Source organism: Pseudomonas sp. SDO5271_S396, assembly GCF_054071795.1.
In genome coordinates, this window is record NZ_JBSVWB010000010.1 from 1 (window position 1) to 57,671 (window position 57,671).

Genomic DNA, 57,671 nt, shown 5'->3' on the forward strand with positions numbered 1-57,671 from the left:
CAGCTGACTCATCACTGCCTGATACACCGCCATCGCAGGCAAGCCAGCTCCCACAGGTGACCGTATTTCAAGTCCGGATCGCCCATAAAAAAGCCCGGCTCAAGAGCCGGGCTTTTCATTCAGGCAATGGCTATCAGGCGCCGTATACCGGCAGCTTCTTGCAGATGGCCTTGACCTTTTCGCGGACCGCGTCGATCACGGCTTCGTTGTTCAGGTCGGCCAGGATGTCGCAGATCCAGCCAGCCAGTTCCTTGCACTCTGCTTCCTTGAAGCCACGAGTGGTCACAGCCGGGGTGCCGAAGCGCAGGCCGGAAGTGACGAACGGCGAACGTGGATCGTTCGGTACCGAGTTCTTGTTCACGGTGATGAAGGCGCGGCCCAGGGCAGCGTCGGCATCTTTACCGGAGATGTCCTGTTTGATCAGGGACAGCAGGAACAGGTGGTTTTCGGTACCGCCGGACACCACGTCAAAACCGCGCTCGATGAACACGCTGGCCATGGCCTGGGCGTTTTTCACCACTTGTTGCTGATAGGCCTTGAACTCGGGTTGCAGTGCTTCCTTGAAGCAGATCGCCTTGGCAGCGATCACGTGCTCCAGCGGGCCACCCTGGGCGCCCGGGAATACCGCGGAGTTCAGTTTCTTCTCGATGTCGGCGTTGGCGCGCGCCAGAATCAGGCCGCCACGTGGACCGCGCAGGGTCTTGTGGGTGGTGGTGGTCACCACGTCAGCGAAAGGCACCGGGTTCGGGTAGACGCCCGCGGCCACCAGACCGGCTACGTGAGCCATGTCGACGAACAGGTAGGCGCCTACTTTGTCGGCGATTTCGCGGAAGCGTGGGAAGTCCAGCACCTGCGAGTAGGCCGAGAAACCGGCCACGATCATTTTTGGCTTGTGTTCAACAGCCAGGCGCTCGACTTCGTCGTAGTCGATCAGGCCGTTGGCGTCGATACCGTACTGAACGGCGTTGTACAGCTTGCCGGAAGACGAAACGCTGGCACCGTGGGTCAGGTGACCGCCGTGTGCCAGGCTCATGCCCAGGATGGTGTCGCCGCCTTGCAGCAGGGCCAGGTACACGGCGCTGTTGGCCTGGGAGCCGGCGTGCGGCTGGACGTTGGCGTAATCGGCGCCGAACAGTTCCTTGGCGCGGTCGATTGCCAGTTGCTCGACCACGTCGACGTATTCGCAGCCACCGTAGTAGCGCTTGCCCGGATAGCCTTCGGCGTACTTGTTGGTCAAGACCGAACCTTGAGCCTCCATCACCGCTGGGCTGGTGTAGTTTTCCGAAGCGATCAGCTCAATGTGCTCTTCCTGGCGCACGGCTTCTTGCTCCATGGCGGCAAAGAGATCGGCGTCGTACTTGGCAATAGTCAAATCACGGCTGAACATGGCGGTCCTCAAGGATCGGGGGCAGAAAAGGAGGGCATTCTAACCCAATGGGTTTTAGATGGCATATGAAAGGACATCATGTCGCGGACAAGCGGGGTTCATCTGTGGATAAGCGGTGCCTGTGAGTGCCCCATCGCGGGCAAGCCCGGCTCCCACAGGGAACGCATTCCAAATGTGGGAGCTGGCTTGCCGGCGATGAGGCCATCAGCCCCACAGCAGGTCTTCAGTCGAACATGAAGAGCGCATCATTGCTGAACTGCGCCTCGAACCGGTTCGCCGGCATTGGTCGCCCGAACAGGTAACCCTGCACTTCGTCGCAGCCATGTTCGCGCAGGAAGTCCAGTTGCTCATGGGTTTCCACGCCTTCGGCGATCACCGCCAGGTTCAGGCTGTGGGCCATGGCGATGATGGCGCGGGCGATCTGCGCGTCCTGTTCGCCGGAGGGCAGGCCATCGACGAATGTGCGGTCGATCTTCAGCACGTCGATCGGGAACTGCTTGAGGTAGTTGAGTGAGGAGTAACCGGTGCCGAAGTCGTCTACGGCGATGCTCAGGCCCAGGTTTTTCAGGCTGTCGAGGATCTGCATCGCTTCATTGACTTCACGCATCAGGATACTTTCGGTCAGCTCCAGTTCCAGGCACGCCGGCGGCAGGCCGGTGTCCTTGAGGATGGTGGCGATACGCGTACCCAACTGGCCATCGGAGAACTGCCGCGCCGAGATGTTCACCGAGACTTTCGGCACGCGCACCTTGTTCTGGTGCCAGGTCTTGAGTTGGCGACAGGCTTCGCTGATCACCCAGTCGCCCACGTCCACCACCAGGCCCAACTCTTCCAGTACCGGTATGAAGTCTCCCGGCGGCACCAGGCCACGGCGCGGATGGCGCCAGCGCAGCAGGGCTTCGGCGCCGGTCAGGCGTTTGCCGTCGCCGCTGAACTGCGGCTGGTAATAGAGCACGAATTCGTTCTGGTCCAGGGCGTGGCGCAGGTCGCTTTCCAGCTCCAGGCGCTCCAGGGCGCTGGCGTTCATGTCGGCCTGGTAGAACTGGAAGTTGTTCTTGCCGCGCTCCTTGGCGTGATACATCGCCGTGTCGGCGTTTTTCATCAACTGGCTGAGTTCGTTGCCGTCCTGGGGGCTCAGGGCGATGCCGATACTGGCGGTCACGAAGAACTCACGGCCCTCCAGCACGAACGGCTTCACCAGGCTGGCCAGAATCTGCTCGGCCACGTGAATGGCGCGGTTCAGCGCCATGTCGCGGCTGACCCGGGGTTGCAGGAGCAAAGTAAATTCGTCGCCACCCATGCGCGCCACGGTGTCGTCTTCGGCCACGCAACCGAGCAGGCGTGTGGCCATTTCCTTGAGCATGCGGTCGCCGGCGGCGTGGCCCAGGGAGTCGTTGATCGGTTTGAAGCGGTCGAGGTCGAGGAACATCAGCACCACCCACGACTTCTGCCGCTCGGCCGCCTGCAAGGCGGTGTGCAGACGGTCCTGGAACAACGTGCGGTTGGGCAGGTGGGTCAGGGCGTCGTAATAGGCCAGGCGGTGGATGCGTTGCTCGCTGGCCTTTCGCTCGCTGATGTCACTGAAGAAGCACACGTAACTGGCCAGGTCGCCTTCATCGTCGAACACCGCAGTAATGCCGACCCAGGCCGGGTAATGCTCGCCGTTGCGGCGCTTGAGCCAGACTTCGCCTTCCCAGGTGCTGTGCTGGTGCAGTTGCTTGAGCACATAGCGCAGGTGGGCTTCCTGTTGTTCGTCGACGGTGAGCATGTTCGGCAATTGGTCGAGGACGTCGCTGACCGCATACCCGCTGACCCGGCTGAACGCCTCGTTGGCCTGCACGATATAACCCGCAGGGTCGGTGATCAGGATCGCCGAGGTGGAGTGTTCGAATACCGTTGCGGCCATGCGCAGGTCTTTCTCGGCGCGGCGCTGCTGGCTGATGTCGCGGCCAACGCCGAGGATGCCTTCGAACGCACCGTGTTCATCCCACACCAGCACCAGGCGCAGTTCGATCGGTACCTTGCGCCCGTCGGCGCGCAGGCAGTCGAACAGGAAGAGCTGGGTCTGCACTTCGTCGCGCAGTTGGTTGAGCGCTTCGATATCTCCCAGGGCACGGCTGACCTGTTCGACCAGGGCGTAAATGCCGGTCAATTGTTGCGGGTTGGCGATGATTGACTGCCAGCCGTTCTTGAACACCCAATCCACGTCGTAGCCCAGCACGGTATTGACCGACGGGCTGATGTAGTTGAGCGCCAGTTGGCTGTCGGTGGAGCAGATGACGTCGCTGATGCTTTCGGCCAGCATGCGGTAGCGCTGTTCGCTGTCACGCAGGGATTCGCTGGCTTCGATCTGGTCGGTGATGTCCTTGGCCACGCCGATGATGCGCGTGACCAGCGCGGTCTTGTCCCGCGCCAGGGCTTGCTCACGAATATCGAAACGCCGCCATTGGTTGTTGCGGTGACGAAAGCGCAGCTGGCATTGCAGTTGGGTGGTGTAGCCGATCTGGCGCTGTTGCTGGCGCAGGTCGTGATAATGCTCGGCGTCTTCGGGGTGCAGCAGGATTTCCCAGAAGTACTCGCCCATTTGTTGCAGTTCGGCCTTGTTGTAGCCGAGCGTGTGGCCCAGGTGGTGGTTGCTGAAGATCATGCGCTGACTGATCACGTCCTGCACGTACAGGTGATCGGGCACGGTGCGCACCACGTCTGACCAGAAGCTTTCGCGCTCCACCAGCGACAGCTCGATCAGCTTGCGGCTGGTGATGTCGCTGATGCTGAGGATCACGGCCTTGTAGTCGTCCTGTTGCTCCGGCAGGCGCATCACCAGCCACAGGTATTGCTCGTTGCCGGCCACATCGTTGAGCTGGATTTCCAGCTCCAGCTGTTTTTGCTGGGTGAGCACTGCCTCCAGCACCTGGTAGCCAATGGAGGTGGCGTTGCGAGGGCAGTCGTCAATCAGGCGTTGCCAGGCGTCTTCGCAGGACCCCACGTTCAGCAGGCGCACCGCCACCTGGTTGACCTCGGTGATGCGCAGTTCCTTGAGCAGTTGCTGGCGTTCGGCTGGGTTGTCTTGCAGCCACGTCTTTAATTGCTCGCGGGTTTCCAGGCGGGCTTTGTCGAACCAGGCATTCAGGCCTGAGAGATCAAGCACGCAGAGGGCGACGCCGGTGCCTTCGAAAATATCCTGGTAGCGCCGCCGGCCTTCGTGCACCTGGCGCTGGCGACGGCGCATGTTCAGCAGCACGATCACCGGGATCAGCGAAAGGGCCAGGCCCAGCAGGCATTTGCCGATAAACGCCGGGAGCAGTTGCTCGAGCACCGCGCCGCGGTCGAACATCCCGCGCAACTGCCAGTCACTTTTGCTCAGGGGGGTGACCAGCACGCTTTTGTTCAATTCGTCCGGGGTCAGGGCCGCGGCCCATTGGGCCGGCATGCCGCTGTCACGGCTGACCACGCGATGGTTCAGGCGGTTTTCGATGGCCCACATCGGCCGTGGGCCCTGGCCATCCTGGCGGGTGAGGCTGGTCAGGTAGTTGGGGGCCAGGCGCAAGGCCCAATAGACTTTCGAGCCGCCGCTGGCCTGGTGCAGCAGCAGGTAGATGACGGTGCCGTCGTTGTCGTTGCTCAGGTAGTAATTCTGGGAGTGGCTGCGCTTGACCAGCTCTTCGAGCCAGGCGCTGTCCTTGCTGTCCATCGCGCTGTCACCGATCAATGCGCCGCTGGGTGCAAGCAGGGCAAAGCTGCGCAGTTCCGGGAGGGAGCGTTGCAGGGTGCGCATCAAGGCCTGACGTTGTTCGTCGGTGCGCGGTGGCTCGACGATCGGCAGCAGGTTCAACGCGATTTGCGCGCTCAGGGCCATGTTCAGGCTGATCTGTTCAGCCAGGTCGGCGCTGTAGTCGATGGTGTATTGCTGCTGGTTTTTCTGGTTTTGCTGCAACTGGTCCAGCAGTTGCCAGAACAATAAGGCGAGCAACATCAGGACAAGCGTCGCCAATGCGCCTTTGAGGGTGCCGTGCAGGGGTGCTCCCGGCGCTATATGAGCGGCGCGCAGGGGAGTGGGCGGCGTGACTTTGGACAAGCTGTGATCCTGCGGTTTGGCTGGATTGGCGCGCGACGTGCACTATAAGCCGGACGCCCGGAGGGCGGCTAGCATGCCTTGAGTTGTGGCAAAGTGCCAGTCCTTGCCTGGCTGGACTGACCAAGCGCATTCAGGTAGCTTTGCCGGTTACGCGGGGGCGTTCCAGCCCCAGACAATCAGGCTTTTTCCGCACGCAGGCAGTGATCACCGTCAACGGCCCGCGCGGCGCATGGCCTGGCACGGGCTTGGCCCGTTCAATTCATCAGTCACTGACGCTAGGTTCACCATGGCTCAATACGTCTTCACCATGCATCGGCTGGGAAAAGTTGTTCCGCCGAAGCGGGAAATCCTGAAAAACATTTCGCTGTCTTTTTTCCCTGGCGCCAAGATCGGCGTTCTCGGCCTGAACGGTTCGGGTAAATCCACGCTGCTGAAAATCATGGCCGGCGTCGACACCGAGTTCGAAGGCGAAGCCCGCCCGATGCCTGAGCTGAACATCGGTTACCTGCCGCAGGAACCACAGCTGGATCCGACCAAGACCGTGCGCGAAGTGGTCGAAGAAGCCGTCAGCGTGATCAAAGACGCCCAGGCTCGCCTGGATGAGGTCTACGCCGCCTACGCCGAACCGGATGCCGATTTCGACAAGCTGGCCGCCGAACAGGCCAAGCTCGAAGCCATCCTGCAAGCTGGCGACGGTCACAACCTGGAGCGCCAGCTGGAAGTCGCCGCCGATGCGCTGCGCCTGCCGGCCTGGGATGCCAAGGTCGAACACCTGTCCGGTGGTGAAAAACGTCGTGTGGCCCTGTGCCGCCTGCTGCTGTCGGCGCCTGACATGCTGCTGCTCGACGAGCCGACCAACCACCTGGACGCCGACTCCGTCGCCTGGCTGGAACACTTCCTCCACGACTTCCCGGGCACCGTGGTTGCGATCACGCACGACCGGTACTTCCTGGACAACGTCGCCGGCTGGATCCTCGAGCTCGACCGCGGCGCCGGTATCCCTTACGAGGGCAACTACTCCGGCTGGCTGGAAGCCAAGTCCGACCGTCTGGCCCAGGAGTCCAAGCAGCAATCGGCTCATGAAAAGGCCATGAAGGAAGAACTGGAGTGGGTGCGCAAAGGCGCCAAGGCCCGCCAGTCCAAGTCCAAGGCTCGTCTGCAACGCTTTGAAGAAATGCAGTCGCAGGAGTTCCAGAAGCGTTCGGAAACCAACGAAATCTACATCCCGGCCGGTCCGCGCCTGGGTGACAAGGTCATCGAGTTCAAGAACGTCACCAAGGGCTATGGCGACCGCGTGCTGATCGACAACCTGTCGTTCTCCATGCCAAAAGGCGCGATCGTCGGTGTTATCGGCGGTAACGGTGCCGGTAAGTCGACCCTGTTCCGCATGCTGATGGGCAAGGAAACGCCGGACTCGGGCACCATCGAAGTCGGCGAAACCGTGCAACTGGCCTGTGTGGACCAGAGCCGCGAAGACCTGGACGGCAGCAAGACCGTGTTCCAGCAGATCTCCGACGGTTCCGACCAGATCCGCATCGGCAACTACGAGATTCCATCGCGTACTTATGTTGGCCGTTTCAACTTCAAGGGCGGCGACCAACAGAAGTTCGTCAAGGACCTGTCCGGTGGTGAGCGCGGTCGCTTGCACCTGGCCCTGACCCTGAAAGAGGGCGGCAACGTCCTGCTGCTCGACGAACCGTCCAACGACCTCGATGTTGAAACCCTGCGTTCCCTGGAAGAGGCCCTGCTGGACTTCCCGGGCGCCGCCATTGTGATCTCTCACGATCGCTGGTTCCTGGACCGCGTCGCGACCCACATCCTGGCGTACGAAGACGATTCGCAAGCGGTGTTCTTCGAAGGCAACTACACCGAGTACGAAGCGGACCGTAAAAAGCGCCTCGGCGAAGCGGCTGCCCAGCCGCACCGTGTACGGCACAAGAAACTGGCCTGATTCGGGTTGGTGGTTTGAAAAGCGGAGCCTTCGGGCTCCGTTTTTTTTGCATCTTTTCAGGAAGACCGGGGTGGATTCATCGCAGGCAAGCCAGCTCCCACATTAGAAATCGATCAAATGTGGGAGCTGGCTTGCCTGCGAAGACACTCTAAAGGCTGGTGCATTTTCAGGGTTGGTAATCCCTTTTAAGGTGCAAAAAAGTCCTGTTTTCCTGATTTATTTATATCTAATGCACCATTTAAATTCACAAAGGCGACATTTTGCACTTTTCAGGTGCGAAATGAATTGCTAAGGTCCGGCTCAATCTCATTTAAAAACAATCAATTTGCCGAGACTTCCCATGATCGAATCTGTCGAATCTTTCCTTTCCCGCCTCAAGAAACGTGACCCCGACCAACCGGAATTCCACCAAGCCGTGGAAGAGGTGTTGCGCAGTCTCTGGCCGTTTCTTGAAGCCAACCCCCACTACCTGAACTCGGGCATTCTGGAGCGCATCTGCGAGCCGGAACGCGCGATCACCTTCCGGGTCTCGTGGGTGGACGATCATGGCAAGGTGCAGGTCAATCGCGGGTTCCGCATCCAGATGAACAGCGCCATCGGCCCTTACAAGGGCGGCTTGCGCTTCCACCCGTCGGTGAACCTGGGGGTGCTGAAATTCCTCGCCTTCGAACAAACCTTCAAGAACTCCCTGACCTCGCTGCCCATGGGTGGCGGCAAAGGCGGCTCGGACTTCGACCCCAAGGGCAAGAGCGACGCTGAAGTGATGTGCTTCTGCCAGGCCTTCATGAGCGAGTTGTACCGCCATATTGGCGCCGATGTGGACGTGCCGGCCGGGGACATCGGCGTGGGTGCCCGTGAAATCGGCTTTCTGTTCGGCCAGTACAAGCGCCTGAGCAACCAGTTCACCTCGGTGCTGACCGGCAAGGGCATGACCTACGGCGGTAGCCTGATTCGCCCGGAAGCCACCGGTTTCGGCTGTGTGTACTTCGCCGAAGAAATGCTCAAGCGCAACCAGCAGCAGGTAGAGGGCAAGCGCGTGGCTATCTCCGGTTCCGGCAACGTGGCGCAATACGCGGCACGCAAGGTCATGGACCTGGGTGGCAAAGTGGTGTCCTTGTCTGACTCCGAAGGCACCCTGTATGCCGAAAGCGGTTTGACCGAGGAGCAATGGACAGCGCTGCTGGAGCTGAAAAACGTACAGCGCGGGCGCATCAGCGCACTGGCCGAGCGTTTTGGCCTGGAGTTCCGCAAAGGCCAGACGCCGTGGGCGCTCGCCTGCGACATTGCGCTGCCTTGCGCGACCCAGAACGAACTCGACGCCGACGCTGCCCGCACGCTGCTGCGCAATGGCTGTATCTGCGTGGCCGAAGGCGCCAATATGCCGACCACGCTCGAGGCTGTGGATATCTTTATCGAGGCGGGCATTCTGTTCGCGCCGGGCAAGGCCTCCAACGCCGGTGGTGTGGCCGTGAGTGGCCTGGAAATGTCGCAGAACGCCATGCGCCTGCTGTGGACCGCCGGAGAAGTGGACAGCAAGCTGCACAACATCATGCAGTCGATCCACCATGCCTGCGTGCACTATGGTGAAGAAAACGGCCGGGTCAACTACGTGAAGGGCGCGAACATCGCCGGCTTCGTGAAAGTCGCCGACGCGATGTTGGCCCAGGGCATCGTCTAAACCTCGGGCTCGATCAACAGCACTTCGATCAACTGATCGCCGGCGGGGCGCTTCCACAGCACCTCGTCGCCCAATCGGGCCCCCAACAAGGCGCGGCCCAACGGTGAGCCCCAGTTGATCAAGTGCGCGGTGGCGTCGGCTTGGTCTTCGCCGACCAGTTGGATGCGCTGCTGTTCATCCTGTTCATTGGCGAATGTGACCCAACTGCCAATCTGCACCTTGTCGGTAGAAGTCGCCGGCGCGACGACTTGAGCGCTTTGCACCCGTTGATTGAAGTAGCGCAGGTCGCGCTCAAGGTCGGCCAGGCGCTGTTTGTCGTCTTTGGCAGATTCGATGCTGTGCGCCTGCTGTAACTGCGCCACCTTGGCCTGCAACTGCGCCAACCCATGGGCCGTCACTCGGTTGGGCTGCTCGCTGACCTGGCGCTCCACCGGCTGATCGGCCTGGGCGGCGGCGTTGTCTTCATTTACAAAAGCTCGGCTCATGACGTTCTCCCTCAATGGAGTTTGGGCCATAGTCGCTGCGCGATCGTTCCCACGCTCTGCGTGGTAATGCAGCCGTGGACGCTCCGCGTCCGCTTTAGCGATATGCCCTGGCCGCGTCACGATCCTTCTCCCGCTGCCAGGCACGTTCGCGGTCATCCCAGTGGTTGTCCTTGTAATCGCGCAGGTCCTCGTTTTCACGCATGGCCTTGCACTGGCGAAAGCCATCTTCCCAGCCTTCGGCGTATTCGCGGTCTTTCAAGTAACGCGGTACGTTCTTGCGAAACTCCCCGCTGATCACCCCGGCCGCCTGGCGACCGCTGCTGCAACCGTCGTCAAAACCATCGGCGAAGGCCGGCGGGTAACCCTTGGCCAGCAGATCCTGATGGGTGGACTGGCAACCGGCCAACCACACCATCGCACACAGCATCACCGCATACCGCCACATTGCCTGCTTCCTCGCCGTGTCATGGCTGATAAGAGGAAGTCTAGAAGGGGATTCGTTCGAGGGATGTGAAAGGAAGGTGATAACGGTGTGGTCCGTAGGCGCTGGCAAGCCGGCTCCTACGGGTTGCGCGCACCAAATGTGGGAGCGGGCTTGCCCGCGAAGGCGGTGTATCAGCCAAGTTTGCGGTGACTGACACTCTGCATTCGCGGGCAAGCCCGCTCCCACACTTTTGATCGTTGTACGACTTTGGTCAGTAGTGATACCACTTCACTTCCAGCATCACTTCATTGACCGGCGTGGACAAATGGCTGTACTCGCGTTGTGCACTCAGGCGCAGGCCCAGGTTGCGCGACAGTTCCCACTGCTGGTTCAGGCTGATGCTGCGGCGGACTTCGCCATTGGTGAAGAAGTCGCCCTTGGCTTCCAGGCTGAGGTTGCCCAGCGGGTTTTTCCACAGCACGCCGGTATTGAAACCGGCGGCGGGGGAGATGGCTTCGCTGAAATCATTGTTGTGTTCCACGCGCACGGTGCCGAGGGCGAAGCCGAGCATGTCGTCGCGCAGTTGCCAGGTGCCGCCGGCGCCGCCGTTGATGTGGCTGACCAGGGTTTCGTCATCGTGTTTGCCCGGCACCCGCTCCAGGCCGCCGGTGACTTGCCAGGACCACGGCTGCAACAGCGCGTTGCGAGGGGTCAGGGAGCGAATGGTGGCCAGGTCCAGTTGTTGCAACTGCCAGTGGTTGCCTTCGTACTGGCGCAGTTTCATTTGCAGGATTTCGATCTGTGCGCCCAAGGGGAAGCCTTCGGCGTTGTCATTGAGGTCGTGGTAAGCCATGCGCAGGCCATATTCGCCGTAGGCCTTGTCGCCACGGGTACCGATGCCGGCTTGCCAGGTGCGGGATTCGTGGCCGTTTTCCGGCAGGCCGGGCGGTGTGATCTTGAGATCCGGCGCGGGGTTCTGGTTGATCGCGCGCAGCAGTTCGAAGCTGCGCTGGGAACGTTCGCTGTCGCGCTCCAGGCCATTGGCGCGGTAGCGGCCCAGGCGATAGGCAGCGTCGATGATCAGGGCTTGGCGGTCTTTGGCGAGGGCCTTGAATGCCGGGGCTTGCAGTTGCTTGGCGTCGTCGCTGATGTTCAGTACCCATTGCTGCTCGTCACCGTCCAACGGTTTGGCGCGTTCCAGCAACTCGCGTTCACGGGAAGGGCGATAGTCGATCTTTTCCACCAGACCTGCGTCTTTCACGGCCTTGACCGTGTCCGTGGGGATGGCGGTCAGCGGGAACTGTTCGGTCAGGCGCAGGCCGGGGCGGGCGACTTGCAGCAGTTCCAGCAGGCGGTAGGAGCAGTTCTCGTCGAAGAAGAAGTAGTCGAACTGGATCTGCTTGAGTTCCCACACGTGCTCGACCATGCGCTCGGTTTCGACTTGTGTGAGGTTGAGGCGGTATTCCCACAGGTCGCGGTTCTCGAGGCTGCGGTATTCCGAGAGTTTTTCCTGATAGGGCACCAGGGCGAACAGGCCGGGGTAGCCGCCCATCAGGCCTTTCCAGGCATAGAGGATGCTGTTGTCCGAACCTTCGATATAGGCGCCGAAGTTGATCGCATAGCTGAGCAGAGCGGTTTTGTCCCGTTGCACGTCGGCCTGGTCGATGCGCAGCAGGGTGTGACCGAACATCGACGACGGGCTGTTGAGGTAGGCCGCCGGGAAGATCATCACCGCACTATGGGGCGCGACGTCTTTGAACCATTGTTTGAATTCCGTGCAGTCCACGGCGGGCAGGTCGGTCAGGTGCAACTGATCCTTGAGCCAGCGGGTGCGTGCGGGGTAAACGCATTGAGCGTGTTTTTCGCCCAGGCTGGCCGGCGCGTAGAGCGCTTCCACGGTGGCCTTGAGCTCGGCATCCGGATGATGGGCGCCGTCGGGGGCGAGGAAGAATTTCTTGTCGCTGACGTAACTGCGCCAGCCGCTGAGCTTGCCGGCTTCGTAATGGCCAAGGGAATGCCAGAACGGATCGTTGGCCAATTGCTGCAAACGTTGATCATCCAGATGCGGGGCCGCGTAGAGCGGGGCGCAGGCGAAGAGTGCCAGCCAGGCAAAGCGTTTGAGCATAGGGGCAACTTAAGTCGGAAAAAGAGAGACCCAAAGGGGAGGCGGGTCCAAAAATAAAGCCCGCGCCTCGAAAGGCGCGGGCGGGTCGAGCTTATGCCTGGGTGGCGTATTTGGCCAGACGGGCATCGCCTTTCAAGACGGCGAGGGTGTTGGTGTGCACGTCGTCAGCGGTCACGTCGGCTTTGCTGAAGATTTGCTGGAAGTGCTGGTGAGTCACTGCCGCGAAGTGCTCGCGGTCTTCCGGTGCCACGCCCAGTACCACCGCGTAGGTGGTCAGCGCTTCGCCATTGCCTTTGGCCATGTCTTCGGAGAGCTCGTTCATCATGCCGTTCATGGCAATCCAGGACTTGCCGCCGTAGGTCAGGGCGCTGTTGGTGCTGCAGCCGTTGGTGCCCGAGGTCATGCCGAACGTGGCGTTACCCGAGGTGCCGTTGGTGGTGGAGGCGAGGAAGTGAGCCGGAGTGCCGCGCTGGCCTTCGAACAACATGTTGCCCCAACCACAGTTCGGGCCACCTGGTGCTTCTGCCATTGCATTGAGGGAAACGACGGTGAAGAGAGTACCAAGAAGGATCCGTTTCATAGCTTTGTTCTCTTTGTGTGCAAACCAATGGACAAGGGTTCAGGCGCGTCGCAGCGCCCTGAGGGATCGGTTATTAGTCCAACCCGCGCAGTTTGGAGTTTAGGCACGTTCCAGGGGTTCCGTGGTTTTTTATAAAACAATCAGCGATGTCGCGATTTTTTTGTAGGACGTCTCCCGTGTCTATGCTTTCCCAACGGCTTGCCTTGCCAGAGCGCGCAAGCGAGAGCCAGAATGCCGTCATCTGCCCCGCCTGATGTAAGGAAGCCCGATGCTTGATCCTGTTGCTGCCAGCTTGCGTCTAGCGCCCGAAGCGCTGACACGTCCTTTCTCCGCTGAACAGTTCAGCTTCTCGACCACCAATGATTTGGAGCCCTTTCGCGGTGTGCTTGGCCAGGAACGCGCGGTTGAAGCGTTGCAGTTCGGTGTGGCCATGCCACGCCCCGGTTACAACGTATTTGTCATGGGCGAGCCGGGTACCGGTCGCTTTTCGTTCGTCAAACGCTACCTGAAGGCCGAGGGCAAACGCCTGCAAACCCCGGCGGACTGGGTTTATGTGAATAATTTCGATGAGCCGCGCGAACCCCGTGCGCTGGAACTGCCAGCGGGCGGTGCGGCGGCGTTCATCAGTGACATCAGCGGGTTGATCGACAACCTGGTGTCGACCTTCCCGGCGGTTTTCGAACACCCCACTTACCAGCAGCGCAAAAGCGCCATCGACCGCGCGTTCAACCAGCGTTACGACAAGGCTCTGGACGTGATCGAGCGCCTGGCCCTGGAAAAGGACGTGGCGCTGTACCGCGACAGCTCCAATATCGCGTTCACCCCGATGCTCGACGGCAAGGCGCTGGACGAGGCCGAATTTTCGCAATTGCCTGAAGCTGATCGCGAACGTTTCCATACCGATATTTCCGAGCTGGAAGAGCGCCTGAACGAAGAACTCGCCAGCCTGCCGCAGTGGAAACGCGAGTCCAACAACCAGCTGCGCCAGTTCAACGAAGAAACCATCACCCTGGCCTTGCAGCCTTTGCTCGCGCCGTTGTCGGAAAAGTACGCGGAAAACGCCGCGGTCTGCGGCTATCTGCAAGCCATGCAGGTGTATCTGCTCAAGACGGTGGTCGAGCAACTGGTGGACGACGCCAAAACCGATGCCCAGGCCCGCAAGCTGCTCGAAGAGCAATATTGCCCGAGCCTGGTGGTGGGGCACCCGGTCAACGGTGGGGCGCCGGTGGTGTTCGAGCCGCACCCGACCTACGACAACCTGTTCGGCCGTATCGAATACAGCACTGATCAGGGCGCGCTCTACACCACCTATCGCCAGTTGCGCCCGGGTGCGCTGCACCGTGCCAATGGCGGTTTCCTGATCCTCGAAGCCGAAAAGATGCTCGGCGAGCCCTTCGTGTGGGACGCCCTCAAGCGCTCCTTGCAGTCGCGCAAACTGAAGATGGAGTCGCCGTTGGGCGAGCTGGGCCGTCTGGCCACCGTGACCCTCAACCCGCAGATGATCCCGTTGCAGGTCAAGGTGATCATCATCGGCTCGCGCCAGCTGTACTACGCGTTGCAGGACGCCGATCCGGACTTCCAGGAGATGTTCCGCGTACTGGTGGATTTCGACGAAGACATCCCGATGGTCGACGAGAGCCTGGAGCAGTTCGCCCAGTTGCTCAAGACCCGCACTTCGGAAGAAGGCATGGCACCGTTGACCTCGGACGCAGTGGCGCGCTTGGCCACCTACAGCGCACGGCTGGCAGAGCACCAGCAGCGCTTGTCGGCGCGAATCGGAGATTTGTTCCAGTTGGTCAGCGAGGCGGACTTCATTCGCCACCTGGCGGGCGACGAGATGACCGACTCCGGCCATATCGAACGTGCCCTCAAGGCCAAGGCCACGCGCACGGGTCGGGTGTCGGCACGGATTCTCGACGACATGCTCGCCGGGGTCATCCTGATCGACACCGCCGGCGCAGCCGTCGGCAAGTGCAACGGGCTGACGGTGCTGGAGGTGGGCGATTCAGCCTTCGGCGTGCCGGCACGAATTTCCGCCACGGTTTACCCGGGCGGCAGCGGCATTGTCGACATCGAGCGTGAGGTCAACCTGGGCCAGCCGATCCACTCCAAGGGCGTGATGATCCTCACCGGTTACCTGGGCAGCCGGTATGCCCAGGAATTCCCCCTGGCGATCTCGGCGAGCATCGCGCTGGAGCAGTCCTACGGCTACGTGGACGGTGACAGTGCGTCGCTCGGCGAGGCGTGCACCTTGATCTCGGCCTTGTCGAAGACACCGCTCAAGCAGTGCTTTGCCATCACCGGCTCGATCAACCAGTTCGGCGAAGTGCAGGCGGTGGGCGGGGTCAACGAGAAAATCGAGGGCTTCTTCCGCCTGTGCGAGGCCCGTGGCCTGACCGGCGAGCAAGGGGCGATCATTCCCCAGGCCAACGTCGCCACGCTGATGCTCGACGAGAAGGTGTTGCAGGCCGTACGCGCCGGGCAATTCCATATCTATGCGGTGCGCCAGGCCGATGAGGCCCTGAGCCTGCTGGTGGGCGAACCGGCGGGTGAGCCGGACGAGGAAGGGCAATTCCCCGAAGGCTCCGTGAATGCGCGGGTGGTCGAGCGCCTGCGGGTGATTGCGGAGATGATCAGCGAAGACGATTTGAAAGAGGCCGAAAAGGAGCTGGCGCAACAGGCACTGGCCGAGGCCAAGCCGAGCTGACGCTTTAGCGGAGTCGTTGTTGTCACTGGGTTTGCTGTGGCCACTGGACTCGTCGTGGAGAGAGGGCTTGTCCCGCGTTGGGCTGCGAAGCAGCCCTGAAACCAGTCAACGCAGTGTGCCTGGTGGAACGCACCAGCCTTGTTGGGGCCGCTTCGCGCCCCAGCGCGGGACAAGCCCGCTCACTACAAACGTGCCTGTTCACCCTATGGCAGGTTTGCCCACGCCCGCGAAGGTATTTTTGTCAGTAAATTGACTCTGATTCACTGGGGCCAACGCCCGTTGGTCCCTACAACCTTGGTTTGTCGTGGTTTTCTTCTATTCTCAGCTCAAGGGATATCCACAGGAGTCGCTGGATAGAAACAGCCCCATCGTGCGGTGAGGCTGAACACCGATCTACCGAGGGTCGCCGCCATGCCGCGCAACCTTTGCCTTACCCGCCAGTGCCTGGGCCTGGTCACCCGTATCGAATGCTCCATTCGCCCTCTCGCGGGGGATAACGGGATGTGGACCTTGTTGTTTGCCGCCGGAATGACCGGCGAACAACCCTCCACCATCAAGTCTCAGGGCCCGTTCCCCGGGCCCTTCGTGGCAGAAAACATTCTGAAATCCATCGTGGAGAGCCTGACCTTGCACGGCTACGAGCTGGCAGACGATCCACAGATCTGGTGCCTGCACCTGCAAGGCCTGCTGCGCCAGATCAATGGCGGGAACAAGCGCCTGGCCCTCTAGGCCGGCTACTTGCTCTCGGGTTTGTCCAGTTTGACCTCGAAGCCGTATTGCACGGTGCTCAGGTCGGTGCGCTGGTAACTCTCCAGCACGGTCGGCTGGCCGTAGAAGTAATGCACATCAAACAGCGCCGTGCCGTACTCCTCGGCGCGATGGCTCACGCCGAGAATTTCCTTGAGGTAATTGCCGCTGGCGTCCTTGGCGTAGAAGCGCCAACTGTCGGACGGAAACGCCTTCTGGTCGACGATCAACGCGTTGTCCTTGAGCGACAAGCCCTTGGGCAGCCGGGCCGCATCCAGCGTGCCCTTCTCGATGGTCGCCAGGAACAGCGGGATCGAGCCCACCACGAACGCCGGATTTTCCGGGAACAGGTTGAGGTCATAGGTGAGCGTGCCCCGCGCCGGGTTCAGTTCGAACGCTTCCACCGGCAGTTCGATGGGCTCCCCGCGCTCGCCTTTCTCGTCGGCGGTGAAGAACGTCACCGGCGATTCGCTGCTGTTGCGCTCGCTGCCCACCAGGTCGTCGTTGAAGGTGAAGGGGTGGTCGAACACGATATGCGCGGCGCTGGCGTCTTCGACGGACTGGCTGATGGTGACGCTGTTTTTCAGTTGGTCTTCGGTCAGCGTGGCGTCCTTGAGCCAACTGGCGGCGCTGTCGTCGTACACGGTCACGGGCATCGGCAGCGGCTGTACGGTTTTTTGCAGGCTGTTCTTGTCGAAGCGCAGCACCGGCAGGTCCAGGTCCCTGCGGGTAAGCGACGCGGTGGAAAAATCCATGACATTGACCTGCAATTGCTCGATCTGCCCGTTGAAGTAGACCTTGGCGTAGTGGTTGCTCTGGGTGTGCTCAAAGGCCTTCTGCTCGTCGGTGAGCTTTTTTTCAAAGGCTTCGGACCAGGCCGTCTGTTTTTGCATCTCGGCCAGTTGCTTCTCGTAGAACGCGACTTGGGCGGCGTTTTCATTGATCGAGCCCGCGCGGGTGAGGAATTGCCCGGTGCTGTCACGGGCCTGCACCAGCAGCGGGTTGGGGGACTCGTCACCGACTTCCGGCGCCAGGGGCGCGTTGTTGGTCAGCTCGATTTCGGCGTAGTTCTTTTCCAGGAGCAGCAGGTTGACGGTGATCGCACCCTCGGTGCGCTTGTGGCCCACGTCTTTTTTCGTCAGGTCGAAGGTCAGCACTTTGCCCGGTGCCACCACTTCGACCGTCCCTTTGAGGCTGACGGGTTGTGGTTGGCTTTTGTTTTCGGTCTCGATGCCGTCGATGAACGGGTAGGTCACGGTCAGGTCATCGGGGTTGGTCAGGTTGGAACTGCTGGGGCTCAGTTGGATACCGGGATCGGTTTCCGACCATTCCGGCTGAAAGGGGATGACTTTATTGTTGCTCAAGGTCACCGACTGCCACTCCAGGCCATGGGGGAAGGGGAATTGCTCCGGCAGGCTGAAGTTGAACGGGAAGACGGGTTGCAGGTCCGTCAGGTAGTCGGAGTGGGAGGTCTTGCGCAGCACGAACAAGCCGTTGATATAGGTGTCCACCAGTGCCTGGGGCGTGGGGTAGTGCTTGAGCAGGGCCAGGGTGTCTTCGCCGTATTCGGCTTCGATCGGCTTGGTTGCAAGCTTGACCCGGGCCCGCTCCAGCAATAGCAGTGAGCCGCCCAGATCAGCGATGGCGTCACGCAGTTTGGGGTCCTGGATGCTGTCGAGGGACTGTTCGAACTTTGCGGTTTTCTCTTCGAGGGTGGTCTGCTTCTGCTCGTCGCTGGGGGAGCAGCCGCTGGCCAGCAGCAATGCCGCTGAAAGGCCAAGGCTGGCCAAAGGGAATCGCACATCCATCATCTGGGGGTTTCCTGTCCGACGTCATCGAGCCAAGTGGATGGGCTCGACACTAGCAGAAAAATTCTCTTACAGATGCCGCCTCGGGCAGTTTTCTCGCGCGGTGACAGCGCTCCAGCGGCGGCTGGTATACTCGCCGCCATTTTCAGCCACGCTGTGTGAGAACCAATGGAACGCTTTATCGAAAATGCTATGTATGCCTCGCGCTGGCTGCTGGCGCCCATCTATTTCGGCCTGTCCCTGGGGTTGTTGGCGCTGGCGCTGAAATTCTTCCAGGAAGTGGTGCACCTGCTGCCGAGCGTGTTCTCGATGGCCGAGTCCGACCTGATCCTGGTGCTGCTGTCGTTGATCGACATGGCGCTGGTGGGCGGCTTGCTGGTGATGGTGATGATTTCCGGCTACGAGAACTTCGTCTCGCAGCTGGACATCGATGACAACAAGGAAAAGCTCAACTGGCTGGGCACCATGGACTCTTCCTCGCTGAAGATGAAAGTGGCGGCCTCCATCGTGGCGATTTCCTCCATCCACTTGCTGCGCATCTTCATGGACGCCAAGAACGTCGATCCCGAGCACCTGATGTGGTACGTGATCATCCACATGACGTTCGTGATCTCCGCGTTCGCCATGGGTTACCTGGACAAGGTCACCAAACACTGACGCCCTGGGCCGGCCTTACTGCTCGATGAAGTAGTAAGGCTGGCGGTTGACGGCCATCTGCTTGATCACCGTCACCTTCTCATTCAGTTGGTCGGTGTGGTCCAGCAACGCGACGCTGCCGGGCTTGGCCACCAGGTAACGGCGCAGTTCGGGCTCGGTCTGCAAAATCGGCAGATAGGCCTGGGTGTAGAACACGCTGGCCCCGGCAATCCGCTCGTTGGGTCGATACAACACCACCTCTCTGCCCTCGGCTTGCAGTGCCTGGATCTGACGAATCAGCGGCACGAAAGAGTGATGCGCGTCGGCCTTGGGCGCGAACCAGAACGCTGCCGTGAGGTAGCAAGCCACCGCCAGGGTGAATACACCACCGATCACCGGGCGACGGAGTGTGTATAGCGCCGGCTTGTGGTCTTTCAGCCAGGCCAGCAGCACGCCAGCATACTCGGCGGCCAGGACCGCAGCGGCTGGCGTCAATGCCATCAGGTAGACCGTGCGCTTGCTCGAAGCAAGGGTCAGCAAGGTGAACTGCGCGACCAGCCATACGCTGAAGAACAAACGGTAGCGGTTACGCACCAGGCTTTTGCGGAAGTGCCACAAGCCCAGGTACACCAGGATGTTCCACGGCAGAAACGCCTCGGGCAGTTTCACCAGGTAGTAATAAAACGGCTCGTAATGCCCGGCCTCGACGAACGAGCCGCTGAAGCGTCCCACGCTGTTGGTCCACAGCACCTCGCCCACCGCCTGCAGGCCACCTCGCTGGTACAGGAAACCCAGCCAGATCAGCAGCGGCACCAGCGCCAGCACAGTGAACAGCGCGGGTTTCAGCCAGTCGCCGACGCGCAGGCGCTTGTCCATCAGGCTGGTGGAGAGCAGGTACGCAAAAATCACGATGCCCGGCATCGCCAGGCCCAATACGCCTTTGCTCAGGGTGGCGATGACCATCCCGGCGGTAAACAGCGCCCAGGCCCACGCAGCGGAGCCCTGGCGATCAGGCCGCACGGCCTGGTAGAACGCCAGCAGGGCAGTGGTCACGCCCAGGCTGAGCAACGAGTCCTCACCCACACCGCGCACATTGCCCCAGTAACTGGCCATGGTCGCCAGGATCAGCGCGGCGCAGAACGCCATAGGCTTCGGCCGTCCGAATTGGCGCAGCATGGCGTAAAACAGCATCACGCTGAACAGCCCGGCGAACGCCGACGCCAGGCGCACGGCCCAGGTGGTGCCGCCAAACGCGCGGATCGCGCCGGCATCGAGCCACAGGCTCAGCGGTGGTTTTTCCAGAAAAGGTTCGCGGAACAGGCGGGGCACCACCCAATCGTTGTCCAGGTGCATGGCCATGGCGATCCCGGACACCCGGGCCTCGGTGGAACCTTGCAACTCATGGTTGCCCAAAGCGAAGAAGAACAGCAGGCCAGCAAGCAGCAACAGCAAGGGAGCGGGACGCGTCATGGCGGGGGATCACCGGGCAGGGGGCCGCTCGACGGAGCGACCCTGGCAATCGGCTAGTATATGTATGGGTTTCTTAACAATTCGTGAACGAACAGCGGATAGTGCTCACGGCGCCTTCAAACTGGGCAATGCGGCTCGACCTTCTGCGGTCAGTACCGGCTCCAGTTGCTCCCAGGTGAAGCTCAGCTCATTGTCACAACCGTCGCCCTGAGCCGGTGTCGACAGTTGCAGGCCCTGGGTGTTGAAGCTCAAGTCGAAGGTGGAATAGCTGGTCACGCTGGGACAGCCTTCGTCGACCGTGGCTTGCCTGGCCAGCCACGTGCTGAAGGTGGCCGGCAGCTTGACCTGGCCGGCGTAGGGGCCGTCCCATTCTTCTTGGGTGCCCAGCCAGGTCCAGGGGTCGACACTTTCACCGGTTTGCAGGTTCCAGCTGTGCAGGCCCCAACTGATGCCGCCACGTCCGTAGCCCGCCGACCAGCGATAGAAGCGCACGGTGACCCAGTGCGAGGACCAGTAGACGGGGTCCACGGTGATCTCGCTGGTGGTGGTGCCGCCGCTCTGGTCCAGGGCGTTGCGCCGCTCGCGATAATAGTCGGTCTGGCCCTCGGGGCTTGTGGCCATGCGCGCGAGGTCGCGATTGATCTTGTCGAGGGCAGGGCCGTCACCGCTCAGTTTGAGCGTGACTTCCCCGCCCTGGGTCTTCACTTGATAGGGGCGCTCATTGAAGGTCTTTTTCTCGATGCTGACCGGCGGAGGGATGGCTTCGAGCGGGTTGTTATAGGCGTCGCTGGCGCAACCGTCCGTGTCTGCGCGGGTCAACGTCACGGCCAGGGTCTTGCCGCCAGGGGCCTTGCTCCAGGTGCCGTCCAGGTGATCGCCTTGTGGATCGTCCAGTTGCCAGAACCCGGTTTGCCCTTCTTCCACCCACGGCTCGCTGGCGTTGGCCTGGGTCAGCTGGATAGGCGTGCGAATACGCTGGTAGTAGTAACTGCCATTGGCGCCATGGGCGCCGTTGAAACACACAGTGATCGCGGATTTGCCCAGGGTGCCGCGCCACACGCCCGCCAGGTCGGCGGCGCAAGCGAGCAAAGGTGAGCAGGTGAGTACGAGAACAGCGAGAGGCTTGAGCACGGGTATCGGACTTCCAGTTGTCTGATCAAGGCGCTCAGGGTAATGGCAAGTCCGGATGGCTCCAAGGGGCGCCGTCGTTGATGGACGGCCTTTGCGACGTGCCGATCGACACATCGGGACGTTAACGGTTTTGGCAGGCCCTATGCTACGCTCGCGCGATGCCTAGAATGACCAAATCCGAACTCAATGCCGAAATAATCGACCGTGCCGCCGGGCTGTTTGCCAAGCATGGTTTTGCCCACACGTCACTTCAGCAGATCGCCGATGCGGTCAGCTATTCCAAAGCCGGTCTGTTGCACCACTTCCCCAGCAAGCAGGCGCTGTACGATGCGGCGCTGCGCACCGGGCTCGAGCATATGCAGGCGCTGGTCGAGCAAGTCGCCGACCTGCCCCCGGGCCCTGCGCGTGAGCGCGCGGTGATCGAAATTCTGGTGGATTTCACCTTTGACTGGCCGGGTATTTCAGCGTTTGCCAACCGTCTGGTGGAAGGCGAGCAGAGCGAACTGCCCGAACTGATGCAGATGGGTCTGATGGTGTACGAAGCCCTGGGCATCGACCTGACCAGCGCCTCGCAAGAACGTCTGGTGCGGGTCACCAGCGCACTGACCGGACTGGGGGCTACAGCGCTGGTGGCAGTGCGCTCAGGCATCCACCACGTGTGGCGCCCGCTCATCATCGTCGCCGCCATGGATGCGCTGGGGCATCACAGCGTCACAACCCCCTGACCAACCCCAGCAACTTGTGGCTCCACACCCCGTGCCGCGTCCCCAGCGACAGCCGAAACTCGGGGAACGACACTGTCATCGCCACACTGTAGAACGCGACGCCCAGCAGGATCAGCAACCACTTGTGTTGCTTGATCAGCAGGCTGGCATGACGAAACGTCTTCACACGAGATACGGCATGAGGTAAATCACTTCGAGTGCCTCATAGACCGCCCCGATCAGCAAGGCCAACATCACCAGCACATACAACCGGCCCGTCGCATGCAACCCCGCCCGGTACCCGCTCCAGCGCGAGACCAGCCCATAACGCGCAGGCCACAACCACATCCGCCCCTGCACATACACCGCAAACGCCGCCAGCACATAAGCCTGCCCTTCGATCAGCAACGTCAGCGAATGCGGAATCAACGTCGCCCGATCAGCCCCCACCGGCGAAAACATCACCCCCCACAAAAAGCCCCGGTGCAACGTCACCGCAATCCCGGCGAACGGCAACACAAGCGAAGGCAGCGTCGTCATCCCCACCGCAACACCCAGATTCACCAGAAAGGTGATGGCAATCGCCAACGGCACATTCTTGCTGGCATAGGCATCGCCCGCCATCTTGAACAACCCGGGCTCGGCGAAGGCTTTGTCGATATTGGGCTTGAACACCCCTTGCAGTTCGGGGGTGAAGGCGGTGACCAGCATCAGCAGGGCGAATAGCCCGTAGAACGCCAAGTTGAGGGCGATAAACGCCCGGCGGTGCTGGTGAATGAGAGCGAAAGCGCTGCGCAGGAAAGGCACCGGAAAGTCCTTGTGGGATTTTTCGGGATTATTCTACCGAATTGGTTGGTATGCAACCTTTTTGGTTTGGGGGGTGGTGGGTTTCTATTCATCAGAAACGACAAAACCCGCAGGGGCGGGTTTTGGTGGGCCGGGGTAATCTGAACAGAAGTTATAACTTATTGATTATAAAACAAAATATCGGTTTGATTTTTTTGTTGGAATGCCATTTGGAATGCCGATAGGATTTGCTTGGTCCTTGGGGGGGCTGACAGTGTGCTATTGCTAGATCGTTCCTTCACAACCGCTTACCTAGGGTCCGTCCGCGAATGTAGCTGACGTCACCCAGGTCGCAGAGCTGCTGCATGCGACGAAAACGCGGTGTACGCGGACGCCGGATATACCGGTGTCGAGAAGCGCGAGGAGCACAAAAGTCGTAAGGTGATCTGGCAGATCGCTGCCCGGCGCGGCACCTATTCCAAGCTCAACAAGCGCGGTCTGATCTACAAGGCCAAGCGTAAAATCGAGTATCTCAAAGCCCAAACGCGCGCCAAGGTCAAGCACCCGTTTCGGATGATCAAGCGCCAGTTTGGATACGTGAAAGTACGCTTTCGCGGGCTGATGAAAAACACGGCTCAGTTGACCACCCTGTTCGCTCTGTCGAACCTGCGGATGGCTCGAAAACACCTGATGAGTATGGGCGAGTCACGCGCTTAATACGGAGAACCGGGCAGAAAACGCCCTCGACGCACGCTGCGTCAGGCTGTTTTCAGCAAATAGCGCTGCTTGCCGAGCAGATTACGACTTGCCGTCACTGCGCAGCAAGTTGATCGAGGCATCCCGAGAGATCGGACTGGCTGATGTGCGCAATGAGCGAGAAATACTAGGTCACGGATTTTCTGGGGTGTCCGCCCGGCACACAACAGACAGGCCGAACAGCTTGTACAAGACTACGTGGATTGTGCTGCATATGATGCTTTCATCTTTGTTCGCACAGTAGAACTCTGCAGGGCGGATTGGTGGGATTTGATCTGGATCCTGTCCGAATTGCGTCTTCCGGCGGTCGAGTTTCTACGTGAGCTTCTCACCTATACGGAGCGAATCGGTTGCTATTTCCTTATTATCGCAAGCCGGATGAGTGCATGACAGCAACGACATTGAGTCCAGGACCCGAACGCATGGGTAAGGACCGCATCGGCTTTTCAGCCCATGACATTCGCGCCAGCGCCTGGACCATGCTCAACTAGATGGAATCTCGCTCGGACGTGCTCGAGCGTGAATTGGCGCATGCCGAGAGGAGCAAAATCCGGACAAGTTATAATCAGGCTAGATATCTCACCTAGTTGTGTCAGGTGATGCAGTCTTAGGCTTACATGACCGACGCTATGATCATGAGTTATAAAGCGTTATTGATTTTTTATTTTGGTTGCATAAGGATTTCCTTGGTGGTTGATAACTAAATCCCTAGCGGCAAGTTGGCTTTCGCCCGACTGTAATGAGCTGGTCATGCAATTAGTATAAAGTTTCTTGACGCTTGCGAGGATATGTTGAAGGGTCAGTTGCTACCCTGAGGGTACTTACTTTGCGAGGTATTAAGAATTTGTATCTTTCACTAGCTGCTACCTGGTGATGTTTTCGCCGGTCCAGCCGGCCAGGTGCTGGATCTTTTTTGGCTGAAGTGGCCAATCAATCAAGAGCAGGTTTGGAAAGCTTTGACCGAGTTTTAGCTTTTGAGTATTTTGGTCGTCTATAGAAAGATAGTCTTTGAGGGTTTTGAAAGGAATAAAAGTCGGGTCTAAGTAGTGTTGCCGAGTTCGCGGATCTTACTCCAAGACTACCTAAGGTGACGGTGCAGCATCTCCCGTAACAGACCTGACGGAATACTTCTGAAAACTTGGTTGTGGCAGAGGTGCTTTCCAAGTATGGGTGTGATTTGGTACCAGTGGCCAGGCTAGAAAAGTCGGTCAGAAGGTGCTGGGTGACACGCTAAAGTTTGGTCTTAGTGATTCTCCAAGTCGTATCTTCAGACGTATGAAGCCTCGGTTTAGTAAGTAAAGAATATCTAAGGTTGCTGGTGTAATTGCATTGTTATGCCGAAAATTAAAATTCATAACCAGTTAGGTATCAGACGGAAATAAAATACTGAGCGCAGGACGCGGTTTATCTTCCGATGATTTTTCGGTTGCAGTACTGATTGGGTGATTTTTAGGAGCTATTCATTTCTCCAGCTCCTGCTCAAGGTGGTGGATTGTTGGTTGTATCTGCCTTTCGTGTATGCGTATGGCTTCTCTTTTGATGATTGAACTTGATTTCAAGAGTGTTGATTTTTTCTTTCTGAAAAGATTTTCGATCTGGTCCTTATGTGGGGTTGGAAGACTTTTCGGGGTGGGAGTTAATGCTTCGATTTGAAGGGTTAATTTGCAGTTTTCGGTTAGAGATTCGCTTAGTTTTTCAGTGAGAGTGATAGCCGCTATTTGATAATCGTCGAGTTGTTTGCGGTGGGACTTGTTTAGCTCGTTGAGTTGGTCGCGGTATTGATTTTTTATTTCAACTCCATTTTTAATTAACCACTCCAGTGTTTCGGTTATGGTGCTGTGTCTTGATTTGGCTAAATTTTCCAGACATTTCTTTGCTGAATTCGAAAGTATAAAGTTGCTGGGCTTTTTCCCATTTAGGCTTTCTCTCAGTTTCTTTTGGCGCCAGGCGCCTTTCATCTTTTTTAAGAGCTCTCGTATTTCACTGCCTTCAGGCCATTTCTCAGATTCCCTTATAAGCCCGTCGTAGGTGATTTGCTCGGGAATACTTGCTCTGTGATTGTTTAAATATCGAATGGCCCACTTCAGCATGTCTTGGTTGTCTTTTTTTATCCATCCAAGTCTGTTTTGTGCCTTTTCCAAGGAATCCCTCGCTAATGCGCTTATTAGAATTAAAGGTTATATAGGGTAATTTTTAATGCGCCGTTACGGAGTGACGTTACGTAGTAGCATAGACTATTCTACATGTGCTTGAAACAGGGTGTTATTCTACGATTTAATGGCTGCCTTCCTGAAGAGGTGAGGGTGGGTGATGCACTGCGTTCTGTTGGGTCTTGGATTGGCTGGGGTGAGCCCTGAGGCGAAGTTTGTCCTTGTAAGGTTCGTGCAGATGTACGGGTTGTGGGAGTCGATCACAATCGGGGTTAAGGAGTTAGCCAAGGCCTCAGGTGCTACGGATCGTGTGGTATCTAGCGCTCTGGCTGAATTGGTGGCCGAAGATCTTTTGATACGCACACCTATCGTCTGCGGGCGGGGACGCCCCAAGAGTGGGTATCGGGCGTCAAGTAAGTTGTCTAGGTTGTTAGAAGACGAAAACAAAAAGCTCAATGTGATAAATAGACCGAGAATTGATCACGTACTGAACCCTTCTGCGGAAAATTGTAAGGGTGGCTTGAGTGTTTGTAATCGGTTGCTACTGTCCACTCTGCTTCTATACGCCGATCAATTTGGGGTTGTACGGGGAATCGGAGTATCCAGGCTGTCCCAGGCTACTGGTCTGAATCGAGATCGAATAAAGGCCCAGGTGCACAAGCTGATCGCTCTGAGGGTCATGAGAGGGGTGATTCCGGGTGTTGCAACATCTGTTGTATTGGGCGTTTCAAAGTCAGTTTACTTTATTAATTTTCATCATGGTTTTTTTCAAAAAGGTACTTCGGGAGCGATCGTGCTAACTTTCGTCTCGAAATCCAGTGGGGATTCGGGGGAGATGAGTGAGGTTGCAGTCATCATTGGCTCTGCGGGGCTTGGCAAAGGGCTGGAATTCGAGAGGCATAAAAAGTTTTCTGGAATACTGCCTGATAGCGATAGATTTAATGCGCTGGCGGGGTTGTTTTCTTCTTTAGCCAAGGATAGAAGCTCGTCGAGGGCGCTTCAGGTTAGATTGGAGGAGTACGCGTCAGGGCTACTGTCCAAGCATTGGAAAGCCTTGGAACTAGGTCAGTTTAATTCTGATGATGAATTGCAGCTGCGAATTAAGAAAGATTTCAGTAAAGGAACGGGCACAGGGCGAGATTTCAAGGATGATGGCCTTCGAAGCGAGCTGTTTTTTGAGTTCGTTTATGTAGTCGCTGTTTTGATGGCTCGGCGTGTGCAGAGTTTGGTTTTAAGTGCTAAGGGTTTTGCGTACGAAATTGCCGGGTTGCAGATCCTGCCGAGTTTTGAGCCCGGCACATACTTTGGGCGGTTTGCTGTTGGCCGGTCTCTGTTGATTGTTCCTGGTAATAGTTTTCGAGCAGGAGAGTGCTATGTCATGAATGAGAGCAATCTTGGCGAGCCTACGTGTGAGAGGTTTTCAAGTGAGGAGGAGATGCCTGAGATTGACCGTTATCGTTTTGGCCTTCTTTTTCAGGTTCATACTCCCACGCGCTATCGGTATCGGGGGTAAATCGCTCTGTATGCCAGTAATGGTCAGTAACTCTTTACCGGCCTCCTAGATCCTGTGTACGGATTTGAGGAGTTGGTCATGCGCATACTTCGAATGAAAACGGTTATTGAAATTACTGGTCTGGCCCGATCTACGGTGTATAAGTACGTTGCTGAAGGGATATTTCCGAAGCCTATTTCGTTAGGCGGGCGCTCTGTTGGCTGGTTGGAGTCAGAGGTTCATTCCTGGATTCAGTCTAGGCTAGTTGAGAGAAATTAGTAGGTATTGATGGGGTTGTTCTTGGCAGCTGGTCTGCTTCTTGTTTGCTTTATTTTCTTTCAATGAAAACATCATGTCCGGTTGACTCCCGGACATGATGTTTTTTTGCCGGACCTTTTGGTGGCGTTGTTTTTCTGGCTCTGAACAGGAATGCTTTAACTTTCTCTAGGGTTTATGCTTTTGGAGCTTTCGGTGCGGGTAGTATGCTTTAGTGTTCTAAGCGCTACTGTTTAATAACTCCTGCCTGTCACTCATGCAGGGCCTGATATTGAATCATTAGGTTAAGGTCATAGATGTCCCTCTAGCGGGTATCTATCATGAATGTCTACTTTATACCTTGCGGTTGGCAGTATGGTTTAGGTGATCGATATTGAACTTTGGTATCTGCGTGATGAGCTCGTTGAGGTCTAGCTCAATGGGTTGCGGTGAACGTGTAAATAACTACCAAGCCGACTGAAGATATGAACTTCAGTAGAGTAGGTAGTAACCATGCGTCGTTTTTCAGAGAACCGTAATCTTCGTTTGTACTCAGCAGATACTTTTCAGGGCCTGCCGATAATGGGTGAAAAAGGCCCTTTTATACTTGGATACCTTGAAGCCCTGAGTCGCACCATCAACCTTGCACTTGATCAGTATCCTAGGGTGATTGCGTTCAGGGTGGACCTGCGTCTTCCGCGTTTTGGGGGTATTCCGGATGATGCGTTGTCAAACCGTGTGATTAGTAGGTTCATCGAGTCGTTCAAAGCAAAAATTGAGCACAATCGTGAGAAAGCACGTGAGCAGAACAAGTACGCCCATGACTGCAGGGTACGTTACGTCTGGGCGAGAGAGAGGAGCGAGGCAGGGCGACAGCATTACCACCTGCTGATCCTGCTCAACAGGGACGCCTACTACACAATCGGGCGGTTACAGCCACAGAGGCCGAACATGATCAGCCGCATGCAGGAGGCTTGGGCCAGTGCGTTAAAGTGCGAGGTTGAGCAAGTGAGGGGCTTGGTACATATCCCGTCTAATGCGGAATACCGAGTAGACCGGGAGGTCCGGCCAGGGAATGTGGATTACTTACCTGATCTGTTTCATCGTGCCAGCTACCTTTGTAAAGCTGCGACGAAGCGTTATGGGGAGGGCGCTCATGGCTTCGGATTCAGCCGAGGATAGAGGGTAAGTAGCTTGTTCCCAGTCCAGCCCTCAGGTCAGTTTGCCTTCCTGAGGGCTTGGAGGGCTTTGTCACTGAGGACAAATTCGAGCCCCGAATTCAAATTCTTGTTGCGTTGACTTCCTACAGGCAAAGCATTCGCGCATATTCAAACGCGTGTTAACGCCTTCCACTCAGTGTAAGCAGCAAGCGGAATCACTTGGTTTGTCACCGGTCATCGCGGGATTGGAATGTGGTCTGCCTAAGCAACAACCGGATAACAAGCATCACCCCATAGCGTTTCCGGGTTATCCAACATCAGCAAAATAATCACAGGCACCAGCTTGCCGAGGAGGTTCGAGCAGTCGCGCAGTTGATCCCGGTTCACACTGCTGTTCCAGGTTGCGCCCCCATGCATTACCTGGTTACGCAATGTATAGATTCGATTGAACAGAACACCGAGTACTGCTGGGGTATTGCGGTTGGCTAACGCTTGCTGCGCTGCTCGTCGACCGCTGGCAAACCGCTCGGTCCACTGTTGCTCGCTGATCTTGCCGTTCTGGTTGTCCCAGAAACTCTGAAATACGTAGGGGTTGTCCAGCAATGCGCGGATACTGCCTGAGAACTCGGACCAGACCAGGTTCTCGATCAGGTTGGCCGTGTCTAGCGCACAGAGTTTGTCCAGGAACGCCTTGAACGTGGACTGCTCGGAAAGTCGGAACTGCTCATCAATGTCCGTGGCATAGGCAGAGTTGAAGGCGATCCACAGAAAGATAAAGCGCCCATCAAGATCATCCGCCTGCTCGGCGCGATTCAGCCAGCTTAATGCGCGATGAACGCGCAAGGTGAGGTTGGGATGGTGGCCTTCACGTTCCTGGCGGTGACGGGCTTTGAGTGCTTGATGGTCCATGAAGTGCCGATCCTTGAAGTCGTGGGCGGTCGGTAAAGAGGTAGCGTGTGCCTGAAAACTTTACAGGTGGCCGGGCCAATCGCCGCTGGCGTTGAAAAGCGTCTATTCAGGGCATTAGAACCTGCTCAATTTGTTTACCTGTATGAACAGACAACGTGGACGTGGCCTGCCATTTTGCTTAGGGTATGGCCATTCGACATTGCCCGCAAGGCGGCTTGCATGAAGCGTGAACAGTTCCTGGCACAACCCGAAGTGGAATCTTTCGTTGCATGGCTGGCAGCCAACTTGCCGGCGCTCACGTTCAAGCTGCGCTTCAAGTCCAGCAAGTTTGTACCTGGCGGTTTGACGGTTGATGTCCAGGGGATTGAGCGGGTACTTGAGCACTATCGCTGGAAGGCAAGCTGGCACGACTCCAACCAGAGTGTGGTTGAGTCTGAAACCTGGGCTGAAACCCAACGCTCTTTGGGGCAACTGCGTGAGTGGCTGACGAGTGCGGTCAACGCAGGTGATGAGCAACAAGCGCTTCAGGCGTGTTTGCAGATTCTTCGTTGGGGCGGCGTGCGGGGCGCCATACCGTTCTTGCACCGGCTGGCGGCCAAAGGCGAGTTGTCGGGCTACCTGAAAAAGATGGCCGGACTCATGACGCTCGAGGGTGACAATGACCTGGATGACCTCGACGCTAGCAGTGTCGAGCGTTTCGATTCTGGACTGACCAAGATTCACGCCTTGCTCGATTTGTCCGGTTCTCCAATCTATGACAGCCGTGTGGGCGCTGCGATTGCCATGTTGTATTCGCTGTTTCGCCAGCAGTGGGCGGGGCGTGGTAAACCCTTGCTGATGTTCCCGTCCGGCGGCGCGCGAGGCAGCCAGATCCGCAACCCGGGAGCGTTCCTGAACAGCGTGGCGGCGCCGCAGTTTTCGACGATCGACTATGCCGAGTGGGCGCGTTGGCAAGTGCGCTTGGGCTGGATTATTCGAGCGCTGCTCGAGCGTACCAATTGGTTTGCTGGGCAAGGGACTCTCCCCGCGCGTTGCCATGCCCTCGAGGCCAGCCTGTTCATGCTTGGCTATGACCTTCGCTGCTTTGGTCTGGCGCTGGCGTCTAATTCCATAGCGGGTAAGCCAGAAGTCGAGGCGCAGGACTGCGAGCGTGGAGGCATTAATTGGGTGCCCACGGGGCATCCTTTCAGCCAGGTTCTCAAGGATTATCTGGCCTTCCGCTACAGCGGTGCTCTCGATAACAAAGCCTCGTTTGTTGAATGGCTGGTGGCCCAGCCGCGTGACGAGAAGCCGCTCACGCGTACCACTGCACAGGGCTACTGTTTCCCGTTTTCCATTGAAGAGTTCGACTTGTTCGGCCGACCGCTTGCACAGCTTGAGCGCATCGTCGCCGGTGGTGAGGACGGATTGCGTGCGGCCCTGGCTACCGAGGCCCTCGAGCCGTTCACAGTCGGTGATGAGCGCGTCAGTGTCTGCTTGGTGGATGTGTTGATCACGGGCAACGCGTATGCGCGAGCGACGACCGACAAGGATCGTGTCGACTACATCGTGAGTGCCGGCTATGCCGGTACCGAGAACTCTGCAAGGACACTCATGGCCCTGGGGCGTAACGTGGGCAAGCACTTCGGCCTGCTTGATGCGCAGCACTCGCCAACGAGTCTGTTCGAGCAGTTTTACCAGGACTGCTCGCTCGACGCCTGAGCAACACACGCAACATTTGCGCAGCACCATGTGCCCCTTGGCCTTTCACAGGGTGGAATACAACCATGCAAACCCGGAACGGCGTTCAGTTGTATTCCGCCTCAGACATCTGTGGTTTTCTGGAGTGCCAGCACCTAACGGCACTGGACCTTCAGCATCTTGTTGCCCCTATGGAAAAAGCGCCGGCAAGCGAGCAGAACCGCCTGATCCAGGGCAAGGGGCTCGCTCATGAAGCGACGTTTCTTGAACGACTCAAACGCGAAAATGCTCACGTAGTCGACATTGCCGAGGGCAATCCGAGTTTCGCGCGGCGGGTGGAACTGACCATTGAGGCCATGAAGGCTGGTGCGGACATCATCTTCCAGGCTTCGCTCCAGGAAGGTGCCTTTATTGGGCATGCCGACTTCCTGCGTAAGGTGCCGCGGGCGTCGACGCTGGGCGATCATAGCTATGAGGTGATCGACACCAAGCTGGCCAAGTCTGCAAAGGCCAAGTTCCTTGTGCAGGTTGCGCTTTACTCGCGAATGCTGATTGCAATCCAGGGCATACAGCCGCAGTTCATGTATGTCGTACTGGGTGATTCTGCGCGTACGGAGCAGGCGTTTCGGGTCGCTGACTACGCCGATTATCTGGAGCAAGTGCTGCAGCGTTTCACGGCGTTCGTGAACGGTGACGGACAACCTGTGACGTACCCGGAGCCATGCGGGCATTGCGGGTTTTGTGTGTGGCGCGATCGCTGTGACGAACAACGGCTGCAAGACGATCACCTCTCGGCAGTCGCCGGCATCAGCCGCTCGCAAATCAAGAAATTGCAGGCTGGTGGAGTGACCACATTGCAGCAGTTGGCGAACAGTACCGATGACTTGCGCATCCCCAAGTTGCAAGTGGAGTCGCTGGGCAAGTTGCGCCATCAGGCGCGTTTGCAGTTCCAGGGGCGTTCCAGTGATGGCCCGTTGTTCGAGTTTCTGCCGGTCGTGGGGAAAAGGCGTGGTTTTAGCCGAATGCCCACGGCGGTTGAAGGCGATCTGTTTTTCGACATGGAGGGCAATCCGCTGGAGGAGGGCGGCCTGGAATATCTCTTCGGTCTGTATATCGACGAAGGTGGCCAACAATCCTTCAAACCCTTCTGGGCACATAGCCGAGAGGAAGAAAAGATCGCGTTCGAGCAGTTCATCGACTGGGTCATCGCCCACCTCAAGCGTTACCCCAGCGCACATGTCTACCACTATGCCAGCTATGAAGAGACGGCCATCAAGCGCCTGATGAGCCAGCACGGTACACGCGAGGCACAAGTGGACTGGTTGCTGCGCAACGGCAAGCTGGTCGACCTCTACAAGGTCGTGCGCGAAGCGATCCGGGTGTCTGAGCCCAGCTACTCGATCAAGAACATCGAGCATTTTTACATGGGGCAGCGCGACGGCGACGTTACCAATGCCGGTGCGAGCATCGTGTTTTATGAGCGTTGGAAAGAGACTGGCGAGTCGGCGTTGCTCGAGCAGATCGAGCGGTACAACGAAGACGACGTGCTATCCACCTATCTTCTGCGCAACTGGCTTTTGAGCATTAAACCTTCGGATGCGAGCACTCTTTCCGAGCCTGAAGCAGAAAGCGAGAAAGCTGTAGCGGAACAAAAGGAGATCGAGGTTCGTCTGGAAAGCTATCGCGATCGTTTGCTCGCTGGCTTGTCCGCCGCCGAATGTGCTCTGAGCGAAGCGGATCAAGTCAGGTTGCTCACCTTCCAACTGCTCGACTTCCACCGTCGGGCAGACAAGCCGACATGGTGGCAGTTGTTCAGTCGTCAGGACATGACCACTGAGGAGCTGCTGGAGGATATCGAGAGCCTGGCCGGTTTGCGGCGTACAAAAACGCCGCCCGAACCGATCAAGAAATCATTTCTGTTTGAATACAGTTTCGAACCTCAAGAAAGCAAGATGCGCACGGGTTCCCAAGGCGTCATCACCGAGTCCCTGGCCAATGTGCAGTTGGTTAACCTGGACAGTCACGCGTGTCTGGCGATGTTCAAAGCCACCGCGAACAAAGCGCCACCGGATGACTTCGACATGATTCCCGGTAGGCCGATTCCATCGACTTCGCTGCGCGAGGCACTGTTTCGCTATGCCGACAGCGTCTTGGCCGGTGAGCAGCGCTTCCAGGCGGTGGCGGACTTTCTCCATCGACGCGTTCCACGGGTGAAAGACGTCCAGCCGGGTGCGCCACTGCTGGATCCACGCCTGACGACGACGGATGCCATCAAGCAGGTGGTACGCAACCTCGAGAACAGCGTGCTGTTTATTCAGGGGCCACCGGGTGCCGGCAAGACCTACACGGGCTCGCACGTCATTGTTGACCTGCTCAAAGCAGGCAAGCGCATCGGTGTGACCTCCAATTCGCACCATGCCATCAACAACCTGTTGGCTGCTGTTGAGTCTCGTGCACAAGCAGAGGGCGTTGCATTCAAGGGGTTGAAAAAGTCATCGGAGGGAGATGGCACTGAGTTCACTGGTCGCTGCATTCGCTCCATCGAAGACAAAAAGGATTTCCTTGATGCCTGGGGGCCGGGAATTGACCTGACTGCGGGTACCGCCTGGCTATTTGCCGACGAGACCTTCACCGAGGCGTTGGATTACCTCTTCATCGACGAGGCCGGGCAAGTGAGCGTGGCGAACCTGGTCACCATGGGCATTGCGGCACGCAACATCGTCTTGATGGGAGACCAGATGCAATTGTCGCAACCCGTGCAAGGCGTGCACCCTGGCCGTTCCGGTGACTCTATCCTCGATTATCTGCTGGATGGCACGCCCACCATTGCGCCTGACCGTGGGGTGTTTCTGGCGCAAACCTGGCGGATGCATCCGCACGTTTGCTCATTCATTTCTCATGCGGTGTACGAAGGTCAGCTGTCGTCGGCACCAGGAGCCGAGCGGCAGGTGTTGCGACTGGATGGCCAGCGCCCGGACGTACCGGGCAGCGGTCTGATGTTTTGCCCTGTTGAGCACGACGGCAACGGCCAGAGTTCCGATGAAGAAGCCGCGTACGTCAAAGCGCTGTACACGTACTTTCTGCAGCAGCGCTTTGTGGATAACACCGGCGAGGAGCACGCGGTGTCTCTCGAAAACATCCTGGTCGTGGCGCCCTACAATTTGCAGGTACAGCTGTTGAAGCAAGTGCTGCCGGCGGGTGCGCGCGTCGGCACTGTGGATAAGTTTCAGGGGCAAGAGGCAGAGATTGTCATCGTCTCGATGGCGACGTCGAATGAAGACTACCTGCCCAGGGACATCGGCTTCCTGTACTCGAAAAACCGTTTGAATGTAGCAGTCAGTCGGGCGAAGTCGCTGGCTTGTATCGTCGCCAGTCCTGATCTGATGGCCATTCGTTGCCAGACGCCGCAAGACATGAACCTGGTCAACGGCTTGTGCATGGCGGTCAGGTTCGGAACGGTCGACGAAACCCGTCAATCCCAAGAGGTTGTGCTATGAAAAATCTGTTCGCAATTATCGGTGTCATCGTCGTTGCCAAGAAGGGCTACGAGTTTGTCCGTGAATACATGGAGATGAAACAGGAGCTGGACCGACGTGCCTCTGATTCGGCCTGACAAACGCCGATAACGTCGACAACTCCGTCCTTTTTCTGCTTCCAACGGGTGTCTGCTTGGGCCAAGTTGGCGCGACCGTTCAGCTAAGGTCCCATTTCAACGCGAGGTTCGTGATGTGTAACGATCAAGAGGATGGTCACTCGGATGACCCAGCACCTGCGCAAGTTGAAACCGAGGGTGAGGTCGAATACAGCGAGGAATTCGCCGCCATGATCCTGGAGCAGGAGGCGAAGGGCTGCTTCCAGGAAATTGACGTCGATGACATGCTCGCTCTGCTCGACTGCATGATCATCGAGGCCCAAGGCATGGGGCGGAAGCTACAGTGACTGGGGACAGCCCTGACTGTTGATACAGATGTCGCCAGCCGGTATGGCTGAAATCCTCGACGGTTGGATCTCTTCTTGGCTGGCCGTGGGTGAGTCGTCCTCCGAATAGGGTTGAGCAGATACACCCGCGGCTGAACGAGCATTAGCTGGCCATCGACTCGGGACGTCATGCCCCTCGTCTCAGGGATTTGAGCGTCAGTCATTCATCAGCCACGGCCTCAGTTCCTTGAGGTTGCTCACCACAATTTGCTGGGCCTCAGGGCTCGTCGCCAGGTTGCGCGGGTCGATCCGATAACGCATCAACACATACTTCACCAAGGCCCTGCGGCTGGGCACCACCAATTGTCCTTGCGTCATTCCGAAGTCGGTTTCAATGATTGCCTTCTGTGCCTCGTTCAATCGCCCATCGGGCTCGAAGATAACCGGAATCTCGACATTCCAGTCTTCATCCAGCTCCCGTGTGTTCGGCGATTCGTCGAGCAGGTCCGGCTGCCCGCGCAGGCGGCTGAGCACGAAGTCACGGTACTGGCCATTCTTTTCGCAGTAAGCCCGCACATGCCAACGCATGCCGGTGTAGACCAGCGTGTGAGGGGCGATGAGGCGAACCTCTACGTTCGGGGTATTAAACGACACGTACTCGGTTTCCAGGCGCAGGCCTTCGCGGCAAGCCTTGAGCAAGGGGCGCAGGATCTCCGGCCGAATGGGGCGATCCGGCACTTCCAACACTTTGGTGTGCGCATAGGCCAGTGCCAGTCCGTCGATGTGCGGGGCACGCTCATTGTTCTGATAGAGCAGGTGCAAATAGGCACTGGCACTGTCGTCGATGAACAGGGGTTTGAACTGCTTGCTCGGCACATACCCTTTGAGCTGCTTGTCATATGTCAAGTTTTTGGGCGCATGCTCGCTGATGTAAGTATTGATGTCCTTGGACGCCTGCTGGCGGCTGATGCCAAAGCTCTGCATCAAGTGCCCCGTGGTCAGCCTGCCTTCCCACCAGGTAACGGTCTCGATCAAACGATAGCGAAGTGCCAGGTCCCAGCGTACCTGTTCAATGGATTGCTTGCGTTTCATACCCTCTCCATGTGCGCGAATACTTTACCTGTATAAGTCTACATTCTAGACCTGTCGTTAATCACTACATATCGTGTGTCTGTCTTCGAAATAAGTTGAAGTCACGAAAGGAAGTGGACATGACTATGTCTGAAGCGGTTTCGACAGGGGCGCTGGTGTTGATCGGGATGATCCTGACGGTGCTCCTGATGCAGTACCTGAGGTTGCGAGAAATCTGGCACGTGGCGCTCGCCTGTCGCAAGGACGCGCGTTGGGCGCGGATCTGGGAAATGGAAAACCGGGAGCTACGTTCGGCACTGCGTGCTGAGAAAAGGCACATCGAGCAGTTGCAAAGCAAGCTCATGATTTTGCAGAACTTGATCTGTGCAGAGCGATAAGAGAAGGGCATGAACAGACTTGAACGGATCAAAGGCTGCCTGCTAGGCGGTGCTGTCGGAGACGCGCTTGGCGCCCCCGTGGAGTTTCTTGAGTGGCCTGCCATCGAGGCCAGGTTCGGTCCGCAGGGCATCATTGATTTTGCCCCGGCTTACGGCATTACCGGTGCCATCAGCGACGACACGCAGATGATGTTGTTCACCGCAGAAGGTTTACTGCGCGCTTTTGTGCTTGGCAGTTCACGGCAGGCGTGCCATGTCCCGAGCGTTATTCACCACGCGTTGCTGCGCTGGCTGCTGACCCAGGATTACCCCTCGACGACACCGGTCGCCGCAGATGGCTGGCTGATCGAGCAGGTGGAGCTCTGGTCTCGTCGCGCCCCTGGCACAACCTGCCTGAGCGCACTCAAGGCCAGCGCGCAGCTGGGAGCGGTTGCCGAAAACAACAGCAAAGGCTGTGGCGCGTTGGTACGTGTTGCGCCCTGTGCATTCTTTGCCAATGCATTTGACTACGCAGCGCAATCTGGGCGCCTGACGCACGGGCATCCGACGGGCTACCTGGCGGCTGGGCTATTCGCAGACATTCTTCAGCGTGTTGTCGATCTACAAGACAGCCTGGAACACGCCGTGACTCAAAGTTTGGCCAAGTATGGGCAAGTGCCTGGTATGGAAGAAACGCGCAGCCTTATTGAACGGGTGCTGTTCTTCTTTTACGAGGGCTATAAGCCAACCCCGCAACGCATTTGCGATCTTGGCGGTGGTTGGGTCGCCGAACAGACGCTGGCGATTGGACTGTGGTGTGCGCTGACAGCACGATCACTCGAAGAAGGGGTGATCACGGCGGTGAATCACAGTGGCGATAGCAACAGCACAGGGCTTGTCGCCGGGCACTTGTTGGGTGCCCAGTATGGTGCTGCTGCCATTCCTGCCCGCTGGTTCGAACGCCTGGAACTGCGCCAGGTGATCGTGCAGGTAGCCGAGGATCTTGAGCGTGTTCCACGTGATTACTGCGGGGTTGGTGGCGCGTTCGACGAGCAGATCGAATTGGCTTATCCGGGCAGTTGAATGCACCGATGGCAATACATCAGCGAAGAGACCAAGGAGCTTTAGAATGCCCATCAAACCCAGGCCCTTCACCTTTGAATGTGAAGGATGCGGTTGGACAAAGACAGTGGCACCGCAAAGTGATGTGCTGATGCCCGGCGAGTGGTTTGACCAGTGCCCGAGGTGCGGGAGCAAGGCACTGAAGATGCGCACCGCCGGGTGGCTTGAAGGGGCGTTGGCGGAGTTGCTGGCGCGGCGGCGATTTTGAGCGCACAGGCCAGGGTTCAGCGCCCTGGCCAGCAACGGCCTGCCAGCAGGCAGGCCTGGGTTAGTAACACGCTGTGTGCCGGCGTTTAGCGGCGTATTCGAGTGCGAAGGAAGTCATCAGACTCGACAGAGGTTCTGGTGCGAACGAGTTCGCAAACCTCCAGGGCTTTTCGAGCGGCCAGCTTGAGCGTTCGACGAAGGCCTTCGCATTCATCAACGAGTTTTTCCAGCCCGGAAGAATCGAACATTTGCTCAGAGATGGGGAATGCTCGATCAATTCTGTCAAACAGCGCCGTTCCGCCTATTTCCAGTGCATCGAGCTTGAACGCATTGAACTCGCCCTTGCGGCCTTCCAGTTGCGCAATATCGGCCTGGATGGCCTGCTTGTAGGCATCGAATACGGTATCGAGCTTGCTGTTAACCTTGCCGACTACATCCACTTTACGGTTGATCGAGCGCAGGAACTGCTCGAACGTCAGGCCGCTGGAGGGGTAGTCTTTCTTGCGCGTGGACGAATAGGCGCACATGCCGGCGTACTCGATACCCGCGAAACTCAGGTCGTCGGCTACTTGCTCCATGATCTCGAGAATATCGTCCTGAGACTTCACATCCGCCTTGTTCAACACGATATACAGCGACTCTGCGCGGAACGGCGTGGACTCGATGAACTCGATGTCGGACTGGTCGATGGTCCCGGCCGGGTCAAGGCCGATGACCCAGACCAGCGCCGATGCCTGATTGACCAGGGAGGCTGCAGTGCTACGGTCGGAGGCCGCGGCCCCACCCGTGGTACCCGGGTTGTAGCCGGGCGTATCGATGATGCACAGGTTGCCGAACAGCTCCGGGTCCATGGGAACCTTGACGCTGATGAAGGGCAGGATGCGCCGCAGGTCGAAGCCGAAGGCCTGAACATATTCGTGGCACATCGACGCGTACAGGCTGGGCTCCAGGTCGATGGCCCCACCGTTATACGAATAACCCTTGATCCGGGTTTCTTCGGAGCACACCACGTAGCTGGGGACCACGGTCACCGGGTTGATGCCGGTCGCCAACTTCACGCTCGGGTTACGGATGAAGCTGTTGACGAACGCCGACTTTCCGCTGCTGAAACCACCCGCAATGCTCAGGATGGTTTTGCCGGCAATGCTCGGGAAGTTGTTCAGCATCTGCATCTCGGCGAGGATCGCCTGCATGTCGAGCACTGCTTGGGCTTCACCGGCCAACGACGATTCTCGGCTGGCGAATTCCATATAGTCGTGGTTGATCAGGTCGGCGAATTTGGCCAGCTCTTCATTACCGGGCGGTTGCTGGGCCAGGACTTTGCTCACCAGGGAAAATTTCTCGGTTAGCGACAGGTGCTGCTTGTTGATGTCGGCGTAGTTGTCTTCCAGGTGCTGCTGGGAGGCCTTCAGTTGTTCGGTCAGGCTTTCCAGTAGGTCGACGTTCTGCTCCGTGGAAATCAACTGGTTCTTATGTTCCTCCAGGTACGTCTCCAGCTCGGCAATTTGTGCCAGCGCCTGTGCCTTGCGTTCCTCCAGCTCGGCCGCATTGGCTCGTTCTGCCTGCAGCTGGGTTGTTAGCGCTTCATTGTCCGACTCCAGCGAGTCGATCTGTACAGCCTGCCCGGTGCACTGTTCGGCCAACTGCTGTTTGGCATCGTTCAGTGCTTCGATCTGCTGTTGCGCGTCCGAGAGGGTGTGCCCAAGTTCAGCGATACGCTGTTCTTTTTCCACCAGCGCCTGCTTGCGATCTGCTAGCTGCTGTTGAAGGGTGGCGATCTCGGCAAGCGCCCGGTCCTTGCGTGCTTCCAGCTCTGCCGTATTGGCCTGTTCTGCCTGCAACTGGTCGCTGAGCGTCTCATTGCGCGACTCCAGCGTGCGGATCTGCTCAGTCTGCTCGGCGCACTGCTCGGTCAACCGCTGTTTGACGTTGTTCAGCGCTTCGATCTGCTGTCGAGTATCGGCCAGGGTGTGCTGGAGTTCCTGAATGCACCGCTCTTTGTCGACAAGCTCCTGCTTGTGATCGGCAAGGTGCTCTTCGAGTCCTGCGATCTGGGTCATGGCCTGAGCCTGCCGCTCTTCCAGATCCTTGGCGTACACCTTGGCCTGGGCCAATGCGAGCATAGCCTTCTGGAGCTTGCCCTTCTCCTGCGCTAACGCTTCGGAGGTCGAGGCCAAATTGGCTGTTTCAAGCTGCAACGAATCGACTAGCGAGCCGTTGCGCGATTTTAGCTCGCCGATTTCGTCGTTCTGGCCCGCGCACAGCGCGGACAATTGCTGATTGGTGCTGAAAAACGTGTCGAGCTGGCACTGGGCATCATCCAGGTGGCCCTGAAGTTCAGCTGCCAGCTTCTTGCGTTTGAACTGCCAGAAGCGGGACAGCGACTCCAGCGTCGAGCGTGCCTGTTCATGAATGGCTGGCGGGTTGCTCACAGGGTGACCTCTTCGGCCTTGCGTGCCAGACGTTCAAGCCGGTCAATGGTTTGAGCCGCGTTGTCGACCTGATCCTTGAGCACATTGATCCGGCGTTGAATCTCATCGACGAAGGAGTTGGAGATGGTGGAAGGTGCGTTGCGTTCAACATCGTTGATGAACGAACTGATCTTGCTTTTGACCTTGCTACCCAACGAGCCGATGAAGTCATCGGCGGCATCCTTGAAACGTTCGGCCTCGTAGCCCTTGAGCGTGCCGTTGCTTTTCAGGGAGTCAGGCAACGGAATGCCCAAATCAAAGTCATCGTCAGGAATCGATTGAATGATCGAAAGAATCGCGAGCTTGATCATTTGCGCATTGGCATCCTGTTCAAGCACCTCACGGATCTTGGGCGTGAGGGTCCGGGCCAGCTCTTCGTTCAACCCGCGATGAGAGCTCTCCACCTTGGCGCCCAGCTCATCCTGGATGTCGTTCATGAACTCGTTGATGGTGGAGATGACCTGGCTACTGATGATCTTGGCGCGGACGACCGTTTTCTCGGTAGTGCCGCCGCCCCAAAGCTTGCGGGCAAACCAGCTGCCAACCCCAGGGTTGTCGACGACAATGGTTTCACTGAAAGAGCCTTCCGCGTCTTTGACAGAGGACTGCGTCTCGCGAAGCAATTGCGCAGCTGTCTTGCGCATGTCGTCACGCAACTTCTGGCGGTAGTCGGCCATGGTGTATTTGAAGCTGACATCCAGTTCCAGCGAGAGATCCAGTCGTTTCGATTCCAGCGAAGCCAGTTGTTCGTCCAGCTGATCGACGTTGGCGTTCTTGATCTGGATGACCTGGTTGCGTGCCAGGGTGATGATCAGCGCCTTGAATGCCTCAAGGTTCTTTTGTTTGCGAACCATCAGGTTGGCGATTTTTTCCCGTGTGATCTCCGTTTTCTTCTCGCGCACCTGGGCAAGCATGGCGTTGATCGCGTCAATGTTTGCCAAGCTGTCCAGGCTGCTCAACGACAGTGCCTGGTTGTCACGAGTGAAGTAATCCGGGTAATCGGTGGACAGGTTGTCCCAGGTCACCTGCTCGTTCGAGTCCCAGGTTTCGGGCGTTTCGAAGCGGCGGTTGAGGCTGTGGCACAAGCCGGAGCTATGCAGCAGGTTACGGTGTACTGATCCGATCAGGTTGTCGAACACCGAGCCCACTTCCGGGCTGCTCATCTTGAGGTCTGCAAGGGTGCTCTGTGCCCGTGCCGACAGCTGGGCACGGATGGCTTCCACGGCATCGCTCAAGCGCGCGCGTTTTTCGCTGCCGTACAGTTGTGTGTCGATCTGGCTGGCCACCAGTACCAGTTCCTGAATGCCTTCCTTCTGGGTAATACGCCCCATCACCTCAAGGTCTTGCTCATTGAGGAACTGGCCAGCCGGGCTGACGATGAACACTACGTCGCAGGTTTTCAGCAATTCGACCGTGCGCTCTTCGCGCGACTGGACCGGATCGTTCATGCCGGGGGTATCGATGATGCAGATATCGCGCAGTGCCTCCAGCGGCATGGCGACATGAACCGTCTTGGTGAACGGCATGTATGTACCGTCGGCACCGACATAGTTATGCAAAAGCGCCGCCAGCTCTTTCGGGTTACCTGCCTGAATCTCGCTGTGCAGGTGCAGGGTGGCTGCATCGAGCTCTGACTTCTTCATGCGCTGGAACTGGTCGTATGCCGCGAACAAGCCTTCTTCGCGTTGCAGTTCGCTCAAGGCTTTTTTATCGGCCATGCTCGTCAGCTGCGCCATATCGAGGGGCGCGCCATTGGCCTGGGCGTTTCGACGCTTCACCAGTTCTTCCAGACATTCACGCTTGCGCGTGGCCAGGCGTTGCTCGAACTGGTCCGATTTGAAGCGGATCGCGGCGATGTCCGTTTCGCTGTAGAACTCAACCTTGGCCTGGAACACTTCGCCCCAGGTAATGGTGGTCAGTGCAGCGGTCATGGGCGTTGCGGCCTTGGGCAGGATCGGCTCGCCATTAAAAATCAGCGCATTGAGCAGCGATGACTTTCCGGCTTTCACACGGCCAACGATACCGATGTTCATCAGCCGGTTCTGGTCCTGCAGCGTCTGGCACGCTTGCGCGAGCTGTTGCGGTTGGTCGATGCCGTTCAGCCGCTTGAACTGCTCGATTTCGCGCTCAAACAGGTCCTGGTTGCTTGCTGCCAGCGTGTGCAGGCTTTCGCTAAAAGCGACGAGTGATTGGTAATCCATTAGGTCGTTCGCCTTACTTGTAGAGGTGTTCGTTTGCAGCGGCTTTTACTGCGGTGGCAAGGTTTTCCAGCACAGCGGTCTTCTCGCTGATCTGCGCTTCAAGCTGCAGGCTTTCCTGTGCAATTGAGTCGATAACGTGCTTTTGCTTGGTGATCTGCTCTTCGAAACCGTCGCTGATTTTCTTCAGCATGGCGTTGAGCTGCTCGTCGATGATTGCCGGAATTTTCCCGCGCAGTTCCGCCTTGATGTTGGGGAACACTTCGCCGGTCAGCTTCTGGCGAAACTTCTCGCGCTCGTTACCGCCACCGTTAAACATCTTGAGAATTTCGGGCAAGAAGATGATCACCAGCTCTACCAGCGGATTGACTACGGTGGTGGTGACAGCGAGCACGGTAGAGAGGCTGCGGTAGAGCATGACGCCGCTGTTTTTGTCTTTCTCGGCACGATTGCTCAGGCGTGTCGACCAGTCGCTGAGCATTTCCGTGGTGCGCTCCAGCGAGAATTTGACCTTGTTGGAAAGCTCCTCGCTCCAGTTGCCGCTAATGTCCAGCACGGACATCTGGCTGCTGGTGGCACTGAGGTTGCTGGCAATTCGGTCGACCATGTTGGTGGAGATGTCCTGCACTTCAGATTTGATCGTGCTGGACAGGCTGCTGCGGATGATGTCGGAGAGTGCATTCGACAGGGCACTCGGGTTCTTACTGCTACCCAAGGTGACCAGCTCGTCGAGGGAGTCGTTGAGGGAGTTGTCTAGGCCGCGGAGGCTACGGTCGAGCATTTTTCCCGAGTAGCGATCCTTCAGGTCCGACTCGACGTCCTTGCGCTGCTCCAGCAGCTTGGCCAGGGCCTGTTCGAGTGCGCGTGCGGTTTGCTCGCTCTCGGCCTTGTCCTTTTTCAGCATGCTCAACGCCAGGTTGATCTGCGCCAGCACTTCGAAGTTCTGGTCTTTGAGAATGTCGATGAACAGACGCGAGAACAACGTGTCGGGCTGCAATGCGGTCAGTGCATTTTTCAGTTCCTCACCACCACGGTTGCCGATAGTGATGCTGCGGTAGTGCTCGCCGAAATACACCCCGAGCTGGTCGTCAATGTAGGCCTGCACGTCTTCAACCTGGTCGGCGGCGCGCAGGTTGCATTTGCTCAGCAGGAAGGTGAAATCGGTGTTGTAGGTTTTTAGCTCGTCGAGTTTGCGCAGCATCGACTGCGTAATGTTGCCGTCCTCGATGCTGGTCAGCACCACGAAGTGCACACCGCGCGGCAGGTAGTAAGCAATGGCCTTATTGTGGTTTTCCAGCGATGAGCCGAATCCCGGCATGTCGACCAGCACCAGGGGCGCAATGGCTTTCAACGCCTCGCTGTCGAGGTACAGGCGCAAGTGTGAAAACTCGCTGGAACGACGATTGATGGTACTCAGCGCTTCAACAGGCAGACGTTCCTGCACACCGTCGGGTTTGATTGCCAGCAGATAGGGGTCAGATGAATAACGCAGTTCTGTCGCCAGTTCAGTTTCCGGCGCAATTCCAACTGGCAAAATGTCCTGGCCCATCAGCGCGTTCAACAGCGAGCTCTTACCGGCGCTGAAGGCCCCGATTACAGGCACCACAAGCTCGGTCTCCATCACTTTTGGAAGCAATGACTGATCGAATGAAAACGCTTGGTCATTGAGCAGCACCTGCATTTTCTTCAAGTAAGTGGCGAACTCTTTCTGGCTTTCGAGCATGGTGATATTCCTTTAAGTGTTGATGGTCTGCGCGAAGACATGGCATAGGGTGCACAGAGGCTTATGCGCTGGGATATTCAAGTAATCGCTGGTCTTTCCTCGTCGTGCGAGACGGGGCCCGGCCCGAGAAGGTTACAACCGCAGTTGCCGCATTCGGGTCGCGTTCAGGGCGGTTCACGAGGTCAGTGCGTCACTGCTTGGCTCGTGGTCTTGTTACAGAAGCATTGAGTGCAATGGAAGGGGAGGGCAAAGGCATGCACACGTCCTTGTCTGTAGGGTGTTGATCGCGCATGCCCAATAACTGATGGCATATCGCTTCCCGGATGAGATTGCGTTGGGTGAAACCAATAGATCGGCGTAATCTGTTCTGCCTGTATGATGGCACTTTGATTCGGCATGGTAAACTGTCAACAAAACGCCCATATCCCGGGGGTTTTCTTCAGATGCAACGCGCATTTTCAAAGCCTTGCGCGGAGGCGCATGATTGAAATATTTACCTGTATGTTTAACCAGTATTTAGACGCTGCAGGTGTAACTGCAAGCGGTAGGGATAGAACGAAAGCCGGCCAAGCTATTTTCTCGCCAATAAGCATTTGGCGAAGGCTTCATTTTTAGTGGTGGCGTATTGGCATTATGCTGGTCGCGTTTTTTGGTGATGGACCTCGCTTGGTTATCCAGCGAACTGGCAGGAGCAGCAATGAATGGTGTGGGTTATTGGTATCGTCGTCGCGTTGATCGGCTTTGCGATGATGTCTCGTCCTTTCAAGATTGGTTTCGCCCTCTATTTGGCCTTTCTGGTTTACTACGTCTACCTGTATGGCGGTAAAGGGGATCTGGCAGAGGCGTCCACCGCACTTTCACTCGTGTCCGGGGCGGTAGGCCTTTTGGCCCTCGGGGCAGTGCTGGGTGGTATACGGTCGAGTGCGGGCAGTGAGTCGGAGTACATAGCCAAACGTAAGCGAGTCTGGATTTTTCTGCTGAAGTTTGGTGGCGCATACGTTGTGTTTACCCAGCTGCTGACTGTGGCATTGTTTTTGGGCGGAGGGGGCGGTTCTTGGGAAGACTGGACAGCAGCAGGGTTCATGGTGAAATTACTGCCCTACAAGTGGGTTGGGTATTTGCTGATGTTGGCGGGGTACTACTGCTTGAAAGGCAAATCCAAAACGCCCCGGCCCCTACGCACTTGATGCCTTTTTATCTCTTTCAGAACTATCAAGCTTTACCACAACTGCTGGACGTGCGCTGCCACTGTCGTCGATGAACAGCGGCTTGAACTGCTTGCTTGGCATATAGCCCTTGAGTTGCTTGTCATATGTCAAGTTTTTGTGCGCATGTTCGGTGATGTAGGTATTGATGTCTTTGGACGCCTGCTGCCGACTAATGCCAAAGCTCTGTATCAAGTGTCCCGTGGTCAGCCGGCCCTCCCGCCAGGCTACGGTTTCAATCAGGCGATAGCGAAGAGCTAGGTCCCAGCGAACCTGTTCGATGGATTGCTTGCGCTTCATACCCTCCCCATATGCTCGAATTCTTTACCTGTATAAGTCTACACTCTAGACGTGTCACTTTGAGCTACATATCGTGTTGCTGTCTTCGGAATTATCAGGGTTTTGAAGGGGGGGCGAACATGGCTGCGTGGGATGGGCTTTCTATAGGCGCATTGCTGTTGATGGGGGCAATCTTGCTAGTGCTTGTACTCCAGTGCCTGGGGCTACGCGAGCTCTGGAAAATGGCTCTCGACTTCAAAAGGTATGTGCGTTGGGCTCGCATTTGGGAGATGGAAAATCGGGAGCTGCGTTCAGCACTGCGGGCTGAGAAAGCGCACATTGAGCAGTTGCAAAGGAAACTGGTGATTCTGCGGGAGTTGATTCCGACAGAGGGTTAAGGGGAGGGCCTGGGCAGCTTTGGGCGTGTCAGCCCGATGGATGGTGCTGCCACTGATGCGTTAGGTGTTCCAGTGGATTTCTTTAGTGCTCCTTAACAGGCTTGACCCAAATAAATCAGTCTTAACCCTAGCAAGTCAGCTAGAATCCTCGACTCTTAGTCGATATGGATCTGGAAATGACAGATCGGTGGTTGAGTGTCGAGGAAATCGGCGAGCACTTGGGCGTGAGTAAGGACACTGTTTATGCATGGATTGCAAAGCGACACATGCCTGCGCACAAGGTGGGGCGGCTCTGGAAATTCCAGAAAGCTGAGGTCGATTCGTGGGTTAAAGCTGGTGGGGCTAATGATTATGCGACCTTGGGGTCAGCATGAGTGCCGAACGTTACCGCCTGTCATTTACCACGGGAGGTCTATTTCTGCAGGAGGCCCCGTTGGTTGCCGAGCGTTACTTGTCACTGCGCGACTGGTCGAAGACCCGTACAGAGGTACGTAATGGCAACCTCCTGCAGGCGCGTACAGCGAGCGCTGCTAAGCGCATTAGCATCGAGTTGTTCGGGCGACTTGTACTGCTTGATGTCGAAGAGCTGGAAGCTCTGGTCGAAGGTAACCGGCGTGAGCGCAGTTACCTGCTCTGGTCGGCGGTTTGTCGCCGTTATGGGTTCATCCGTGATTTCGCCATTGAGGTACTGCGCGAGTACTACATCAACCGACGTCACCAGATCATGACTGCTGACTACGAGGCTTTCTACAACGCTAAGGCACTTTGGCATGAGGAGCTGGACGAGATTGCAATTTCTACCCAAAAGCGTCTGCGCCATGGTGTATTTCAGATGCTGCGCGAGGCTGATCTGCTTTCCGAACAAGGTCAGATCCAATCTGTGCTGCTTAGCCCGTATCTAGCCCGGCTGATAGCCAAGCATGGGCGTGAGCATCTGTTGGTTTTTCCTGCCACGGATAGCGAAATTCAGAGGTGGCTTCAATGAGCCGGAAAATCAGCCAGCAGCCGCTGGCAGCACGCTTCGAGCATCTGCTGGGCGTTATCAGCAGCCAGCGATTTCTAGAGATGAGAGGGCTAAATAACGATCTGCCCTTTTACATCTGCGAGTTCAAAGCTACTGAAGCGGTGGAGATGGAGCGAGTGCGTCGACAGCTGGTAACGCGGTTGGGGAACATGAGCATCTCCTGTCTCGAGGGCAGAGGCATCCAGGTTCTGGAAATTAACCTGTATGACTTGTCCATTGAGCTGCTCAAAGCCCGGGAGGGCAGCAGCGAGGAGGGCAGCCTCTGGGATGACCTTCTCACCATTGAGCAGGAGGCAGAGAAAGAGCAGCTGTTGGAAACTCTGCAGAACGTTTTGGGCATCGAGGAGTATCTGATCCCCGCTATTGGTGAGCGGCTGGCTGCTGCTGAGTACGACGTTTTATTCCTCTCTGGGATTGGTGAAGTGTTCCCCTATATCCGGTCACACAACGTGCTGAACAACCTGCAAAGCACTGCTAAGTCCAAGCCCACTGTTATGTTCTTCCCCGGCGAGTACCGTTACTCGCTGGAGCAGGGGGCTTCGCTGGAGCTGTTTGGCTTGCTGCACGACGACAAGTACTACCGCGCATTCAACATTTTCGAGACTCAAGCCTGAGGAAGCAGTAGATGGAACTCAACGGCATTTTCCTGAACCCCGTCAGCCGTCCTATCGAAGGGGTGATTAAGGCTGATGATGAAGCCAGCCTGTACAACGAGCTGAGCGAGTATGTGCTGACAGACGAGGTCGCCAAGCGTCTGGAGCAGTTCCTTGATGCTTACATCGACTATCACGGTGCCAACGGCGTGTGGGTCTCTGGTTTCTTCGGGTCGGGTAAATCGCACCTGTTAAAGATGCTGGCGCTTTTGTTGGAAAACCGACGCATCGATGGCTCTTCTGCCCTGGATATCTTCCTGCCCAAGATCCACGAGGATGATGCACTGTTGCGCAGCATGCTCAAGCAGGCCGTTGCCATCCCCTCGAAGAGCATCCTGTTCAACATCGACCAGAAGGCCGACATCATCAGCAAGACGCAGATCGATGCCTTGCTGTCAGTCTTCGTCAAGGTCTTCAACGAGATGTGCGGCTACTTCGGCAAGCAGGGCTACATTGCCCAGTTCGAACGTGATCTCGACAGTCGCGAGCAGTTCGATGCCTTCAAGGACGCCTACCAGATCATTGCTAAAAAGCCCTGGGAGCGTGGTCGCGAGCAGGCCCTGTTGGAGTCCGGCAACATTGCCAAGGCCTATGCGCAGATCAACGGTGAAGATCCGACTCTGGCCAAGGGAATCCTCGACAAATACCGCACCCAGTACAGCGTCTCCATCGAGGATTTTGGCAACCAGGTCAAAGCCTGGCTAGACAAGCAGCCAGCAAATTTCCGCCTGAATTTCTTCGTCGATGAGGTAGGCCAGTACATCGCCGAAAACACCAAGCTGATGACCAACCTGCAGACAGTTGCCGAAAGTCTGGCGACTAAATGCCAGGGGAGGGCTTGGATCATCGTCACCGCCCAGGAGGATATGAACTCTGTGCTCGGTGACATGAGCAAGCAGCAGAGTAACGACTTCACCAAGATCCAGGCTCGTTTTTCCAATCGTCTCAAGCTCACCAGCGCTGACGTGGCCGAGGTGATCCAGAAGCGTCTGCTGACTAAGAACGATAGCGGTGCAGGCCTGCTGAAAACCGTCTATGACCAGCAGTTCAACAACTTCAAAACCCTGTTCGAGTTCGCCGATGGGGGCCAGCATTACCAGAACTTCCGGGATCTGGAGCATTTCACCTACTGCTATCCGTTTGTGCCGTACCAGTTCCCGCTGTTCCAGTCGGCCATCCGTGGCATTTCTCTGCACAACGGTTTCGAAGGGAAGGCCAACTCGGTGGGCGAGCGCTCCATGCTCGGTGTGTTCCGCGAGGTGGCCATCTCCATTGATAACGAGCCGGTTGGGCAGTTGGCCACCTTTGATCGAATGTTTGAAGGCATTCGTGGCGCGCTGAAAAGTGCGATCCAGAGTGCGATCAACACTGCTGAGCATCACCTGGGTGATGAGTATGCTGTTCGTGTCCTCAAGGCTCTGTTCCTGGTCAAGTACGTCAAGGAGTTCAAAGCCACTCTTCGCAACCTCAGTGTTTTGATGCTAGAGCGTTTCGGCGAGGACGTACCAGCCCAGCGCGAGAGGCTGGAAGCTGCGCTCAACCTGCTTGAACAGCAGACCTACATCCAGCGTAACGGCGATCTGTACGAGTACCTTACAGACGAAGAGAAGGATATTGAGGAGGAGATCAAGAACACCGAGGTGGAGTCTGCGGATATCCTCAAAGAGCTAGAGGCTCTGCTGTTTGATGGCGCGATCAAGCAGCGCAAGATTCGCTACGAGAACGGCCAGGACTACTCCTACACCCGCAAGATGGATGATCGGGTGCTCAGTCGGGAGCATGAGGTCACCATCCATGTCGTAACACCGCTCAGCGACAACTTCGACAATCTCACCGTGCAGCGCATGCAAAGCATGGGGCGGGATGAGCTGCGTGTCGTGTTGCCTGCCGATGCGCGTTTCATGCAAGACCTGACCATGTACAAGCGCACGGAGACGTACATTCGTCAGAACAGCAGCACTCCACAAGAGGCTGTCAAACGAATCCTTGACTCTAAGAGCTTCCAGAATACCGAGCGCCTTGCAGATATCCAAGAGCGTGCCAAGCACCTGTTGGCAGGTGCTCAGCTGATCATCAATGCTGCTGATATTGAAGCCCCCAGTACTGATGGTCAGACACGAATTCTGAAAGGCTTCTATCAGCTTATCGAAATCACCTATCCGAACCTGCGTATGTTGCGGGATGTGCCATTCAGCGAGGCTGATATTGGTAAGTACCTGCGCCAGGGGCAGGACGGACTACTTGGTAACGATGCGACCAATCTGAGTGAGCCCGAACAGGAACTATTGGCTTTTATTCAGACCAACGCCCGCAGTGGTGTTCGCACCACGGTTAAAAGTTTGCTCGATCGCTTCGAACGTAAGAGCTACGGTTGGTACTACGCCGCAATTCTCTGCAACCTCGCCCTGCTTTGTGCGCGAGGAAAGGTCGAGGTGCGTCAAGACAGCAATCCCTTGGAAGGGGATCTGCTGGAGCGCAGCCTGCGCAATACTAATGCCCACACCACCCTAGTGCTGGAGCCGCAAATCGAGTTCACCGCGTCCCAGGTACGGGCACTAAAGGATTTCTTTGCGGACTTTATTGGCGAGCCTGCCAGCAGCAATGAGGCTCGCGCTCTGGCGCGTGAAACCATAGACGCCATCAAGGAACTGGAGATCGACCTGGCTGAGTTGCACGGTCAGAAGGTTCAGTATCCCTTCCTCAGCGCCTTGGACGGTGTGCTGGCAACTCTCAAGGAAATAGCCGCCAAGAATCCAGCCTGGTTCCTGACGGATCTCGCTCGCGCAGAAGATGCGCTGCTAGAGGCCAAGGAGCAGATCATCGACCCTGTGCAGCGCTTTATGAAAAGCCCGCAGAAAGAGATCTACGATCAGGCCCGTCTGCTGGTGCAGGAGCAGCAAGAGAATTTTGCTTACGTCGGCTCGGCGGAAGTTGACGCTATTCGAGCGGTGCTCGCAGATGCAAAGCCCTGGCAAGGCAATCGCCTTCAACAAGCTCGACAGCAGCTTGAGGCGCTTCAGCTTGCCATCGCCAATCAACTGGCCAGCGAGCAAAAAGCCAGTGAGCAGTTGCTCGATGATCTGGAGCAGCGCCTGCAGGGCGCAGAGGGATACGGGGCTCTCGACGCTGCGCAGAAACAGCAGCTCTCAGCCCCCTTTGCGCAGACTAAGCAGCAGTTGAAAGGGCAGAAGCTCATTGCGGTCATTCGTGACCAGCGCAATCGATTCGAGGACGAACAATATCCTCAGTTGTTGCTCAAGCTGGATCAGTTTGCGCGTCCAAAACCGGCTCCTGCTAAGCAAGCCTCGCCATATACGCAGCCCGAGGATACTGAAACGCTTGGCGCTGATAGGCCTGAACAGCCAATGCTGAAAGTGGCAGAGCCACTCATCGTGCAGTCTCGTCATATCAAGGTTGGCTACCCAAAGCCCTGGCTGACCAGCGAAACAGAGCTGGACGATTATCTTCAGAAGCAGCGGGAAGCCTGGCTGAAGGAAATCCAAGCCGGCAACCGAGTGCAGATTTGACACTGAATAAATACAACTGGCCCGCTCGATGCGAGGCTAAGTCTAGGGCCGTTCGGTTGAATGGCTGAGTGGGGATTGATGGATACCAGCAAACTCAAGAAATTTGCCCAATACGCGCGTCGCATCTTGCTTGATCAGGTGAGCGGTAAGTTGGATGTGGTACTGGCACCACAAAGTGCTGCACGCCGTGAGCGAGCCCAGGTAGTGGCTGCCCTGGAAAAACTGATCAGCATCTCCGGTCGCGAGCATGTGGAAGAGCGTGTTGCCTACACCTGGTTTAACCGCTTCTGTGCCTTGCGCTTCATGGACGTCAACCGCTACACCCGCATCGGCGTGGTGTCGCCGGCTGAGGGGCAGTTCCAGCCCGAGATCCTGGCTGAAGCCAAGATGGGGCACATCGACGAAGAGATGGTATCGGCTCAGGTTCGTCAGAGGATCCTGGATCTTCTCGCGGGTCGCGCACCGAGTAACGACTCGCAAGGTGAGGCCTATCGCCTACTGGTAGTTGCCGTGTGCAATGCCTGGCACCAGTCCATGCCCTTCCTGTTTGAGCGAATCGACGATTACACCGAGCTGCTAATGCCCGATGATTTGCTTTCGGGCAATTCCATCCTCGCCTACACTCGCGAGGCCATGACGCCCGACGCCTGCGAGGATGTCGAGGTGGTCGGCTGGCTCTACCAGTTCTACATCTCCGAGAAGAAAGATGCGGTGTTCGAGGGGTTGAAGAGGAATCAGAAGATCACCCCAGAGAACATCCCGGCCGCTACTCAGCTGTTCACCCCGCACTGGATTGTGCGCTACCTGGTAGACAACTCTCTGGGCCGACTCTGGCTACTCAACCGGCCCAACTCACGGCTGGCAGAGCAAATGGAGTACTACATCCCGCCAGAGAAGCCAGAGAGTGATTTCCTCAAGATCACCGGTCCGGAGGGCATTAAAGTCTGCGACCCGGCGTGCGGCTCCGGCCACATGCTCTCCTACGCCTTCGACCTGCTTTATGCGATGTATGAGGAGGATGGCTTTGACCCGGCTGAAATCCCGGAGAAGATTCTCACCCACAACCTCTTCGGTATCGAGCTGGATGAGCGTGCTGGTGAGTTGGCCGCTTTCGCACTCACCATGAAGGCTCGTGCCCTCCAGCGGCGCTTCTTCAATAAAGGCGTCGAACCCAACATCTGCGTGCTGGAAAAGGTGAGCTTTAGTCGCGAAGAGCTGGACGAGTACATTGGTTTTGTCGGCCGTGACTTGTTCACCTACGGCCTGCGCGAAACGCTGGAGCAGTTCAGCGAAGCCGACAACTTCGGTTCGCTGATTGTGCCCAAGGTCCCCAACGTGGCCGATGTGCTGGCCACGCTGGAGAGCAAGGACATGAGCAGCAACCTGTTCCTGGCTGAGACGCACAAAAAAGTCCTGATTGTTCTGCGCATGGCTGACGCGTTGAGTCCGCGTTACGCAGTGGTCGTGGCCAACCCACCTTATATGGGCGGTAAGGGCATGAATCCACGCTTAAGTACTTGGGCCAAACAGAATTTCCCCAGCAGCAAATCCGATTTGTTTGCGATGTTCATCGAACGCAATCTGGATCTAGCAGTGAAGGGCGGAGCTGTCGCCATGATCACCATGCAGAGCTGGATGTTCCTTTCCTCATTCGAATCCCTGCGAGGTCGTATCCTAAATCAGCACACCATCCTATCCATGGCGCACTTGGGGGCACGGGCCTTCGATAGCATCGGTGGTGAGGTTGTTTCGACCACGGCCTTTGTGCTGGAAAACGCTCACAAGCCCGATTACCGGGGCGCCTATGTGCGCCTGGTGGATGGAAATTCGGAAGCAGAAAAGATGGAAATGTTGGCCACTGCCATCGCTCAAGGACGGGTTGCATGATCACCAACCTGAAGCTCAAGAACTTTACTGCATTCACCGATCTGGCGATCGACTTCTCACCGGGTATCAACATCATCATCGGCGAAAATGGCACGGGTAAAACCCAGTTGCTCAAGGCTATTCTTGCGCTGTGCGGTCCAGAGGTCCGCACTGAGCAGCCCGGTGAGCAGCTAGCCAGCAAACTCTGCCGCCTTTACCAACCCCTTAGTGGGAAAGTCGGCGAGCTACGCCGCAGAGGTACGAGTGGGGAAGCCGTGTTGAAAGCAGCGTTTTCACAGGGGCAAGAACTCATAGTGCGTTTCAACGGGAGTGCCACTACCGTCAAGATTCCCAAGGTGCTAGGCCCTGCTATTGCTCCGGCTACGTTCCTCCCTACAAAGGAAGTGCTTTCCCTTGTGCGTGGTCTTACCGCCGAACAACCCGACTTAGCGACCATCGAACGAATTTTCGACGATGGCTATCTGGATCTGGCAAGTCAGCTCAAAAAAGAGGGTATTGAGGATCTGCGCAGTAAGGTGCAGCTCAACCCTCGTTTTGCTACCATCGTCCCGCGATTGGCTAACTTGATAGGCGGACAATATCTCCTAGAGAAGGGGCGCTTTGTCTTTCAACCAGGGCGTTACCAAGAGAAAAAAGCATCTACGCGCACCAGCGAAGCCAAGAATGCTCTGATGTATCAAGACAGTACCGAATGGAGCTTCATCCCGGCTAGCAAGAGGCGTCTCTCCAGCACTATGACAGCTGAAGGTTTCCGCAAGATCGGCGTGCTGCAGCGGTTGCTCAGCAACGGCAGTCTAAACCCGGGAACGGCCGGCCCGCTGTTATGGGACGAGCCTGAATCCAACCTCAACCCCAAATTGATGAAGGATCTTGTACAGGCACTGCTGGAGATCGCCCGCAACGGGCAGCAAGTGATTCTCGCCACCCATGACTACGTATTGCTCAAATGGTTCGATTTGCTGATGGACAAAGGCAAGGGAGATCAGGTGAGGTTCTTTAGCCTCTACCGCGATGCCTCTAATCTCGAAGTCATGTCCACGAAAACAGATGACTATCTGGCTATCAATCCGAATCCCATAGACGACGCTTTTGGCTACCTGATCAACCAGGAAATCGAGAACGACATGGGAGGCTTGGGCAAGTGAAGGTTGTGATTGCCGATGGCTTTGAGTTTCGTTTCGCTGATGCGATAGACGCCTACGTATTTGACGAAAAGGACAGCTCCAAGCCTACTTTTCACGGCGCGCCGATGAAGGGGGTCGATATCGTAGCCGAGTTCGAGGACGCCTATGTCTACGTCGAACTGAAAGACTACGACGATCCGTCAGGCTACGACGTGGCAAGAGCAGCTAACGATGATGAGCGTGAGGCGCGTCAGGATAGCTTCAAGTGGCTCAAGAACTATCTGAAGTACAAATTCAGAGACTCTCATCTCTATCGTCTTGCTGAGGGCAAAGTCGATAAACCTGTTCACTTTATCTGCGTCTTGACCTTCGATAATGCACTGAATGGCAGGATGCTGAAGGAGCTGAAGCGGGAGCTGCCTGTCGGAAAAAAACCAAGGCGCTGGATCCATGCATTGGCTACGAGCTGTCAAGTTGTAAATCTCGAAAAATGGAACGAGGTTTTCCCGAAATGGCCTGCGACCCGTATCGCGCCAGCGGAAAACGCCTAGAGCAAAGGAAGAGGACACCATGACCGTCAATACGCTCAAGACTCGAGATGATCACATGCTGCTGCAGTTCGCTGCAGACGGCGACACGTTCAAGCTGCAGGCAGGTTCAGAGGCTTCCTGGTTGAGCGGTGAAACCTTCGGCCACAAGGAGCTGCGCAGCCGTATCGAGCCTTGGCTGACGTCATTGTTCCAGTCGGAGCACCTTTCGCTGCTGGCCGGCTCGGGCCTAACCCATGCTGTGCATTACCTGGCCGCCGGAAAAGGCGCTGCCGGTATGGGCGCCTTGACACTGAGTAACCACCAGGCCGAAATCGATCATGCAGCAGAGAAAGCGGCGGAAGCGGCTGGGCGCAGGAAAGGCAATCTGGAAGACCAACTGCGTATTGCCAACGAGTTGCTGCGTGGCTTGGAGATTCTGCAGAAGGACAGCGAGGTCGAGGCTCTGCGTGCGGAGCTTCAGAACGGCATGCAGGACTTCGCAAAGTCGATTCTGGGCAGCGAAGCGGGAATTGCCACTGCAGAAGAGGGCAGGCGCGAGCAGGCCTTCAATACCCTGGTCACCTTCCTGATGAGCTTTGCCAGCCGCACCGGGGTGCGCGACCGTCTGAACATCTTCACCACCAACTATGACCGGCTGATCGAAGCTGGGGCGGAGCTGGCTGGATTACATCTGCTGGATCGGTTCTTGGGAAACCTCATGCCGATCTTCCGTTCCTCGCGGCTGGATCTGGACATGCATTACAACCCGCCAGGCATTCGCGGCGAGCCGCGTTATCTGGAGGGTGTGGCGCGCTATACCAAGCTGCATGGTTCGGTGGATTGGGTGCAAACGGGCAAGGACATCCGACGTATCGGTCTGCCATTTGGGGCTGTGAGTGTAGAACCCTATTTGCAGGCGCCGGGCCTGGGCGGGGCCACCGCTCATCAGCTGATGATCTACCCCAACGCGGCCAAAGACAGGGAGACTGCCGACTACCCGTACGTGGAGCTGTTCCGTGATTTGGCGGCAGCTGTGTGCAGGCCGAACAGCACGTTGGTGACCTATGGCTACAGCTTTGGCGACGAGCATATCAACCGTGTGATTCGCGACATGCTTGCAATTCCCTCGACGCATCTGGTCGTGATCTCGTATGACGACCCACTTGGTCGCATCATGCAGACCTATGAGGAGATGGGCCGGCCATCGCAGATCAGCCTGCTGATCGGCCCCGCAGTGGCTGATCTGACCACATTGACCGAGAATTACCTGCCTAAGGCCGCCATCGACAAGACCACCTTCCGCATGAGCGAATTGCTCAAGCAGCGTTGGGGGGCAGTTCAAATACCTGCGGAGCGTTCTGTCGCTGAAGTCAGCATCATGGGTGTGGGTGATCTGATATGAGCCTGTCCCCACTGGCTTATGCCGACTCCCTGCGCATCGGCACCATCGACTTTGTCTCTCCCGACGAAATCAAGGTGCTGATCGACATCGAGGCCCCCGACGGTGTGGCGCTCAATACGGGGACGCCACGCCCTTTCCCACGCATCAACGGTTATGTGCTGCTCCCCAGTGAAGAAGGGTATCTGGTCGCCCAAGTTGAGTGGATCACCATCGAGCGCTCGCAATACCCCAAGCGCAAAGGCATGCAGGACTTTGGCCTGGTGGATTTGCCTTATCCCCTACGCAAGATGAGCCTGAACCCGTTAGGGGTGCTGACCTATGAAAGCAAGGACAGCAAGGGCAGTGAAGCCTATCGCTTCCGGCGCGGCGTCGAAAGCTATCCCACCGTTGGCGATGTGGTACTGCTGCCCACTCAAAATCAACTGAAGGCCATCGTCGAGTCTGGCGAGAACCGCCATGTGCTGATCGGTACCAGCCCGCTGGCCGCCAACGCCAAGGTCAAAATCGACCCGGATCGTCTGTTTGGCCGCCATTTGGCGGTGCTGGGCAACACCGGTAGCGGCAAGTCCTGCTCGGTCGCGGGGTTGATCCGCTGGTCCATGGACGAAGCCCGCAAAGCTCGAGGCGGCGATCCTAATGCCCGCTTTATCGTGCTCGACCCCAACGGCGAATACGCCAACACCTTCCGTGACATGAGCAAGGTGCGGGTGTATGCCGTCGAGCCTAGCGAGGGGGTGGAGCAACTGCAAATACCCCTGTGGTTCTGGAACAGCACCGAATGGAGTGTGTTCACCCAGGCAAGCGCCAAGGCCCAACGACCGACCTTGGTACAGGCGCTGAGATCCGTCCGTGACGGCGTATTCACCGCAACTGTCACGCCCAGCCATGAAATGCGTCGTTATTTGCGCACCCTGGTCAGCATCCTGCAGTTGGAGCGCAATGCCGGCAGCCCGTGGGCGAGATTTCCTCATCCCAAGAACTTTCTGGAGAAGCTAAAGAAGTGGCAGGAAGGACTGAGTGATCAGGACACCTTCCAGGACGACGAAAAGACGGTGCTCGGTACGGTCAGGGACAAGTTCACGGCTTTGATCAATGCTCGCGGCGGTCAATATCCAACCTATGATTTCACACGCGGAGAGATTGACGAGCTTCTTTCGTTGATCCAGATGGCGCACGCCACCTTCGGCGGTAGCGACACTGACATCCTGCCAATCGATGCCGATGTGCCGCGCTCATTCACTGGCGATCAGCTGCTCAGAAGCGTCGAAGCTACGGCGGAACTGCTCGGGGTTTCTGAATACGTCGAGACCATGCAGATGCGCATCCGCACCCTGTTGTCGGACAGTCGCATGAAGGTCGTCTCAGGCGATGCCAAGGATCTGAGTCTGGATGATTGGTTGCGAAACTATATCGGCGATGACCAAGCGTCCAATGGCACCGTCACTGTCATCGATCTCTC

Annotated in this window: 42 protein-coding genes and 2 pseudogenes (1 of these 44 running past the window's edge); 26 read left to right on the forward strand and 18 right to left on the reverse strand. The window is 57.3% G+C overall.

The annotated features are described in order from the left end of the window. Window positions 1-133 precede the first annotated feature (133 nt). A complete protein-coding gene (gene glyA, locus ACW9IN_RS09895) occupies window positions 134-1,387 on the reverse strand; it encodes a serine hydroxymethyltransferase (RefSeq protein ID WP_457365725.1) in 1,254 nt (417 codons plus the stop codon). Window positions 1,388-1,610: 223 nt separating this feature from the next. Continuing rightward, a complete protein-coding gene (locus ACW9IN_RS09900; RefSeq protein WP_457365726.1) occupies window positions 1,611-5,462 on the reverse strand; it encodes an EAL domain-containing protein in 3,852 nt (1,283 codons plus the stop codon). A gap of 286 nt (window positions 5,463-5,748) precedes the next feature. On the opposite strand from ACW9IN_RS09900, the gene ettA reads away from it, so the two are divergent. Next, the gene (ettA, locus tag ACW9IN_RS09905; RefSeq protein WP_457365727.1) at window positions 5,749-7,413 is read left to right on the forward strand and encodes an energy-dependent translational throttle protein EttA; all 1,665 of its coding nucleotides are present in this window, start codon (window positions 5,749-5,751) and stop codon (window positions 7,411-7,413) included. 340 nt (window positions 7,414-7,753) lie between these two features. Then, window positions 7,754-9,091, forward strand: a complete 1,338-nt coding sequence (gene gdhA, locus ACW9IN_RS09910; protein ID WP_457365728.1) for an NADP-specific glutamate dehydrogenase — start codon at window positions 7,754-7,756, stop codon at window positions 9,089-9,091. Here gdhA and ACW9IN_RS09915 read toward each other — a convergent pair. The 4 genes from ACW9IN_RS09915 to ACW9IN_RS09930 all read right to left on the reverse strand — a co-directional run bounded on the left by ACW9IN_RS09915 (window position 9,088) and on the right by ACW9IN_RS09930 (window position 12,705). After that, window positions 9,088-9,576, reverse strand: coding sequence for a GreA/GreB family elongation factor (locus ACW9IN_RS09915; RefSeq protein ID WP_457365729.1), 489 nt, complete (start codon window positions 9,574-9,576; stop codon window positions 9,088-9,090). The genes gdhA and ACW9IN_RS09915 overlap by 4 nt on opposite strands. Window positions 9,577-9,670: 94 nt before the next feature. Further along, window positions 9,671-10,021 carry a hypothetical protein gene (locus ACW9IN_RS09920; protein ID WP_457365730.1) on the reverse strand — a complete coding sequence of 117 codons (351 nt, stop codon included), beginning with the start codon at window positions 10,019-10,021 and terminating at the stop codon, window positions 9,671-9,673. Between the two features lie 250 nt (window positions 10,022-10,271). After that, the gene (locus ACW9IN_RS09925; protein WP_457365731.1) at window positions 10,272-12,125 is read right to left on the reverse strand and encodes an Lnb N-terminal periplasmic domain-containing protein; all 1,854 of its coding nucleotides are present in this window, start codon (window positions 12,123-12,125) and stop codon (window positions 10,272-10,274) included. Window positions 12,126-12,216: 91 nt separating this feature from the next. Continuing rightward, the gene (locus ACW9IN_RS09930) at window positions 12,217-12,705 is read right to left on the reverse strand and encodes a DUF3015 domain-containing protein (RefSeq protein ID WP_457365732.1); all 489 of its coding nucleotides are present in this window, start codon (window positions 12,703-12,705) and stop codon (window positions 12,217-12,219) included. A gap of 268 nt (window positions 12,706-12,973) precedes the next feature. On the opposite strand from ACW9IN_RS09930, the gene ACW9IN_RS09935 reads away from it, so the two are divergent. Both ACW9IN_RS09935 and ACW9IN_RS09940 read left to right on the forward strand, forming a co-directional pair. Next, window positions 12,974-15,412, forward strand: coding sequence for a Lon protease family protein (locus ACW9IN_RS09935; protein ID WP_457365733.1), 2,439 nt, complete (start codon window positions 12,974-12,976; stop codon window positions 15,410-15,412). Window positions 15,413-15,823: 411 nt separating this feature from the next. Then, on the forward strand, window positions 15,824-16,141 hold the full coding sequence (locus tag ACW9IN_RS09940; protein ID WP_457365734.1) for a PA4575 family protein: 318 nt from the start codon (window positions 15,824-15,826) through the stop codon (window positions 16,139-16,141). A gap of 5 nt (window positions 16,142-16,146) precedes the next feature. Here the strand turns inward: ACW9IN_RS09940 and ACW9IN_RS09945 are convergent, their stop codons facing one another. Then, a complete protein-coding gene (locus ACW9IN_RS09945) occupies window positions 16,147-17,970 on the reverse strand; it encodes a hypothetical protein (RefSeq protein ID WP_457365735.1) in 1,824 nt (607 codons plus the stop codon). A 165-nt stretch (window positions 17,971-18,135) separates the two neighbouring features. Between ACW9IN_RS09945 and ACW9IN_RS09950 the strand changes: the two genes are divergently transcribed. Further along, on the forward strand, window positions 18,136-18,624 hold the full coding sequence (locus ACW9IN_RS09950; protein ID WP_457365736.1) for a TIGR00645 family protein: 489 nt from the start codon (window positions 18,136-18,138) through the stop codon (window positions 18,622-18,624). Between the two features lie 15 nt (window positions 18,625-18,639). On the opposite strand, the gene ACW9IN_RS09955 is transcribed toward ACW9IN_RS09950, so the two are convergent. Together ACW9IN_RS09955 and ACW9IN_RS09960 are read right to left on the reverse strand one after the other, a co-directional pair. After that, entirely contained in the window at window positions 18,640-20,073 is a 1,434-nt protein-coding gene (locus tag ACW9IN_RS09955) for an ArnT family glycosyltransferase (RefSeq protein ID WP_457365737.1), read from the reverse strand. A gap of 105 nt (window positions 20,074-20,178) precedes the next feature. After that, window positions 20,179-21,204 carry a hypothetical protein gene (locus ACW9IN_RS09960; protein ID WP_457365738.1) on the reverse strand — a complete coding sequence of 342 codons (1,026 nt, stop codon included), beginning with the start codon at window positions 21,202-21,204 and terminating at the stop codon, window positions 20,179-20,181. Window positions 21,205-21,371: 167 nt separating this feature from the next. Between ACW9IN_RS09960 and ACW9IN_RS09965 the strand changes: the two genes are divergently transcribed. Beyond that, window positions 21,372-21,929, forward strand: coding sequence for a TetR/AcrR family transcriptional regulator (locus ACW9IN_RS09965; protein ID WP_457365739.1), 558 nt, complete (start codon window positions 21,372-21,374; stop codon window positions 21,927-21,929). On the opposite strand, the gene ACW9IN_RS09970 is transcribed toward ACW9IN_RS09965, so the two are convergent. After that, window positions 21,916-22,095 (reverse strand): hypothetical protein, encoded by a 180-nt coding sequence (locus ACW9IN_RS09970; protein ID WP_457365740.1) that lies wholly within the window; start codon window positions 22,093-22,095, stop codon window positions 21,916-21,918. The genes ACW9IN_RS09965 and ACW9IN_RS09970 overlap by 14 nt on opposite strands. Further along, window positions 22,092-22,715: a hypothetical protein gene (locus tag ACW9IN_RS09975; RefSeq protein ID WP_457365741.1), complete on the reverse strand. Its 624-nt coding sequence runs from the start codon at window positions 22,713-22,715 to the stop codon at window positions 22,092-22,094. The genes ACW9IN_RS09970 and ACW9IN_RS09975 overlap by 4 nt, the downstream gene beginning before the upstream one ends. 295 nt (window positions 22,716-23,010) lie before the next feature. On the opposite strand from ACW9IN_RS09975, the pseudogene ACW9IN_RS09980 reads away from it, so the two are divergent. After that, window positions 23,011-23,411 (forward strand): annotated as a pseudogene (locus tag ACW9IN_RS09980) (transposase); the annotation flags it as partial. 1,499 nt (window positions 23,412-24,910) lie between these two features. On the opposite strand, the gene ACW9IN_RS09985 reads toward ACW9IN_RS09980, so the two are convergent. After that, on the reverse strand, window positions 24,911-25,591 hold the full coding sequence (locus ACW9IN_RS09985; protein WP_146018919.1) for a hypothetical protein: 681 nt from the start codon (window positions 25,589-25,591) through the stop codon (window positions 24,911-24,913). A gap of 661 nt (window positions 25,592-26,252) precedes the next feature. Here ACW9IN_RS09985 and ACW9IN_RS09990 point away from each other — a divergent pair. The 3 genes from ACW9IN_RS09990 (at window position 26,253) to ACW9IN_RS10000 (ending at window position 28,529) form a co-directional block, all read left to right on the forward strand. After that, the gene (locus ACW9IN_RS09990) at window positions 26,253-27,113 is read left to right on the forward strand and encodes a hypothetical protein (RefSeq protein WP_179113964.1); all 861 of its coding nucleotides are present in this window, start codon (window positions 26,253-26,255) and stop codon (window positions 27,111-27,113) included. Window positions 27,114-27,191: 78 nt separating this feature from the next. Continuing rightward, window positions 27,192-27,371, forward strand: a complete 180-nt coding sequence (locus ACW9IN_RS09995) for a helix-turn-helix transcriptional regulator (RefSeq protein ID WP_023442851.1) — start codon at window positions 27,192-27,194, stop codon at window positions 27,369-27,371. A gap of 489 nt (window positions 27,372-27,860) precedes the next feature. After that, entirely contained in the window at window positions 27,861-28,529 is a 669-nt protein-coding gene (locus ACW9IN_RS10000; protein ID WP_034100791.1) for an inovirus Gp2 family protein, read from the forward strand. A gap of 239 nt (window positions 28,530-28,768) precedes the next feature. On the opposite strand, the gene ACW9IN_RS10005 is transcribed toward ACW9IN_RS10000, so the two are convergent. Further along, window positions 28,769-29,416, reverse strand: coding sequence for a HEPN domain-containing protein (locus ACW9IN_RS10005; RefSeq protein ID WP_033968774.1), 648 nt, complete (start codon window positions 29,414-29,416; stop codon window positions 28,769-28,771). A 219-nt stretch (window positions 29,417-29,635) separates the two neighbouring features. Here ACW9IN_RS10005 and ACW9IN_RS10010 point away from each other — a divergent pair, with 219 nt between their 5' ends. The 3 genes from ACW9IN_RS10010 to ACW9IN_RS10020 all read left to right on the forward strand — a co-directional run bounded on the left by ACW9IN_RS10010 (window position 29,636) and on the right by ACW9IN_RS10020 (window position 35,035). Next, complete coding sequence (locus ACW9IN_RS10010) at window positions 29,636-31,117, forward strand: hypothetical protein (RefSeq protein ID WP_265535286.1); 1,482 nt, start codon at window positions 29,636-29,638, stop codon at window positions 31,115-31,117. A 65-nt stretch (window positions 31,118-31,182) separates the two neighbouring features. Further along, on the forward strand, window positions 31,183-34,593 hold the full coding sequence (locus ACW9IN_RS10015) for a TM0106 family RecB-like putative nuclease (protein ID WP_096426794.1): 3,411 nt from the start codon (window positions 31,183-31,185) through the stop codon (window positions 34,591-34,593). A gap of 229 nt (window positions 34,594-34,822) precedes the next feature. Next, window positions 34,823-35,035 (forward strand): hypothetical protein, encoded by a 213-nt coding sequence (locus ACW9IN_RS10020; protein WP_172901756.1) that lies wholly within the window; start codon window positions 34,823-34,825, stop codon window positions 35,033-35,035. Window positions 35,036-35,230: 195 nt separating this feature from the next. Here ACW9IN_RS10020 and ACW9IN_RS10025 read toward each other — a convergent pair whose 3' ends face one another. Continuing rightward, entirely contained in the window at window positions 35,231-36,106 is an 876-nt protein-coding gene (locus ACW9IN_RS10025; RefSeq protein WP_096426792.1) for a WYL domain-containing protein, read from the reverse strand. Window positions 36,107-36,225: 119 nt separating this feature from the next. Here ACW9IN_RS10025 and ACW9IN_RS10030 point away from each other — a divergent pair, with 119 nt between their 5' ends. After that, window positions 36,226-36,483 (forward strand): hypothetical protein, encoded by a 258-nt coding sequence (locus tag ACW9IN_RS10030; protein WP_096426791.1) that lies wholly within the window; start codon window positions 36,226-36,228, stop codon window positions 36,481-36,483. A gap of 9 nt (window positions 36,484-36,492) precedes the next feature. Beyond that, the gene (locus ACW9IN_RS10035; RefSeq protein ID WP_096426790.1) at window positions 36,493-37,545 is read left to right on the forward strand and encodes an ADP-ribosylglycohydrolase family protein; all 1,053 of its coding nucleotides are present in this window, start codon (window positions 36,493-36,495) and stop codon (window positions 37,543-37,545) included. Window positions 37,546-37,877: 332 nt separating this feature from the next. Here the strand turns inward: ACW9IN_RS10035 and ACW9IN_RS10040 are convergent, their stop codons facing one another. From ACW9IN_RS10040 to ACW9IN_RS10050, 3 genes are all read right to left on the reverse strand, one after another. After that, window positions 37,878-40,064: a dynamin family protein gene (locus ACW9IN_RS10040; protein WP_457365742.1), complete on the reverse strand. Its 2,187-nt coding sequence runs from the start codon at window positions 40,062-40,064 to the stop codon at window positions 37,878-37,880. Between the two features lie 155 nt (window positions 40,065-40,219). Then, the gene (locus ACW9IN_RS10045; protein ID WP_220698810.1) at window positions 40,220-42,463 is read right to left on the reverse strand and encodes a dynamin family protein; all 2,244 of its coding nucleotides are present in this window, start codon (window positions 42,461-42,463) and stop codon (window positions 40,220-40,222) included. A gap of 13 nt (window positions 42,464-42,476) precedes the next feature. Then, window positions 42,477-44,183, reverse strand: coding sequence for a dynamin family protein (locus ACW9IN_RS10050; protein WP_457365743.1), 1,707 nt, complete (start codon window positions 44,181-44,183; stop codon window positions 42,477-42,479). 701 nt (window positions 44,184-44,884) lie between these two features. On the opposite strand from ACW9IN_RS10050, the gene ACW9IN_RS10055 reads away from it, so the two are divergent. Then, the gene (locus ACW9IN_RS10055) at window positions 44,885-45,370 is read left to right on the forward strand and encodes a hypothetical protein (protein ID WP_196706081.1); all 486 of its coding nucleotides are present in this window, start codon (window positions 44,885-44,887) and stop codon (window positions 45,368-45,370) included. A gap of 51 nt (window positions 45,371-45,421) precedes the next feature. Here the strand turns inward: ACW9IN_RS10055 and ACW9IN_RS10060 are convergent. Further along, window positions 45,422-45,688: pseudogene (locus ACW9IN_RS10060) on the reverse strand (WYL domain-containing protein); the annotation flags it as partial. A gap of 119 nt (window positions 45,689-45,807) precedes the next feature. Here ACW9IN_RS10060 and ACW9IN_RS10065 point away from each other — a divergent pair. The 10 genes from ACW9IN_RS10065 to ACW9IN_RS10110 form a co-directional block, all read left to right on the forward strand. Further along, window positions 45,808-46,065, forward strand: a complete 258-nt coding sequence (locus tag ACW9IN_RS10065) for a hypothetical protein (RefSeq protein WP_265535085.1) — start codon at window positions 45,808-45,810, stop codon at window positions 46,063-46,065. A 176-nt stretch (window positions 46,066-46,241) separates the two neighbouring features. Next, window positions 46,242-46,439 carry a helix-turn-helix domain-containing protein gene (locus tag ACW9IN_RS10070; protein WP_196706082.1) on the forward strand — a complete coding sequence of 66 codons (198 nt, stop codon included), beginning with the start codon at window positions 46,242-46,244 and terminating at the stop codon, window positions 46,437-46,439. Further along, window positions 46,436-47,050, forward strand: a complete 615-nt coding sequence (locus ACW9IN_RS10075; protein WP_265535084.1) for a DUF1819 family protein — start codon at window positions 46,436-46,438, stop codon at window positions 47,048-47,050. The genes ACW9IN_RS10070 and ACW9IN_RS10075 overlap by 4 nt, the downstream gene beginning before the upstream one ends. After that, the gene (locus ACW9IN_RS10080) at window positions 47,047-47,703 is read left to right on the forward strand and encodes a DUF1788 domain-containing protein (protein WP_265535083.1); all 657 of its coding nucleotides are present in this window, start codon (window positions 47,047-47,049) and stop codon (window positions 47,701-47,703) included. Before ACW9IN_RS10075 ends, ACW9IN_RS10080 begins: the two co-directional genes overlap by 4 nt. 11 nt (window positions 47,704-47,714) lie before the next feature. Next, window positions 47,715-51,269 carry a BREX system P-loop protein BrxC gene (brxC, locus tag ACW9IN_RS10085; RefSeq protein WP_265535081.1) on the forward strand — a complete coding sequence of 1,185 codons (3,555 nt, stop codon included), beginning with the start codon at window positions 47,715-47,717 and terminating at the stop codon, window positions 51,267-51,269. Window positions 51,270-51,347: 78 nt separating this feature from the next. Beyond that, a complete protein-coding gene (gene pglX, locus ACW9IN_RS10090) occupies window positions 51,348-53,156 on the forward strand; it encodes a BREX-1 system adenine-specific DNA-methyltransferase PglX (RefSeq protein ID WP_265535080.1) in 1,809 nt (602 codons plus the stop codon). Further along, a complete protein-coding gene (locus ACW9IN_RS10095) occupies window positions 53,153-54,301 on the forward strand; it encodes an AAA family ATPase (RefSeq protein ID WP_196706087.1) in 1,149 nt (382 codons plus the stop codon). Before pglX ends, ACW9IN_RS10095 begins: the two co-directional genes overlap by 4 nt. Then, window positions 54,298-54,831, forward strand: coding sequence for a hypothetical protein (locus tag ACW9IN_RS10100; protein WP_196706088.1), 534 nt, complete (start codon window positions 54,298-54,300; stop codon window positions 54,829-54,831). Before ACW9IN_RS10095 ends, ACW9IN_RS10100 begins: the two co-directional genes overlap by 4 nt. Window positions 54,832-54,850: 19 nt before the next feature. Further along, window positions 54,851-56,212: an SIR2 family protein gene (locus ACW9IN_RS10105; RefSeq protein ID WP_265535079.1), complete on the forward strand. Its 1,362-nt coding sequence runs from the start codon at window positions 54,851-54,853 to the stop codon at window positions 56,210-56,212. Then, window positions 56,209-57,671, forward strand: partial view of an ATP-binding protein gene (locus ACW9IN_RS10110; protein WP_196706090.1) — the 5' portion only. Its footprint extends 646 nt past the window's final position; the window shows 1,463 of its 2,109 coding nt (coding positions 1-1,463); the start codon lies at window positions 56,209-56,211; its stop codon lies beyond the right edge, outside the window. The genes ACW9IN_RS10105 and ACW9IN_RS10110 overlap by 4 nt, the downstream gene beginning before the upstream one ends.

Excerpts from the sequence above, each read along its gene's own strand:
- ACW9IN_RS09965 (WP_457365739.1), top strand. The coding sequence starts at position 21,372 with ATGACCAAATCCGAACTCAATGCCGAAATAATCGACCGTGCCGCCGGG.
- gdhA (WP_457365728.1), top strand. The coding sequence starts at position 7,754 with ATGATCGAATCTGTCGAATCTTTCCTTTCCCGCCTCAAGAAACGTGAC.
- ACW9IN_RS09930 (WP_457365732.1), bottom strand. The coding sequence starts at position 12,705 with ATGAAACGGATCCTTCTTGGTACTCTCTTCACCGTCGTTTCCCTCAAT.
- ettA (WP_457365727.1), top strand. The coding sequence starts at position 5,749 with ATGGCTCAATACGTCTTCACCATGCATCGGCTGGGAAAAGTTGTTCCG.
- ACW9IN_RS09925 (WP_457365731.1), bottom strand. The coding sequence starts at position 12,125 with ATGCTCAAACGCTTTGCCTGGCTGGCACTCTTCGCCTGCGCCCCGCTC.
- ACW9IN_RS10005 (WP_033968774.1), bottom strand. The coding sequence starts at position 29,416 with ATGGACCATCAAGCACTCAAAGCCCGTCACCGCCAGGAACGTGAAGGC.
- ACW9IN_RS09920 (WP_457365730.1), bottom strand. The coding sequence starts at position 10,021 with ATGTGGCGGTATGCGGTGATGCTGTGTGCGATGGTGTGGTTGGCCGGT.
- ACW9IN_RS10055 (WP_196706081.1), top strand. The coding sequence starts at position 44,885 with ATGGTGTGGGTTATTGGTATCGTCGTCGCGTTGATCGGCTTTGCGATG.
- ACW9IN_RS10015 (WP_096426794.1), top strand. The coding sequence starts at position 31,183 with ATGCAAACCCGGAACGGCGTTCAGTTGTATTCCGCCTCAGACATCTGT.
- ACW9IN_RS09940 (WP_457365734.1), top strand. The coding sequence starts at position 15,824 with ATGCCGCGCAACCTTTGCCTTACCCGCCAGTGCCTGGGCCTGGTCACC.
- ACW9IN_RS10080 (WP_265535083.1), top strand. The coding sequence starts at position 47,047 with ATGAGCCGGAAAATCAGCCAGCAGCCGCTGGCAGCACGCTTCGAGCAT.
- ACW9IN_RS10035 (WP_096426790.1), top strand. The coding sequence starts at position 36,493 with ATGAACAGACTTGAACGGATCAAAGGCTGCCTGCTAGGCGGTGCTGTC.
- ACW9IN_RS10030 (WP_096426791.1), top strand. The coding sequence starts at position 36,226 with ATGACTATGTCTGAAGCGGTTTCGACAGGGGCGCTGGTGTTGATCGGG.
- ACW9IN_RS09935 (WP_457365733.1), top strand. The coding sequence starts at position 12,974 with ATGCTTGATCCTGTTGCTGCCAGCTTGCGTCTAGCGCCCGAAGCGCTG.
- ACW9IN_RS10095 (WP_196706087.1), top strand. The coding sequence starts at position 53,153 with ATGATCACCAACCTGAAGCTCAAGAACTTTACTGCATTCACCGATCTG.
- ACW9IN_RS10045 (WP_220698810.1), bottom strand. The coding sequence starts at position 42,463 with ATGGATTACCAATCACTCGTCGCTTTTAGCGAAAGCCTGCACACGCTG.
- ACW9IN_RS10075 (WP_265535084.1), top strand. The coding sequence starts at position 46,436 with ATGAGTGCCGAACGTTACCGCCTGTCATTTACCACGGGAGGTCTATTT.
- ACW9IN_RS10050 (WP_457365743.1), bottom strand. The coding sequence starts at position 44,183 with ATGCTCGAAAGCCAGAAAGAGTTCGCCACTTACTTGAAGAAAATGCAG.
- ACW9IN_RS09945 (WP_457365735.1), bottom strand. The coding sequence starts at position 17,970 with ATGATGGATGTGCGATTCCCTTTGGCCAGCCTTGGCCTTTCAGCGGCA.
- brxC (WP_265535081.1), top strand. The coding sequence starts at position 47,715 with ATGGAACTCAACGGCATTTTCCTGAACCCCGTCAGCCGTCCTATCGAA.
- pglX (WP_265535080.1), top strand. The coding sequence starts at position 51,348 with ATGGATACCAGCAAACTCAAGAAATTTGCCCAATACGCGCGTCGCATC.
- ACW9IN_RS10065 (WP_265535085.1), top strand. The coding sequence starts at position 45,808 with ATGGCTGCGTGGGATGGGCTTTCTATAGGCGCATTGCTGTTGATGGGG.
- glyA (WP_457365725.1), bottom strand. The coding sequence starts at position 1,387 with ATGTTCAGCCGTGATTTGACTATTGCCAAGTACGACGCCGATCTCTTT.
- ACW9IN_RS09915 (WP_457365729.1), bottom strand. The coding sequence starts at position 9,576 with ATGAGCCGAGCTTTTGTAAATGAAGACAACGCCGCCGCCCAGGCCGAT.
- ACW9IN_RS10105 (WP_265535079.1), top strand. The coding sequence starts at position 54,851 with ATGACCGTCAATACGCTCAAGACTCGAGATGATCACATGCTGCTGCAG.
- ACW9IN_RS10070 (WP_196706082.1), top strand. The coding sequence starts at position 46,242 with ATGACAGATCGGTGGTTGAGTGTCGAGGAAATCGGCGAGCACTTGGGC.
- ACW9IN_RS10020 (WP_172901756.1), top strand. The coding sequence starts at position 34,823 with ATGTGTAACGATCAAGAGGATGGTCACTCGGATGACCCAGCACCTGCG.
- ACW9IN_RS10010 (WP_265535286.1), top strand. The coding sequence starts at position 29,636 with ATGAAGCGTGAACAGTTCCTGGCACAACCCGAAGTGGAATCTTTCGTT.
- ACW9IN_RS10000 (WP_034100791.1), top strand. The coding sequence starts at position 27,861 with ATGCGTCGTTTTTCAGAGAACCGTAATCTTCGTTTGTACTCAGCAGAT.
- ACW9IN_RS09950 (WP_457365736.1), top strand. The coding sequence starts at position 18,136 with ATGGAACGCTTTATCGAAAATGCTATGTATGCCTCGCGCTGGCTGCTG.
- ACW9IN_RS09955 (WP_457365737.1), bottom strand. The coding sequence starts at position 20,073 with ATGACGCGTCCCGCTCCCTTGCTGTTGCTGCTTGCTGGCCTGCTGTTC.
- ACW9IN_RS09995 (WP_023442851.1), top strand. The coding sequence starts at position 27,192 with ATGCGCATACTTCGAATGAAAACGGTTATTGAAATTACTGGTCTGGCC.
- ACW9IN_RS10025 (WP_096426792.1), bottom strand. The coding sequence starts at position 36,106 with ATGAAACGCAAGCAATCCATTGAACAGGTACGCTGGGACCTGGCACTT.